The sequence below is a fragment of the Clostridium sp. TJA038 genome, from assembly GCF_058310255.1.
The window spans coordinates 1-47454 of the sequence record NZ_JBZEFA010000008.1 but is presented as its reverse complement, the minus strand read 5'-3'; the positions used below and the strand labels follow the sequence as shown (position 1 = coordinate 47454).

General features: G+C 28.0%; 48 protein-coding genes, 2 tRNA genes and 1 pseudogene. 17 read left to right on the top strand and 34 right to left on the bottom strand.

What is annotated here, in order from left to right; all coding sequences use genetic code 11:
* Positions 1-83: 83 nt before the first annotated feature.
* The 3 genes from AC4FQV_RS10660 to AC4FQV_RS10650 form a co-directional block, all read right to left on the bottom strand.
* Positions 84-159: transfer RNA gene (locus AC4FQV_RS10660), tRNA-Val, on the bottom strand.
* A gap of 4 nt (positions 160-163) precedes the next feature.
* A tRNA-Glu gene (locus tag AC4FQV_RS10655) sits at positions 164-238 on the bottom strand.
* A 211-nt stretch (positions 239-449) separates the two neighbouring features.
* On the bottom strand, positions 450-1004 hold the full coding sequence (locus AC4FQV_RS10650; protein ID WP_491140102.1) for a hypothetical protein: 555 nt from the start codon (positions 1002-1004) through the stop codon (positions 450-452).
* Positions 1005-1196: 192 nt separating this feature from the next.
* Here AC4FQV_RS10650 and AC4FQV_RS10645 point away from each other — a divergent pair, with 192 nt between their 5' ends.
* Positions 1197-2441, top strand: coding sequence for a BaiN/RdsA family NAD(P)/FAD-dependent oxidoreductase (locus AC4FQV_RS10645; RefSeq protein ID WP_491165473.1), 1245 nt, complete (start codon positions 1197-1199; stop codon positions 2439-2441).
* 83 nt (positions 2442-2524) lie between these two features.
* Here the strand turns inward: AC4FQV_RS10645 and AC4FQV_RS10640 are convergent, their stop codons facing one another.
* The 6 genes from AC4FQV_RS10640 to AC4FQV_RS10615 form a co-directional block, all read right to left on the bottom strand.
* Positions 2525-3283, bottom strand: a complete 759-nt coding sequence (locus AC4FQV_RS10640; RefSeq protein ID WP_491140104.1) for an acyl-ACP thioesterase domain-containing protein — start codon at positions 3281-3283, stop codon at positions 2525-2527.
* Between the two features lie 21 nt (positions 3284-3304).
* Positions 3305-4045, bottom strand: coding sequence for an acyl-[acyl-carrier-protein] thioesterase (locus AC4FQV_RS10635; RefSeq protein ID WP_491140105.1), 741 nt, complete (start codon positions 4043-4045; stop codon positions 3305-3307).
* 131 nt (positions 4046-4176) lie between these two features.
* On the bottom strand, positions 4177-4719 hold the full coding sequence (locus AC4FQV_RS10630) for an NADH peroxidase (protein WP_491140107.1): 543 nt from the start codon (positions 4717-4719) through the stop codon (positions 4177-4179).
* 255 nt (positions 4720-4974) lie between these two features.
* Positions 4975-5166 (bottom strand): DUF1858 domain-containing protein, encoded by a 192-nt coding sequence (locus AC4FQV_RS10625; protein WP_491140108.1) that lies wholly within the window; start codon positions 5164-5166, stop codon positions 4975-4977.
* Positions 5167-5271: 105 nt separating this feature from the next.
* Entirely contained in the window at positions 5272-5751 is a 480-nt protein-coding gene (locus AC4FQV_RS10620) for an NUDIX hydrolase (protein WP_491165472.1), read from the bottom strand.
* Between the two features lie 110 nt (positions 5752-5861).
* The gene (locus AC4FQV_RS10615) at positions 5862-7148 is read right to left on the bottom strand and encodes an adenylosuccinate synthase (protein WP_491140110.1); all 1287 of its coding nucleotides are present in this window, start codon (positions 7146-7148) and stop codon (positions 5862-5864) included.
* 450 nt (positions 7149-7598) lie between these two features.
* On the opposite strand from AC4FQV_RS10615, the gene sdaAB reads away from it, so the two are divergent.
* The 4 genes from sdaAB to AC4FQV_RS10595 all read left to right on the top strand — a co-directional run bounded on the left by sdaAB (position 7599) and on the right by AC4FQV_RS10595 (position 11360).
* Positions 7599-8279: an L-serine ammonia-lyase, iron-sulfur-dependent subunit beta gene (gene sdaAB, locus AC4FQV_RS10610; protein WP_491140111.1), complete on the top strand. Its 681-nt coding sequence runs from the start codon at positions 7599-7601 to the stop codon at positions 8277-8279.
* Positions 8280-9161, top strand: a complete 882-nt coding sequence (sdaAA, locus tag AC4FQV_RS10605) for an L-serine ammonia-lyase, iron-sulfur-dependent, subunit alpha (protein ID WP_491165471.1) — start codon at positions 8280-8282, stop codon at positions 9159-9161.
* 149 nt (positions 9162-9310) lie between these two features.
* On the top strand, positions 9311-10483 hold the full coding sequence (locus AC4FQV_RS10600; protein ID WP_491165470.1) for an SIS domain-containing protein: 1173 nt from the start codon (positions 9311-9313) through the stop codon (positions 10481-10483).
* Positions 10484-10502: 19 nt separating this feature from the next.
* On the top strand, positions 10503-11360 hold the full coding sequence (locus AC4FQV_RS10595) for a tagatose bisphosphate family class II aldolase (RefSeq protein WP_491140114.1): 858 nt from the start codon (positions 10503-10505) through the stop codon (positions 11358-11360).
* 37 nt (positions 11361-11397) lie between these two features.
* On the opposite strand, the gene AC4FQV_RS10590 is transcribed toward AC4FQV_RS10595, so the two are convergent.
* The 14 genes from AC4FQV_RS10590 to AC4FQV_RS10525 form a co-directional block, all read right to left on the bottom strand.
* Entirely contained in the window at positions 11398-12123 is a 726-nt protein-coding gene (locus tag AC4FQV_RS10590; RefSeq protein ID WP_491165469.1) for a GntR family transcriptional regulator, read from the bottom strand.
* Positions 12124-12730: 607 nt separating this feature from the next.
* The gene (gene proC, locus AC4FQV_RS10585; RefSeq protein ID WP_491140116.1) at positions 12731-13531 is read right to left on the bottom strand and encodes a pyrroline-5-carboxylate reductase; all 801 of its coding nucleotides are present in this window, start codon (positions 13529-13531) and stop codon (positions 12731-12733) included.
* 140 nt (positions 13532-13671) lie between these two features.
* Entirely contained in the window at positions 13672-15006 is a 1335-nt protein-coding gene (locus AC4FQV_RS10580; protein ID WP_491140117.1) for a replicative DNA helicase, read from the bottom strand.
* A gap of 397 nt (positions 15007-15403) precedes the next feature.
* Positions 15404-17302: a Lon family ATP-dependent protease gene (gene lonC / locus AC4FQV_RS10575; RefSeq protein WP_491165468.1), complete on the bottom strand. Its 1899-nt coding sequence runs from the start codon at positions 17300-17302 to the stop codon at positions 15404-15406.
* Between the two features lie 15 nt (positions 17303-17317).
* On the bottom strand, positions 17318-17764 hold the full coding sequence (rplI, locus tag AC4FQV_RS10570) for a 50S ribosomal protein L9 (RefSeq protein ID WP_491140120.1): 447 nt from the start codon (positions 17762-17764) through the stop codon (positions 17318-17320).
* Positions 17736-19724 carry a DHH family phosphoesterase gene (locus AC4FQV_RS10565; RefSeq protein WP_491165467.1) on the bottom strand — a complete coding sequence of 663 codons (1989 nt, stop codon included), beginning with the start codon at positions 19722-19724 and terminating at the stop codon, positions 17736-17738. Before AC4FQV_RS10565 ends, rplI begins: the two co-directional genes overlap by 29 nt.
* A 32-nt stretch (positions 19725-19756) precedes the next feature.
* A complete protein-coding gene (locus AC4FQV_RS10560) occupies positions 19757-20752 on the bottom strand; it encodes a YybS family protein (protein WP_491140122.1) in 996 nt (331 codons plus the stop codon).
* Between the two features lie 18 nt (positions 20753-20770).
* Complete coding sequence (locus AC4FQV_RS10555; RefSeq protein ID WP_491140123.1) at positions 20771-21088, bottom strand: MazG-like family protein; 318 nt, start codon at positions 21086-21088, stop codon at positions 20771-20773.
* 253 nt (positions 21089-21341) lie between these two features.
* The gene (gene rpsR, locus AC4FQV_RS10550; protein ID WP_003451020.1) at positions 21342-21584 is read right to left on the bottom strand and encodes a 30S ribosomal protein S18; all 243 of its coding nucleotides are present in this window, start codon (positions 21582-21584) and stop codon (positions 21342-21344) included.
* A 30-nt stretch (positions 21585-21614) separates the two neighbouring features.
* Positions 21615-22067, bottom strand: coding sequence for a single-stranded DNA-binding protein (locus tag AC4FQV_RS10545; RefSeq protein ID WP_003451037.1), 453 nt, complete (start codon positions 22065-22067; stop codon positions 21615-21617).
* Between the two features lie 13 nt (positions 22068-22080).
* On the bottom strand, positions 22081-22368 hold the full coding sequence (gene rpsF, locus AC4FQV_RS10540; protein ID WP_003479405.1) for a 30S ribosomal protein S6: 288 nt from the start codon (positions 22366-22368) through the stop codon (positions 22081-22083).
* A 146-nt stretch (positions 22369-22514) separates the two neighbouring features.
* The gene (locus AC4FQV_RS10535; RefSeq protein WP_491140125.1) at positions 22515-22724 is read right to left on the bottom strand and encodes a DUF951 domain-containing protein; all 210 of its coding nucleotides are present in this window, start codon (positions 22722-22724) and stop codon (positions 22515-22517) included.
* Positions 22725-22754: 30 nt separating this feature from the next.
* Positions 22755-23615: a mechanosensitive ion channel family protein gene (locus AC4FQV_RS10530; RefSeq protein WP_491165466.1), complete on the bottom strand. Its 861-nt coding sequence runs from the start codon at positions 23613-23615 to the stop codon at positions 22755-22757.
* A gap of 26 nt (positions 23616-23641) precedes the next feature.
* Positions 23642-23875, bottom strand: coding sequence for a putative Se/S carrier protein (locus tag AC4FQV_RS10525; RefSeq protein ID WP_491165465.1), 234 nt, complete (start codon positions 23873-23875; stop codon positions 23642-23644).
* A gap of 156 nt (positions 23876-24031) precedes the next feature.
* Here AC4FQV_RS10525 and AC4FQV_RS10520 point away from each other — a divergent pair, with 156 nt between their 5' ends.
* The 4 genes from AC4FQV_RS10520 to yyaC are packed head-to-tail and all read left to right on the top strand — an operon-like array spanning position 24032 to position 27568.
* A complete protein-coding gene (locus AC4FQV_RS10520; RefSeq protein WP_491140128.1) occupies positions 24032-24679 on the top strand; it encodes a LysE family translocator in 648 nt (215 codons plus the stop codon).
* A 10-nt stretch (positions 24680-24689) separates the two neighbouring features.
* On the top strand, positions 24690-25850 hold the full coding sequence (locus AC4FQV_RS10515; RefSeq protein WP_491165464.1) for an aminotransferase class V-fold PLP-dependent enzyme: 1161 nt from the start codon (positions 24690-24692) through the stop codon (positions 25848-25850).
* Between the two features lie 13 nt (positions 25851-25863).
* Positions 25864-26928: a sporulation integral membrane protein YtvI gene (ytvI, locus tag AC4FQV_RS10510; RefSeq protein WP_491165463.1), complete on the top strand. Its 1065-nt coding sequence runs from the start codon at positions 25864-25866 to the stop codon at positions 26926-26928.
* Positions 26929-26977: 49 nt separating this feature from the next.
* Positions 26978-27568, top strand: coding sequence for a spore protease YyaC (gene yyaC / locus AC4FQV_RS10505; protein WP_491140132.1), 591 nt, complete (start codon positions 26978-26980; stop codon positions 27566-27568).
* 82 nt (positions 27569-27650) lie between these two features.
* On the opposite strand, the gene AC4FQV_RS10500 is transcribed toward yyaC, so the two are convergent.
* The 11 genes from AC4FQV_RS10500 to rpmH form a co-directional block, all read right to left on the bottom strand.
* Entirely contained in the window at positions 27651-28148 is a 498-nt protein-coding gene (locus AC4FQV_RS10500; protein WP_491140133.1) for a DUF4446 family protein, read from the bottom strand.
* 48 nt (positions 28149-28196) lie between these two features.
* Positions 28197-29057 (bottom strand): ParB/RepB/Spo0J family partition protein, encoded by an 861-nt coding sequence (locus AC4FQV_RS10495; RefSeq protein WP_491165462.1) that lies wholly within the window; start codon positions 29055-29057, stop codon positions 28197-28199.
* Positions 29050-29829, bottom strand: a complete 780-nt coding sequence (locus AC4FQV_RS10490) for a ParA family protein (protein WP_491140135.1) — start codon at positions 29827-29829, stop codon at positions 29050-29052. The genes AC4FQV_RS10495 and AC4FQV_RS10490 overlap by 8 nt, the downstream gene beginning before the upstream one ends.
* 181 nt (positions 29830-30010) lie before the next feature.
* Positions 30011-30730: a 16S rRNA (guanine(527)-N(7))-methyltransferase RsmG gene (rsmG, locus tag AC4FQV_RS10485; RefSeq protein WP_491165461.1), complete on the bottom strand. Its 720-nt coding sequence runs from the start codon at positions 30728-30730 to the stop codon at positions 30011-30013.
* A gap of 179 nt (positions 30731-30909) precedes the next feature.
* The gene (mnmG, locus tag AC4FQV_RS10480) at positions 30910-32799 is read right to left on the bottom strand and encodes a tRNA uridine-5-carboxymethylaminomethyl(34) synthesis enzyme MnmG (protein ID WP_491140137.1); all 1890 of its coding nucleotides are present in this window, start codon (positions 32797-32799) and stop codon (positions 30910-30912) included.
* A 14-nt stretch (positions 32800-32813) separates the two neighbouring features.
* On the bottom strand, positions 32814-34190 hold the full coding sequence (gene mnmE, locus AC4FQV_RS10475) for a tRNA uridine-5-carboxymethylaminomethyl(34) synthesis GTPase MnmE (protein WP_491165460.1): 1377 nt from the start codon (positions 34188-34190) through the stop codon (positions 32814-32816).
* Positions 34191-34509: 319 nt separating this feature from the next.
* On the bottom strand, positions 34510-35133 hold the full coding sequence (gene jag, locus AC4FQV_RS10470; RefSeq protein WP_491165459.1) for an RNA-binding cell elongation regulator Jag/EloR: 624 nt from the start codon (positions 35131-35133) through the stop codon (positions 34510-34512).
* Positions 35134-35171: 38 nt separating this feature from the next.
* A complete protein-coding gene (locus AC4FQV_RS10465) occupies positions 35172-35891 on the bottom strand; it encodes a membrane protein insertase YidC (RefSeq protein ID WP_491140140.1) in 720 nt (239 codons plus the stop codon).
* 32 nt (positions 35892-35923) lie between these two features.
* On the bottom strand, positions 35924-36133 hold the full coding sequence (gene yidD / locus AC4FQV_RS10460; protein WP_491140141.1) for a membrane protein insertion efficiency factor YidD: 210 nt from the start codon (positions 36131-36133) through the stop codon (positions 35924-35926).
* The gene (rnpA, locus tag AC4FQV_RS10455) at positions 36105-36482 is read right to left on the bottom strand and encodes a ribonuclease P protein component (RefSeq protein WP_491140142.1); all 378 of its coding nucleotides are present in this window, start codon (positions 36480-36482) and stop codon (positions 36105-36107) included. Before rnpA ends, yidD begins: the two co-directional genes overlap by 29 nt.
* A gap of 60 nt (positions 36483-36542) precedes the next feature.
* Entirely contained in the window at positions 36543-36677 is a 135-nt protein-coding gene (rpmH, locus tag AC4FQV_RS10450; RefSeq protein WP_003451019.1) for a 50S ribosomal protein L34, read from the bottom strand.
* An 891-nt stretch (positions 36678-37568) separates the two neighbouring features.
* Between rpmH and dnaA the strand changes: the two genes are divergently transcribed.
* From dnaA to gyrA, 8 genes and pseudogenes are all read left to right on the top strand, one after another.
* Positions 37569-38942, top strand: a complete 1374-nt coding sequence (gene dnaA, locus AC4FQV_RS10445; RefSeq protein ID WP_491140143.1) for a chromosomal replication initiator protein DnaA — start codon at positions 37569-37571, stop codon at positions 38940-38942.
* A gap of 294 nt (positions 38943-39236) precedes the next feature.
* Positions 39237-40337 carry a DNA polymerase III subunit beta gene (gene dnaN, locus AC4FQV_RS10440; protein WP_491140144.1) on the top strand — a complete coding sequence of 367 codons (1101 nt, stop codon included), beginning with the start codon at positions 39237-39239 and terminating at the stop codon, positions 40335-40337.
* Positions 40338-40451: 114 nt separating this feature from the next.
* Complete coding sequence (yaaA, locus tag AC4FQV_RS10435; RefSeq protein WP_003470354.1) at positions 40452-40658, top strand: S4 domain-containing protein YaaA; 207 nt, start codon at positions 40452-40454, stop codon at positions 40656-40658.
* Positions 40659-40713: 55 nt separating this feature from the next.
* Positions 40714-41799, top strand: coding sequence for a DNA replication/repair protein RecF (gene recF, locus AC4FQV_RS10430; protein WP_491165458.1), 1086 nt, complete (start codon positions 40714-40716; stop codon positions 41797-41799).
* A gap of 13 nt (positions 41800-41812) precedes the next feature.
* Positions 41813-42073 carry an extracellular matrix regulator RemB gene (gene remB / locus AC4FQV_RS10425; protein WP_300257506.1) on the top strand — a complete coding sequence of 87 codons (261 nt, stop codon included), beginning with the start codon at positions 41813-41815 and terminating at the stop codon, positions 42071-42073.
* Positions 42074-42305: 232 nt separating this feature from the next.
* A complete protein-coding gene (gene gyrB, locus AC4FQV_RS10420) occupies positions 42306-44222 on the top strand; it encodes a DNA topoisomerase (ATP-hydrolyzing) subunit B (protein ID WP_491140146.1) in 1917 nt (638 codons plus the stop codon).
* 26 nt (positions 44223-44248) lie between these two features.
* A pseudogene (locus AC4FQV_RS10415) lies at positions 44249-44404 on the top strand (hypothetical protein); the annotation flags it as partial.
* A 21-nt stretch (positions 44405-44425) separates the two neighbouring features.
* Entirely contained in the window at positions 44426-46939 is a 2514-nt protein-coding gene (gene gyrA / locus AC4FQV_RS10410; RefSeq protein ID WP_491140147.1) for a DNA gyrase subunit A, read from the top strand.
* The last annotated feature ends 515 nt before the right edge of the window (positions 46940-47454 follow it).

The following is a 47454-nucleotide window of genomic DNA, read 5'->3' as shown; positions in this document are numbered from 1 at the left end:
TCAGAAGGGGCTCGAACCCTCGACCTCCGGCGTGACAGGCCGGCACTCTAACCAACTGAGCTACTGAGCCATTAAAAGTTTTATGGTGGTCGCAACAGGGATCGAACCTGTGACCCCCTGCTTGTAAGGCAGGTGCTCTCCCAGCTGAGCTATGCGACCATGTTGGTGACCCCTAGGGGAATCGAACCCCTGTTACCACCGTGAAAGGGTGGTGTCTTAACCGCTTGACCAAGGGGCCACATTAACTCTTAAAACCACATCATTTTGACCAGTTTTAGCTTTAAACTAAATTTGTTTATTTTGTTTTTGTCTTTCGCTCTTGGCGACCTGACAAGGTTTATAATACCCAAAAATTAAAGTTATGTCAACAGTTTTTTTAGTTATTTTAAGCTATTTATAGCTATTTAATAAAATTATTTTTCAATTTCTCTATTTTACTCAAAATTACTCTATTTTTCTATTTTTTTGACTATTTTTTTATATATACTTAATTGTCTTTCTCTCCAATTTATTTGATTATTTAATTTTTCTATATTAAAATAGCACATTTCAATGAATTCTGTATCTTCTAGAACCTTTATATTAAATTTATAGCTATTTTCTTTAAAATTTCTTCCACTTGCTTCAATTTTTATGGGATATCTCCCATTTAAATACACAAGTATATCTTTATCCCAAAAGCCCTTTCTACTTGTTATTTTAGTAAAATCATTTAAAACCACTAAAGAATTTACCTCTTCTATAGCTTCCTCTATAGAATCTATTATCCCTTTATAAAATAAAGCTGAAGTACCTCTATTTATTTTTATTTTTAACAAATCAGTATGTTTTTTAATTATCTCATCAACCTCTCCCTCTGAAACTAATTCTCCATCAATCATTTTAAATGTTTTTATTCCTGAATTATTATTATAATCTACTACAACTTGGTCATAATTCATTCTTCTTATTTTTAATTCTGTATTATATCCTTCTAAGATTTCATTTGTAATTTTAAATTTCATAAATAAACACCTCCTGTAATATTATTTCTCACCAAATAAAATAATATTACCTTTCATTTTTTCTCTTTAAGTATCTATAAACACTTAAATATGATACAATTCAAGTTTAGAAATGTTATGATAAAAAATATAATAAATTTTAAAATTATTTGATTATTAATAGATAAACTTAGAAAGGAGAATTTTAAAATTATGATATATCATGATGTAGTTATTTTAGGAGGTGGAGCCTCTGGTATGACAGCTGCAATTACAGCTAAAGATTTTGGTTTAGATGTTGCTATAGTTGAAGGAACTGATAGAGTCGGTAAGAAAATTCTTACTACTGGAAATGGAAGATGTAATATAACAAATTCTTTAATCAGTTTCCCTTATAAAAATTTTCATAGTGAAAATGATGGATTTTTTATAAAAACTTTAGATAAATTTTCTGTAGAAGATACTAAAGCATTTTTTCTTAATTTAGGATTGCCTTTTGTAGAACTTGAAAAAGGTAAAAATTATCCACAATCGCTTCAGGCCTCTTCTGTTTTAGATATTTTAAAAATGGCTTTAGAAGAAAGAGAAATACCTATTTACACTTCCTATAAAGTAAAATCTATAAGTAAAGCAAAGGGGAAATTTAAATTATCCACAGGAAATGAAGAATCTCCTGTGATTAAGTGCAAAAAATTAATAATGGCTTGTGGAGGAAAATCCGCCCCTAAAACTGGTTCAGATGGTTCTGCATATAATCTTGCTAAAAATTTTGGTCATTCTATTATTGAACCTAATCCAGCTATAGTGCAGTTAAAATTATCTCATAATAAACTTAAAGCTTTATCTGGAATAAAATTTAATGGATATGCTGAAGTTTTATGTAATGGTGAAAGTATTAGAAAAGAATTTGGAGAAATTCTTTTTACAGACTACGGAATCTCTGGCCCTCCAATATTACAAATATCTAGAGAAGCATCTTTAGGTTGTTTTAAAGGAAAAGATGTTAAAATAATTGTTGATATGATGCCTGATAAATCTTTAAAAGAACTAGAAGATTTTCTTGAAGGGCATTTTGCTATATTCTCTTGTAGAGAAGTTATAAATTCTCTTATAGGTATTATTAATAAAAAAATGATACCTGTTTTGTTAAGGGAGGCTGGTGTAGATAATTTGCATAAACCCTGTTATGAACTTACTTGGAAAGAAAAAAAGAACTTAATAAAGCTTATGAAATCTTGGGAGTTTAAATGTATAGGAACAAATGGCTTTCAAGCAGCACAGGTAACTACTGGAGGAATAAACACAAAAGAAGTTTATCCTGAAACTCTCATGTCAAAGTTAGTTGATAATTTATATTTTTGTGGCGAGATTTTAGATGTAGATGGAGATTGTGGTGGCTTCAATCTTCAATGGGCTTGGAGTTCTGGCTTTAACGCTGCACTTTCTTGTACTCTTTAATTTTTAATATTTTTTTAATTTTATTTTATAAAAAATCCTTGGTATAACTAGGACTTAAATTCCTAGACATACCAAGGATTTTATTAAAATTCTTTTTTCCAAATAGTTTCTATAGATGCTGAGTTTTCTCCCGAAGCTTCATTTACAATCTTATATAAACATTTATATCCTTCTTCAATTTCATCCCATTGACATATAATATTTACATTTTCTCCAAGTCTAACTTCTTTTTCATATTTTATTTTAGCTGATATAAGACTATAATCATCTAAAATACATTCTGGAGTAGCTTCCATTGTCCATTCTAAATATTTAGTATTATTAACATGTTTGTTAAAATCTATATCACTTCTTCTTACAGATATTAGAGCTTCTAAATCTTCTCTAACTAACTTTTCTACTTTAGTTGACTTTAGTTCTACTTCTCCACAATCACTCATGTTTATTAGTTCACAGTACTCTTTAGGAATTCTTACTGCTTTACGCTTTTCTAAGTCTATTAGTAAAAATATAATTTTACCCTCTGCTAGAAAATTATTATTCTCATCATATATCTTGTAAACTCTAGAGGCATAAAACTTTTTTATTCCTTCTAAGTAAGTTTCTACTTTAATTTTACTTCTATACTTTATAGGTTTTTTTATATCTATTGAATAACTATAAATAATCCAACTTAATTTATTTTCTTTTAAATATTTAATTCCCTCATGAGCTAGTTCTTCCTCATGAATTGAGGATATATCTCCAAAAATTTTCATAAGTGATACCATTTTTATGTTTTCATTCACATCTGAATCATAATATAAAACATCATATGTTTTAAAAAAATTGTTCTTACCCATAATAATTCTCCTAAAATAATTTTAATACCAATAAGTTTCAGCTAAAGTTATTAATTCTCCATCTTCATTTTCAACTTTATGAAGAACTTTTATTCCTTCTTCACCCTTAACTATTTTTGATTTTATAATTACATTATGACCATATGTAATTTCTTTTTCAAATTTTATTTTAATTTTTTCCATTCTATAATTTAAAACTATTTTAACTGGAACTGTCTCTAAAATCCATTCTAAATACTTAATATTACTTACATGTTTATTTAAATCAATGTCTAAATATCTTACATGAAAGCTCATATTTATGTCTTCATTTTCAAACTTTTCAAAGCTTAATTTTTTTCTTATCAAATTTGATGAATTCTTGTCCACTCCATGAATTTCATATTCTTTATCACTTATTCTAGCTGGTCTTCTAGTTTTCTTATTTATTAAAAAAGCTAGTGCATTAGCCCTTGCTAATAAATTTCCTTCCATATCATAAGCTTCAAAAATCCTATTAGAGTAAAATTTTCTAATTGATTCAACATATGTTTTAATTTTTATTTTTTCTCTATATCTTGCATATCTCTTTATATCTATTTCATAGTCAAAAAATACCCAAGTTGTATCATTATTATTGTCTGTATAATTCATTGAATTTTCTTCTTCTTGACACAAACAACAATCAGAAAAGAAACCCATCATAGATGTTATTCTACATTCTTTTCTTCCATCAGTCTCTCCATAAGTAACTTCATAAACTTTTTCATAAGCTTTCCCCATTTTAATCACTCCTTATTTGGAAGTATATCAAATAGAAAAAAACCTTTCAAATAATAAAAAAGCTACTAAAATATGTATTTTAGTAGCTTTTTCTTTATAAATATATCAATACAAACAATTTGTGATGGATCTTATTTAAAGTATCTGTTTAATAATCCTTCGAAAGCTCTTCCATGTCTAGCTTCGTCTTTACACATTTCGTGTACTGTGTCGTGGATTGCATCTAAGTTTAATTGTTTTGCTAATGTAGCTAAGTCTTTCTTACCTTGACATGCTCCATGCTCTGCATTTACTCTTGCTTGTAAGTTAGCTTTTGTATCAGCTTCTACAACTTCTCCTAACATTTCAGCGAATTTAGCAGCATGCTCTGCTTCTTCGAAAGCGATTCTCTTATAAGCTTCTGCAACTTCTGGGAAGCCTTCTCTATCAGCTTGTCTTGACATAGCTAAGTACATTCCTACTTCTGTACATTCTCCAACGAAGTTAGCTTGTAATCCTTCGATTACTCTTTCGTCAACACCTTTAGCAACACCGATTCTGTGCTCATCAGCAAAAGTTAATTCTCCGCTTTGCTCTACGAATTTATCAGCTCCAACACCACATACTGGGCATTTTTCTGGTGCTTTTTCTCCTTCATAAACATATCCACATACTGTACAAACAAATTTTTTCATAATTTATTCCTCCTACAAAACAAACAATTTATCTAATTTCAATTTATATCATAATTAAAAAGTCTTATTATTATTTATTGATGTTTACTCATCAACCTTATGTCATTATTATATAATAATAATTATTATTTAGCAATAGTTATTTTTAAATTTTATCAAAAAATTTTTTTAAACTATAAATAATCTTTAATAACTCATTTAAAACAAAAATAAGAAGTACTTAAATAGCACTTCTTATCTTAAAAGAACCTAAAATTAATATTCTATGTTATTTATAGCCTCAATTAAATCATCTAAGTTTATTCCATGAACTATTGCAGCTTCTTCTAAAGTTTCTGCTTGAGCTGATGGACATCCTACACATCCCATACCAAAACTCATTAATACTTCAGCAGCTGTTGGAACTTTTCTTATAACTTCACCAATTGTCATGTCTTTAGTTATCATAATAAAACTACACCTCTCTTAATTAAATCAAAACTTATATCAATAATTATACTCTCTATAAAATTCAAACACAAGCGTTTCACTCTGAATTATAAATATAATAAATTATATATAATCTTCTATATTTAATTTTTCTATTATATCTTTAACAACTACTCTGTCTGGCGGATTAACTTCTTCTAATGAAGGAATTTCATTTTTATAAAAAAATACAGCATCTGCACTTTCTTCCTCATCTAATTTAAGCTCTCCGCTATAATCATTGCTAACAAATATAGATGAAGCATTATAAATTTCATCTCCATTAGGGTACTTATTATAACACTCTTTTCCTGAATAAACATTAAATAAGTTTAATGAGTTAACCTTAAGTCCTACTTCTTCAAAAGCTTCTCTAATAGCAGCCTCTTGAAAACTCTCTCCAAGCTCTAGGCTTCCACCTGGAAGTCCCCACTTATTGTTATCAGTTCTTTTTTGAAGTAATACTCTTCCTTTTTTATCAATTAATATAATTCCAGCTGAACACATTATAAGTGGTCTATGTGGGTTAGGAAGTTCTTTTCTTAAATCCATTATATATCCCATACAATTCTCCTTTAAAACTCATAATTTTAAAAATATTATACCCTAAAATAAAAAATAGCTTAAGATTAAATATTCTTAAGCTATTTCAAAATAAATATATTTAAAATTTATTAAAGTTCTTCTCTTACTCTTATAGTTTGATTTCTCTTTGGTCCAACACCAACTATAGAAACCTTTGTTCCAGTAAATTCTTCTATTCTTCTTAGATAAATTTTAGCATTCTCTGGTAGTTCATCATAACTTCTTGCATTAGCAACTTCTTCTCCCCAACCATCGAACTCTTCATATACAGGTTTACATCTTGCTAAATCTTCTAAACTTGCTGGGAAATAGTCTATAATGTTTCCATCTAACTCATAACCAACACATATTTTTATTTTATCTAAGCCAGCTAATGTATCTATCTTAGTTACTACTAATGAAGTTAACCCACAAACTCTTGTTGTAGTTTTTAATATAACAAGGTCTAACCAACCACATCTTCTTGATCTTCCTGTAGTTACTCCATACTCATGTCCTTTTTCTCTTATCCAATCACCAGTTTCATTTTCTAATTCTGTTGGGAATGGACCTTTACCAACTCTTGTAGTATAGGCTTTAGCTATTCCAACTGCATTAGTTACCATATTTGGACCTATACCAGCTCCACTTGCAACTCCACAAGAAGTAGTATTTGATGATGTAACATATGGATAAGTTCCATAGTCTATATCTAGAAGCATTCCTTGTGCTCCCTCAAATAGTACATTTTTATCTGCTTGTATAGCATTGTATATTTCAACTGATGTATCTTTAACATATGGTCTTAATCTTTCAGCAAAAGCCATATATTCATTATAGATTTCATCAAAGTTTAACTCTTCTCCACCTAATAATTTGATATATCCATTTTTCATTTCTATATTTATTCTTAATTTTTCAGCAAAAGCATCTTTGTGCATAAGATCACAAACTCTTATTCCTGATCTTTCATATTTATCAGTATAACAAGGTCCTATTCCTTTACAAGTAGTTCCTATGTCATTTTTTCCTCTTGCTTTTTCTTTTAATTTATCTAAAGTTATATGATATGGCATTATAAGATGTGCTCTATCACTAACTATTAATTTTTTAGGAGTTACCTTTACCCCTAAATCTTCTAAATAATCTATTTCTGTAAATAGTGCTTTAGGGTCTACTACAACACCATTTCCTATTACGTTTAACTTCTCATCATGTAATATTCCTGAAGGTATTAAGTGTAACTTATATTGTTTGTCTTCAACTTCAACTGTATGTCCAGCGTTATTTCCTCCTTGGAATCTAACAACTACTTCCGCTTCTTCTGCTAAGTAATCTGTCATCTTTCCTTTTCCTTCGTCTCCCCATTGAGCTCCTAATACAACAAATGCTGACATTTTTATTTCCTCCTCATAAAAGAACATTAACATTCTTTTTTATAAACCATAGCGGTTAATTATCATTTAAAACTTAGACAATGTTCGTATTTATGACTGTTTAAGCCTTAAACTCTATTGCCCTATACCATATTAACAGAGTAAAACTCTTAGGTCAAGGCAAAAAACACGAATATTTTTACATATTTTTTGTTATATAGTTCATGCATTTTAATTATATTAAATAAAAATATATTTAATTATTAAAAAAATAAAACTTCATATCTTTAATTTTCCCATCATACTTATTCTTATCAATAAATTTATTTTTTAATAAATATTTTTCTATTAATTTTTATAAAATTAATAAAGCTTATTTTTTAAATTTCATTTTTAAAATGTTATACTATAGTTAATAAATTGTTAAAAAATTATAACATCTTAAACTTTATTAAAAAGGAGAATAAAACTATGAATACTTATGGTGTTTTTGATATTCTTGGTCCTATTATGATTGGTCCTTCTAGTTCTCATACAGCAGGTGCTGCTAGACTTGGTAAAGTAGCAAGAGTAATATGTGGAAAGCCAATAAAAAAAGTAACTTTTCTTTTACATGGTTCCTTTGGAAAAACATATAGAGGTCATGGAACAGATAAGGCTTTAGTAGCTGGAATTCTTGGAATGGAGCCTTCTGATACAAGACTTAGAAATTCTTTAGAAATAGCAAAGGAAAAAAATATTGATATAAAATTTGAAGAAGCTGATTTAGGAGATGTTCATCCTAATACAGTAAAATTTATAATTGAAGATATATATGGAAACTTTCATGAAATAGTAGGTTCTTCTATTGGTGGGGGAAGCATAAAAATAACTGAAGTTAATGGTAATGTTGTTGAATTTACAGGAGAATATCCAACACTTATAATTTCTCATAAAGATGTGCCAGGGGCAGTATCAAAAGTTACAACAATAGTTTATGAGCATAACATAAATATAGCTTTTATGAAAGTGTTTAGAACAGAAAGAGGAAAAGCTGCAAGAATGGTTTTTGAAATGGATAGCCCTATTACAAAAGATATAATTAATGAAATAAAAAAAGTTGAAGCTGTAGAAAAGCTAATTGTTATAAATCCAGTAAAGGAGGATATATAAATGATTGCAAGAAACGGTTCTGAACTATTAAAAATATGTAATGATAATAATTTTTCTTTAGCTGAATATGCCATTGTGCAAGAAATAGAAAACAAAAATTGTACTAGAGAAGAGGTAATAAAAGGCATGGAAAAAGTTCTTCAAGTAATGAAAGAAGAAGCTAATGAAGGACAAGAAACTAAAATTTACTCTGTTAGTGGTTTAATTGGAGGAGATGCCTATAAACTAAAAAAATACTTAGAAAAAGGAAACACCTTAACTGGAGATGTTATGGTAGGTGCTATGGCAAAAGCATTATCTTGCTCAGAAGTAAATGCTTCTATGGGAAGAATAGTAGCTTGTCCAACAGCAGGTTCTTGTGGAATAGTTCCAGCTGTTATTCTAACTGTTGGAGAAAAATTAAAATTAAATGATGAAGAACTTATAAAAGGATTACTTGCCTCCTCTGCAGTTGGAATGATAATTGCCCAAAATGCTACTTTAGCTGGTGCTGAAGGCGGTTGTCAAGCTGAATGTGGTTCTGCAGCAGCTATGGCCTCTGCTGCAACAGTAGAAATGATGGGTGGAACTCCTGAAATGGCTCTAGATGCCGCTGCAATAGTATTTAAAAATATACTTGGATTAGTATGCGACCCTATTGCTGGATTAGTTGAAGTACCTTGTGCTAAAAGAAACTTTGCAGGTGCAGTAAGTGCCTTAACTACAGCTGATTTAGTAATGGCAGGTATTCATAGTAAGATTCCCTTTGATGATACAGTTGAAGCTATGTATAGAGTAGGTAAATCCCTTCCTGCTTCATTAAGAGAAACAGCTCAAGGTGGCTTAGCAATTACTAAAACAGGTTTAAAATTAAAAGAAAAAGTTTTTGGTAAAAACAAATAAATGAAAAAATAGCATATATATTTTATATATGCTATTTTTTTCAGTAAATTATTGACATTTATATATAAGTTAAGGTAATATTAACTTGTAATAACATCATTACTTTATTATTACTGGTAATGACAACATTATAACTAGGGGTGAGATTTATGGAAAAAATTTTTGGTTTTACACAGGAAGAATTAATTAATTTAAAAGCAAACTATACAGCTAATGAAATATATCAACAACCAAAATTATGGCAAGAAACTTTTGATATAATCAAAAAAAATAAAAATGAAATTAAAGAATTTTTAGATGAAAATTTAAATAAACATAATCTTAAAATAATTTTAACTGGTGCTGGAACCTCCGCTTATGTAGGAGATACTATACGTCTTTATTTATCTAAAAAGCTAGGTAAAAAAGTTTATTCTATACCAACTACTGATATTGTATCTAATCCAGATGATTATATAGATGAAAAAGGTCATACAATTTTAATATCTTATGCTCGTTCTGGTAATAGTCCTGAAAGTGTTGGTACCTATAATTTATTTGAAAAAAAGGTAAAAAACTTATCTCATATAGTAATAACCTGTAATAAAGAAGGGCATTTAGCTAAAAAGGCTAAAGAAAAAAAAGGAAACCTTGTTTTATTAATGCCAGAAAAATCTAATGATAAAAGTTTTGCTATGACTAGCTCCTTTACTTGTATGGCCTTAGCTACTTTACTTTTATTTAATATAGATAATCTAGAAGAAAGCAAAAAAATTCTTGAAGAATTAGTTAAAAACGGACAAACTTCTCTTGATAATCAATGGAAAGACGCAAAAAGAATTTCTGATATTAACTGTGAAAGAATTGTTTATTTAGGTTCTGGTCCATTAAAAGGATTATGTAATGAAATGGCACTAAAAAATCTTGAATTAACCTCTGGTAAACAAGTTACAGTTTGTGAATCAGTTTTAGGATTTAGACACGGTCCTAAATCAATAATAAATGATAATACCTTAGTGGTTATTTTATGTTCTTCTAATGATTATACATCACTTTATGATTATGACTTAATTAAAGAAATTTATAATGACTTAGGTAATCAAAAAATTGCTATTTTTAGCTATTTGAACAAAGAAAATTTAAAAGACATTTCTCATGAATATATAACAACTAATGGTTCTAAATTAGAAGATACCTTTATATCTTTTTATTATATATTACTTGGACAAATGCTTTCACTTTTCAACTCCTTAAAACTTGGAATTTCACCTGATAATCCAAGACCTGATGGAACTGTTAATAGAGTTGTTAAGGGTGTTATAATCCACGAATATAATGATTAATCTATGAGAGGTGTTTTTTATGAATAATATAAAATCTACAAAGGATATGCTTTTAAGAGCTAAAAAAGGTAATTATGCTATACCTGCTTTTAACATACACAATCTAGAAACTTTTCAAGTAGTTGTTGAAACTGCAGCTTCACTTAAATCACCTGTAATAATAGCAGGAACTCCTGGAACTATAGATTATGCTGGTCCAGATTATATAGTAGCCATGGCTTCTGTAGCTTCTGAAAAATATGATATTCCAATAGCAATACATTTAGACCATTTTGAAAAACCAAGTCTTATAAAAGAGCATATAAAAACTGGATTTAAATCCTCTATGATAGATGCCTCTCATCTATCTTTTGAAGAAAATATAAAAACTGTCTTAGATGTTGTAAACTTTGCTCATAAATATGATGCTACAGTTGAAGCTGAACTTGGAAAATTAGTTGGCGTTGAAGATGACTTAATTGTAGATGAAAATGAAGGTGCATATACAGATCCTGATGCCGCTTTAGAATTTGTTGAAAGAACAAATATTGACTCTCTAGCTATAGCTATAGGAACAGCTCATGGATTATACAAGGGAACACCTAAACTAGATTTTGATAGATTAATTAAAATAAAAGAAAAAGTCTCTGTACCTTTAGTTTTACATGGTGCTTCAGATGTTCCTGATGAATTAGTAAAAAAAGCTATAAGCCTTGGTATATGTAAAGTTAATGTAGCAACAGATTTAAAAATACCTTTTTCTAATGCAGTTAAAGAATATTTTATTGCTAATCCTAAAGCTAATGACCCTAGAAAATATATGACTCCTGGGAAAGAAGCTATGAGAAAAATAGTTGAGCATAAAATACTTCTTTGTGGTAGTAATAACAAAGCTTAAAATAAAGAAGAGACATATTAATATGTCTCTTCTTTTATTAGTCTTCTTCTAAAACTACAGTATATTCAAATTTATCTCCTCTTGAAACACTTACTGTATATTCTATAACTCTTTCGCCTTCAAAAGTAATTCTTTCTATTTTCATAGCTGCTGTATTTTCTTTAACATTTAATAGCTTAGAATCACCTTCTGAAATTAATATTGGTTTAAAACTCTCCTTAGCCTTTGTTAAATTAACATTATAAATTTCTCTAAAAATGTCATACATAGGTCTTTCTTTAAGCCATTGTTCTTTTAAATCAATAAATCTATTTTGAGGCAAATAAGTACATTCCACCATCATAGGTGTTTCATTTGCTATTCTAAGTCTAATAATTTTATATACAAAGGCATTTTCATAAATACCTAAATTTTTACTTACCCTTTCACTAGCTTTAATTAAATCAAAGGATAATATTTGAGAAGAAGGCTTTTTGCCTAACTTTTTCATCTCCTCTGTAAAGCTATAAAACTTTAATAATTGTTGTTTATAAATTTTAGGAGATACAAATGTTCCTTTTCCTTGAATTTTATAAACATATTCTTTTCTCTCTAAATCTCCTATAGCTTGTCTAGCAGTAGTTCTACTTACATTATACTTTTCACAAAGTTCTCTCTCAGAAGGTAATTTATCACCTTCTTTAAGTTGTCCACTATTTATAAGGTCAATTAGCTCTGTCTCTAATTGGTGATAAAGTGCTATACCCCTGCTTTTTTTAAACATTCTTCCACCCCTAAATCTAATAATACTATTTATAGTGTTATCATATTTAGTATTTTTTTTCAATATTTTTATACTCAAAGTACAAATTCAAAATAAAGGCTATTAATTTAAATTGCTTTAATTAATATTTATCTTCGCCTTTAAATCTAAGGATATACCAAACTAAAAATATAGAAACTAAAATTAATAAAATAACTTCAAAAATTTTCATAAAACATTAAACCCTATTAACTTATTTTATTTTCTGTAATTGTATAAAATTAAAAATTTTATACATAGAAACAATTCAAATAAAAGAATATTTATTAAACTTTATTATCTAAATTATTGTTAATAATCCCCTAAATATTATTTGTATTATTATATGATTTGAAAAATTGAATAATACTTTTGATAATATTTTTTTGTTATATTATTTACATAGTTGATAAAATAAAAAGCCCCTAGAAAAATCTAGGGACTCTTGTAGGAGTTTTATTATGTTTTGTTTGTGTTTATTGTATTTGTTTGTCTTTTTTCAGTTCATGAATAATAACCAATCTTCTAATTGATAATGATTATCATGATTAAAGTATATATGTTTTTTTATTTTTTGTCAATAAAAACATTACATTTTTTTAGATTTTTTTGAACACTTCTTCATAGCATTCATAACAGAACTTCTAAAACCTGTTTCTTCTAATTCTAAAACAGCCTCAATTGTTGTCCCTCCAGGAGAGCAAACATTATCTTTTAATTTAGCAGGATGTTCTCCTGTTTCTAATACCATCTTAGCTGAACCTAAAACTGACTGTGCAGCTAATTTATATGCTTTTTCTCTACTTATACCTTCTCTTACTGCAGCATCTGCCATAGCTTCTATAAACATATAAACATAAGCTGGTGATGAACCACAAAGAGCTATGAACCCATGAAAGTCCTTTTCACTTAATACTTCTGACTTTCCAAAGGCATTAAATATATCCATAATTTCTTTTAATTCTTCATCACTTACTAACTTATTAGGGCAAATAGCACTCATAGCCTCTCCAACTAAAGCTGGTGTATTTGGCATAGTCTTAACTATTTTTGTATCCTTTTCAAACCATTTTTCAACATCACTTAAATTAATTCCTGCTGCTATAGTTACAATAGTTTTATTTAAATTAATACAATCTTTAATTTCTTTTATCACTTCTTTATACATATATGGCTTTACTGCAAGGAATATAATATCACTTTTATTACAAACCTCTTTATTATCAAGAGTTGTATTTATTCCTAATTGATTTTCTATTCTTTTTGCACTTTCCTTTCTTGAACAGGAAGCTATAATATTTTCCTTATCTACAATGCCAGACTTTAGTATTCCTAAAACCATAGCACTTCCCATGTTACCACAACCTATAAATCCTATCTTTTTATTCACAAATATCCTCTCCTTTAATAAAGATATAATTTACTTTATAAGTAATATTATTTAAAAATATAATCACTTAATTATTATATACATTTTAATATAGTGATACCAATAAATTTAGGGTATATCAAAAATGATATACCCTAAATTTATATATTCTTATGAATAGCTTCATAATCTGCAAATTTACTATATTGTCCAAGCCATGCAAGTTTAACAGTCCCAACTGGACCGTTTCTCTGCTTTGCTATTATACATTCTCCAACATTTTTATCTTCAGTTTCCTTATTATAATACTCATCTCTATACAAAAACATAACAAGGTCAGCATCTTGCTCTATTGAACCAGATTCTCTAAGGTCAGATAACATAGGTCTATGGTCTGCTCTTTGCTCTGGTGCACGTGAAAGCTGAGATAAGGCTACAACAGGACATTCCATTTCTTTAGCTATAGCTTTTATATTTCTTGAAATTTCTGCAACTTCTTGTTGTCTACTTTCACCACTTCCACTCATAAGTTGTAAGTAGTCAATTAAAATAAGGTCTATTCCATGCTCCATCTTCAATCTTCTACACTTAGACCTCATTTCCATTATAGAAACCCCAGCAGTATCATCTATGTATATTTTAGCTGAAGCTAAAGGACCAGATGCCTTAGCTATATTATCCCAGTCCTCTGGAGTTAACTTACCTGTTCTAAGACTTAACATATCAACATTAGCCTCTGAACATAATAACTTATAAGCTAACTGTTCCTTTGACATTTCTAAAGAAAATATAACAACGCTTTTTCCCTCTCTCAATGCAGCATGTTCAGCTATATTAAGAGCAAAAGTTGTTTTTCCCATAGAAGGTCTAGCAGCTATAAGTACCATATCACCCTTTTGAAATCCTGAAGTCATTTCATCTAAATCTTTAAATCCAGAACCAACTCCTGTAAGCTCTCCTTCATTATTAAATATAGCTTCAATTTGCTCAAATCCTCTTTCAAGAACAACACTTAAAGGTTCAAAATCATTTGAAGACCTTTTTTCAGACAAATCAAAGATTTTTTTCTCTGCAGAATCTATAACTTTTTCTACATCTTCTTGATTGTTATAACAGTTTTCTATAATTTCTGTAGAAGATTTTATAAGTCTTCTAAGGGTAGCTTTTTCATCAACTATTTTTATGTATGACTTTATATTAACTGTACTTAAAACAGAGGCACTTATTTCAGTTACATAACTTATACCCCCAGCCTTTTCTAATCTATCCGTAGCTTTTAAGTATTCTAAAAGAGTTAATTGATCTACTGCTTGATCTCTTTGATACATCTCAATTATGCTTTGAAATATTACCTTATGAGCATCTCTATAAAAAGAATCTTTATTTAGTGTTTCTGCCGCTTGAGCTATTGTTGTCTTATCTATTATCATTGCCCCTAAAACAGATTGTTCAGCTTCTATACTCTGTGGCAAACTTTTCATAACTGGTGCTTCCATCCTCTTTTCTTCTCCTCCTTTCCTTTAAATAATTTTCTAATATCATTAAAAGTTTATAAGATATTTTATATCTTATAAACTTTTATTAAGCTTTTTATTATATTATAAACACTTAAGTTATTAACCAATATATCTCAATTATGTTCTCTTATTTAAATTATAATCAAAATATAATACCCGTAATTTAATTTATTAATTAAAAGTAATATCAATAAAGTTAAAAATAAATTCTATTTAATTATATTGAAAATAATCCATAGATAATTTTGCTTTATCACAATATATATAATACATGAAAACTAATGAAAAACCTATAGTTTTATTTATAACTACATATATTTATAACTACATAAAAAAAGAAAAAGCCCTAAAAATAAATTTAGGCTTTTTCTTTCTTTTAATTAAAAGCTATTTCCATAAGTTCTTCTATAGAGCTTACAGCTTTAACTTCTATATCTTCTAATCCCTTAGGAATTTCATTTTCATTATCTTTAGGAACAGTTACTAACTTAATTCCTTTTCTTCTAGCTCCGTATATTTTTTCAAATATACCTCCAACAGGCTTGATTTTTCCTCTTAATGAAATTTCACCAGTTATAGCTAAATCTTGTCTTATTGGCTTATCTAATAAAGCACTCATTATACATATTGTAATAGCAGCTCCTGCTGAAGGACCATCTATCTTTCCTCCACCAATTACATTAACATGTATATCATAATCACTTATATCTTTATCAGTTAATCTTTTTATAACTGATGCTGCATTAAATACAGAATCTTTAGCCATTGAACCTGCAGTATCATTAAATCTTATTTTTCCTGCACCTTTTTTCTTAGCTTTAAAAGCAGTTGCTTCGATTTCTATTGTTGAACCTAAAAATCCTGAAACTCCAAGTCCATAAACATGACCAACCTCTTTTTCTTCTAAGTTTTCAATTATTTCATATGGCGTAAATCTTCCTATGCTTATAACTTCATTTAAATCCTTTGATGTTATCTCTAAATCTTCTGGAATTTCACCATCTAATCCATAAATAGCATGCCCATAAGCATCAGCTAAAATATTTACAGCTCTTCTACCTTCTATAGTATAAGATGCTATTTTCTTTTCTAATCCTTTTTCTAACTTAACGTTAAGTTTTTTAGCTGCATTTAATACTATCTTTTCAATATCCCTAGATGATAGTGGTTCAAAATAAACTTCTGTACATCTTGAACGAAGAGCAGGATTTATATCTCCTGGTTCTCTAGTAGTTGCTCCAATTAAAACAAAGTCTGCTGGCGCACCTTTTTCAAAAAGATATTTTATATATTTAGGTGTATTCTCATCATCTGGGTCATAGTAAGAAGAGGAAAATTCAACTCTCTTATCTTCTAAAACTTTTAAAAGTTTATTTTGAAGTATCTCGTCTAATTCTCCAATTTCATCTATGAATAATATTCCACCATGAGCCTCAGTAACTAAACCTGGTTTAGGTTCTGGAACACCAATTTCAGCCAAATCTCTTTTACTTCCTTGATATATTGGGTCATGTACTGAACCTAAAAGTGGATTTGTAATTTCTCTTGGGTCCCATCTTAAAGTTGTACCATTTACCTCTATAAATTTTGATTTATCATCAAAAGGAGTTGATTTTAATTTTTTAGCTGTTTCTAAAGCAATTCTTGCAGCTGTTGTTTTACCAACTCCTGGTGGCCCATAAAGTATTATGTGCTGTGGATATGGTGAAGCTAATTTTGAAAGAAGTGATTTTATAGCTCTTTCTTGCCCAACTACTTCTTCAAAAGAATCAGGTCTTAATAAAGACATTATATTTTTATTTGGAACTTTTTCATCTAATTCTTCAAGTTCTTCAAGTTTCTTTTCTGTCTTTGCATTCTCTGGACCTTTTTTCTTTTTCATTATGTTTACTCTAAGTTCATCAACATACTTTTCTTGCTTCTCCATTAAGAACTGTTCAACTTCTTTTTCTATTTTATTTTGAACATATCTTCTTGCAATAGCATCTGATATCATAGCACAAACATCTTCTAAAGCTTCATTTATATTTTCTTCAGTTGGAATTTCACTTAATCCCTTACCCTCTGAAACAATTTTGCTTAATCCATAAAGTTTTTCATAAGGATTTGCTGAATTTATATAATTTTGTACTTTAAATCTTATAACTCTTGCTCTGTATGCACCTTCATCTAATATATTATTTATTATATCTTTTAAGGCTTCAACTTGAGATTCTACTCCAAGTTCACTATTCATAACCTCTTGTAAAACCTCTAATTCTTTAATTGATTTCAAAATAGAATCCTCCTCTTATTGAACAGGAATAACCATAACCTTCATTTTTGTTGAAACTTCTGGATATAGTTTAACTTCTATGTTATAAGTTCCTGCAATTTTTATTGTATCCATAACAATTTTTTTCTTATCAACTTCTACATTGAATTGTTTTTTAATAAGACCTGCTACATCTTTGCTAGTTATAGCTCCAAATAGCTTTCCATTTTCTCCAGCCTTACCATCTATTTTTATAACCTTATCTTTTAAATCATTAGCTAAAGCTTGAGCAGCTTCTAACTCAGCTAACTTTTGTCTTCTTTCATTTTCTTTTTTATGATTTAATATGTGAAGATTATTCTCTGTTGCTTCTTGGGCTAACTTCTTTGGAAATAAAAAGTTTCTAGCATATCCATCTGATGCATTTATAACATCGCCTTTTTTACCTAATTTTTTAACGTCTTGAAGTAATATTACTTTCATTTTTTTCACCTTCCCTTGAGTTTTTTGCAATAGCTTCCTTAATTTTTTTAATAACTTCTTCTATAGTACTATTTTTCACCTTAGCTCCTGCCATGGTCATATGACCACCACCACCTAATTCTTCTAAGATAACTTGAACATTAATATCCCCTAAAGACCTTGCACTTATTGCAACATCTTCTCCTAATTTTATTAGTACAAAGGATGCTTGAATTCCAGTAATATTTAAAAGTTCATCAGCAGCTTGTGCAGCAACCACAGTATCCTTAATACTTTCTGGACATACTGCTATTGCAATTTTATTTTCTACTTTTGCAGATTTTATTACTTCTGCTTTTGCTATATAATTTTCTAAGTTATTACTAAATATCTTTTTAATCTCTACTGTATCTGCTCCTAATCTTCTTAAAAAAGAAGCAGCTTCAAAGGTTCTAACACCAGTTTTAAAAGAAAAATTCTTAGTATCTATATAAATACCTGCTAAAAGTCCTTCTGCCTCAATCCTTTTTAATTTAGGCTTATCTAACATGTATTGAACCATTTCAGTAACAAGTTCTGATGTAGAGGAAGCATAGACTTCTATATAGTTTAATAATGCACCTTTAATATCTTCAGGACTTCTTCTATGATGGTCTATAACAACCACCCTATCAACTAACTCTGTTAATTCTCTATCTAAGACATAGTTTGCACTATTAACATCTACAACTATAAGCAAAGTATTATCGTCTATATTTTTCTTAGCCTCCTCAGTAGATATAAAAAGATTATTATATTCTTTTTTTTCTTTAACCCTGTCTAAGAAAAACTCTATAGCATTAGTATCCTTTTCTAATACTATATTAACATTTTTTCCTAACTTCTTCACTACTGAAGCTAAACCAAAGGATGCTCCAAAACAATCCATGTCAGGATTTCTATGTCCCATTATATAAACTGTACTGCTTTCATAAACAAGTTCTTTTAAAACATGTGCAACAACCCTTGCTCTAACTCTTGTTCTTTTTTCAAGCTCTTTAGCATTTCCACCAAAGAACTCAATATTTTTTCCCGATTTAATAACTGCTTGGTCTCCACCTCTACCTAAAGCTAATTCCTTAGCTTTTGTAGCATCTTCTTGATTTTCAGAAGGAGTTTCTCCCCCTCTTCCAACACCTATACTTAAAGTTACCTCAATTTCATTTCCTAAGTTAATTTCTCTTATAGTATCTAGTATATCAAACTTTTTTGAAATTTCCTTAACAATAATTGAGTCATCTACAGATAGGATATATTTGCTATTATCATATTTTTTTATCATAGCATTTAAAGAATTCCCATAATTTTTTATTGTTCTCTCTATCTCAGCTATAAGTAGTGGCTTTTTATCATCATCTATGGTTTTTAAAACCTCACTAAAATTATCTACTTCTAAAAGCATAACACTTTCTTTTGTAGCCTTCTTTAAATAAGTTACATCATTAAAAAATACTAAAAAGCATTCTTCATCTGACACCTCTAGTTTTAATGATTCACTATAGACCTCATAAATATTATTTTTTATCTTTATATTTTGAGAATTTTCTTTACCAGTTCTAATTATTTTATCTAAGGCAACACCTTTTATAACAGATACTAAATTATTTTCTAATAGTTCTTCATTATTTATAAGTTTACTAAATTTATGATTGTACCATATAATCTCTCCTGTAGAATTTAATATGGTAAGTGGAAAAATTAAATTAAAAATATTATCCTTAATTTTTGTATCTATATTTTCATATAACTTATCTATTTTTTCTTCTTCATTTTTTTCTTCTCTTAAAAAATTAGATATTTTATATATTAAATATGTCATATAAGCTAAAGACAATATTAAAGATATTATTTTTAAATTTAAATTCCAAAATAACAAGCACAATAAAATTACAAGCGCAAAGTAAGCTAAAAATTTATTATAATCTTTTAATATTGATTTCATTTTAACAGCCCCTTACTAAATATAAATATTAGTTATTTGCTTCTCTTTTTTATTTTCTCCTTAATATAACTTCCTAAACTATTTGGGTCTACTCCTCTTATATCAAGTAAAACATCTAAAAGACCTAGTATTCCTAATAATTGAGAAATAGACATAACTGCTAATATACTAATAAAAACCACAAAAAAGTTTGAAAACTTATATTTATATTTTAAAAGGTATGAAATTACAGCCAAGCCTTGAATTACTAACATGAAAAATAATATATTCAAGCTAAGCATATAAATACCTTTATTAATCGCAACCCCTTTAGTTACTAAGAATACAAGAATAATATTTAATAATACAATTAAGGCAATTAATATTGGATTAAAAAACCACTTTGAAAAAGGTGGTAAACTATTTAATTTAAAGCCTAATCTATTAATAATGTATTTTCCTACAATGTAAACTAAAAATGTTCTAATGATTATAGAAATCCCTAAGACTATAGGCATCATACTTATTATAAAATTTGCATCAACAGATTTCATAAGTTCTAACATTTGAGTATTAGCTTGGGCATTTCCCATCATTTGTTGAGTTAAGTTTGCTGTTTCATTAAACATTTCTACCATTTCATTCACATAATCTTGAAAACTAATTCCTGTAAGTGAAGAAAATAATAATGCTAATTCTATAAAGATTCCAACTGTATTAGCAATCAATAAACTTACAAAGGATTTTACTCCTGAAAACTTCTTCTTTACACATATTCCTAAAACTAATCCTGTAATACCATTTAATAAAGCTATTTGAATTCCATATAAAACTCCCATAAAAAGCCCAACTAAAATTCCACTAATAATAATATTACAAAGAGAAATTTTAAAACTATACTTTACATATAGTATAGCTATAGGAATTGGAATTACAAAGTTTATTATACTTCCTACTACAGGTAAAGTTGAAAGCATCATAAATATAACAGTTAAAGCAACCATAACACCTGCTTGAACTATAGGTTTACTATTAAATTTTTCTTCCATATGTTCCTCCAAAATAAACTATCTTCTTTCTTTTAAATGATTAAATAACTTAGTTAAGTTACCTCCTTGCTTTTCTAAACTATCTTCTTCAACTATCCCAATTTTTAAACTTTTTTTAATTGTTTCATCCACTTCTATGGCAGAATGACCTAACTTATCTGCTAAAATGTATAGTAAAATAATCAAAGATGCTATACAGTTTACTATGGCATCTTTAGCCACATTACTACCCCTAGTTAAAAGTGTAAATAGCTCTCCTAAAATACAGATAATTTGCGCTTTTATCTCTTCAATAATCTTTATATCCCCCATGATATTAAAATTATCTTTTTTCATATTACCCTCCCAATTTATACCCTTTTATTGTATATATTTATTTTATTTATTTTTTTAATCTTATGCAATAAATGAGAACTAAATTAAAATATAAGCTAAAATCTTAAAAAATTTATACTTATACCTTAGTTATATGTTTTATTAAGTATACCTTTAATACAATAAGTGTACAAATAAATTTTATTTAATCATAATATAATTAAATAAATATATAATAAAAAAAACCCCTGAAAATATCAGGGGTTTGCAACCATTACTCAGTTGTGAATGGTAATAATGCGATATTTCTTGATCTCTTGATAGCATCTGTTAATTGTCTTTGATGCTTAGCACAAGTTCCAGAAATTCTTCTTGGTAATATTTTACCTCTTTCTGTGATGTATTTCTTTAATTTAGCTACATCTTTGTAATCTATTGATTCAGCTTTATCAACACAGAATATGCAAACTTTTTTTCTTGCTCTTCTGAATTTTCCGCCTCTTTTTACGTTACTCATCACGATTTCCCTCCTTACCTAAATTATGAATTAGAATGGAATGTCTCCATCATCAATTGGTGTCATATCATCATTACTATTGAATGATGAATCACTAAATGAATTGTCTGGCATACCGAAAGAACCACCGAAATCATTTCCTGAACCAAAACCAGAGTTACCTCTTGCTCCGCCATTTCCTGAATCGATAAAGTCAAAACTTTCAACAACTACATCAGTAGTGTATCTTCTAGTTCCATCTTGAGCTTCATAACTTCCAGTTCTTATATTACCTGAAACAGCCAATTGTCTGCCTTTAGTAATATATTGAGCTATTGTTTCACCAGTTTTTCCAAAAGCTATGCAACTGATAAAATCAGCTTCATCTTTTTTGAATTGTCTATTTACAGCTAATGTAAATCTTGCAACTGCTGTACCGCTTCCTGCTGCAAATCTAAGCTCTGGATCTTTAGTAAGTCTACCAATTAAAACTACTTTATTCATTTACGACCACCTCTTATTGCTCTTCTTTAACGATGATGTGTCTGATTATTCCGTCAGTTATTCCAAATACTCTGTCTAACTCTTTTGGTAATTCTGGGTTAGCAGTGAAGTTGATTAAAGTATAGTAACCTTCGTTAACTTTAGCGATTTCGTAAGCTAATTTTCTCTTACCCCAGAAATCAACATTGTCAACTGTACCATTTCCGTTTTCTATAACACCCTTGAATTTTTCGATTAAAGCTTTAACAGCTTCCTCGTCTAATGATGGGTGAGCTACGAATATAGTTTCATATTTTCTCATCATTTACACCTCCTCCCTCTGGACTACGGCTATGCTCTAGCATAGCAGGGATTACAATTAAATATTCTAACATTAAAAGATGGTTATTGCAACCCTATTTATAAAGGTAAATTTAACTTTTATAAATTTAATTTTTAAAAAAATAATTACATGATTTCTTCTTCTGGTGCCATTGATTTTATAATCTTTTTCACACCTTTTTGAAATTTACTTCTTGGAAGCATAACAATTCTTAAACAGCCTAAACATTTTATTTTAATATCAGCACCAACTCTTATTATTTCCCATGAATCACTACCACAAGGATGAGTCTTTCTCATTTTAACTATATCACCAACATAAAATTTATTTATCAAATTAAATAACCTCCTATATAAAATATAAATTTAATTTATTATTATATCTTTTATATATTTCTTTTTATCTAAAGCAATCTTAATTTTATTTCTTATTTCTAATTCAATCTCTAAACGTTTCATTGATTTAACTTTTCCACTAATTTTAAGATTAACATTAGAACTTGTTATGTCTGTAATTCCCCAAACCTTTAAAGGTTCTGTTACATCTTCATTTTCTTTACTGTATAAATCACAGACAGAATTTATGGTATCTATTACCTTACTTACATCTTCATTATAGGAAATTCCAATACTAATTTGAACCCTAATATCTCCCCTACAATGATTAGTAACCATTCTTATCATTCCATTTGGTATTATATGTAGTGAACCATCATAATCTCTAATTTCCGTACTTCTAAGGCCTATAACTTCAACTACTCCACTTACTCCTTCAATGGTTACAAAATCTCCAACATTATATTGATTATCAAATAATATAAAAATACCATTTATAACATCTTTGACAAAACTTTGAGCTCCTAAACCTACAGCAACACCACCTATGGATGCAAAGGCCCAAGATACATTTCCAAATATAATAGATAATATTGTAGTTATACCTATAAAATAAACTGAATACATTAAAATACTCTTTAAAAGCGAGCCTAAGGTATTTGCCTTTCTAGTATCTAAAGAAAACTTAAAGTTTGTTTCTATTTGTTTTTTTACAGCTTTATCTATCAATTTACTTCCCACTTTAATTATTAAAGCCATAAAAATTAATATTACACATATTGTTATAAATTTTTTTAATAAAAAATCAATTGTAGATAAAGATATTTTTATTTTACCAAACCTAATCTGGTCAAAGTCAAAATTAATTCCTAGCAGACTATCTAATAACATTAATCCACTCCCTATGATTTTAAAGCCTATTTATATACTTCAAATCCATTTTTTGTTATTGAATATATGTTTTTAAATTTAATATCTAAGCTTTCAATTTTTTCTATTTGGTCTTTATTAAAAGCTGCACTTATACCACAACTCTTAGTTATATATGTAGGCGTTGGCATAATTATAAAAGTTATACTATTCTCTTTTAATATTCTCTCACCTTCCATTGCCTCATGAGTATTATTAAACACCATAATAAAGTCCTTCATTATTTTTCCCTCCTAAAAGTCAATCATAATAATATTATACATATAAGTATATATTATAAAAGTTAACACTTTCAAAATAAGGGTGAAAGCTTTTCTATTTTGAACTATAATATAAATATGTAAATTTATAAAAACAACTGTTAAAGGAGTTTTGGTATGTCTTTTTTCTATTTAAAGGCGATTTTATCTGGACTTGTAACTGGACTTGTAGTTTCCATTCCATTAGGTCCTGCAGCAATAGAAGCTGCAACACAATCTCTAGATAAAGGATTTAAAAATGGCTTTGAAGTTTCCTTAGGAGCCATTGCCGCCGATTATTTGTACATATTATTAATAAACTTCGGAGTAGCCCAATTATTAAATTTAAATAAGTATGTAGAATGTGCCTTTTGGATTATTTCAGGCTTAGTACTTATACTAATCAACATATTATTTAAATCTTCTAAAAAAAGTTTAGATGAAAAATGTGTTGAAACCATAGGAAAACATAAAACTGGTAATGGTTTTATAAATGGCTTTTTAATGACCTTTGTAAATCCTATGACCTTATCAGTTTGGATGGCAGTAAGTGCTGGTATAATGAGCATTTGGAAACTATCTGGTAAGCACTTCTTTTTTGTTGCCATAATATCTATGTTTATAACTACTTTAGCTTGGTTTATATTTTTAAATTTTATGGCTGCTAAGGGCGGAAGTTTAGTAAAAAAAGAAATTACAGGTAAAGCTGATAAAAGTGTTAAATTCTTAATGATTTTACTTGGTTTAGGCTTTACAATATACGGAATAATTAAAATTTTCATGTGAGGTTTTTCTTATGGATAAAATATATTTTGATAATGCAGCAACAACTTTTCCTAAACCTAAAAATGTAATAAAAGCTATGATGAATTACATGAGTTTTGAAGGTGGAAGTGCAAATAGAGGTTCTTCTTCCTCCTCTCTACAAAGTAGCAGAATAGTTTATAACTGTCGCTATGAATTAGCTAATTTTTTTAATTTTCCTAAAAGTGAAAATGTTATTTTTACAAGTAATATTACAATGGCTTTAAATATGTTACTTTTAGGAATAATTAAACCTAACTGGCATATAATTACTACATCTATGGAACATAATTCTGTCTTAAGACCTTTATCAAAAATCACTAAAGAACTTCCTAATGTAGAACTAGATATAATTGAATGCGATTCTAAAGGTCTAGTATCTATAAAAAAAATTAAAGAAAAAATTAAAGAAAACACAAAGCTTATAATATTATCTCATGCTTCTAATTTAGTTGGAACAATTCAACCTATAAAAGAAATTGGTCATATTTGCAAAGAGAATAATATTTTCTTTATATTAGATTCTGCTCAAACAGCTGGTGTTATTCCAATTGATATGACAGATTTTAATATAAATGCTTTAGCCTTTACAGGGCATAAATCACTTTTAGGTCCTCAAGGAATAGGTGGTTTTATAATAGATGATAAACTAAATTCTATCTGCAAAAACATTTTTTCTGGTGGTACTGGAAGTAATTCCTCTTTAGTTGAACAACCTCAAGATTTACCTGATAAATTTGAATATGGAACTTTAAATACTCCTGGTATTATAGGTCTTTATGAAGGTATAAAATTTATAAAAAAAGAGGGAATAGAAAATATAAGGTTAAAAGAAGAAGAGCTTTGCCAAAAAGCTATGGATTTACTTAGTGAAATTCCTGAAATTAAGATTTATGGTCCTATGGATGCAAAAATGAAAACTTCAACAATTTCTTTCAATATTGAAGGCATGGACCCTGAGTTTGTAGGATTTTTATTAGATAGTGAATTTAATATAAGTTGTAGAACAGGACTTCATTGCACTCCTCTTGCACATAAAACAGTAGGTTCTTACCCTAGGGGAAGTATAAGAATAAGTTTAGGGTATTTTAACACCTTAGAAGAAGTGTATAGATTTGTTGAAGTTATAAAAGAAATAATTTCTAGGAGGTAGTCACTTCTAACTCATGAAAAATTTAATAATCGAAGGTAAAAAAATAAGTGTGTTTTTTCTTTTATACACACTTATATTTTTTATCTTTTTTAAAACTTTAAAATTTACTCTTCCTTTTATATTAGCTTTTATTTTTGCCTTAATACTAAAAATTCCAACAACTTACTTATTTAAAAAGCTAAAAATAAACATAGTATTAAGTTCTCTAATAATTAATTTTATATTTTTTTCTTTAATCTTATTATCTTTAATATTATTTATTATTTGCTTAATATATGAATCTTCTTCCTTAACTAACAATATTCAAGAATTTATCTCTAATAACTCTAAGGAAATACAAAATCAATTTAATACTTTTCAATTTTATATTCAAAGATTTTTTGCTAATTCAGAAACTTTAAATTTATTAAAGGAAATTTTAACTTCTTCCTTTAAAGAACTTACAAAGATTTTTATTTCTTTTAGCACCTTAATAATTCAACAAATTTTTTTATTCGTAAGTTATCTTCCATATACTATTATGGTAATTATATTTACAATACTATCTACCTATTTTTTAACTAAAGAACTAGTTAACTTTAAATTTAGAGAGCTAATATATGAATATTTTAGTATAAAAAAAAGCGAAAAAATATTCTTACTAATTGTTGAAATAAAAAAAATGTTTTTAAATTACTGTTTATCATATTTAATTTTAATTTTAATATCATTTTTTATAAGCTTTATAAGCTTTTCTATTTTAGGTATTAAATATTCTCTTTTATTAAGTTTTTTGGCAGCTTTATTAGATTTAGTTCCTGTTTTAGGAATGCCTCTTATATATTTTCCACTTATATTTATATACTATATTAATGGAAATATTTTAACTTCTCTTTTTTTATTATTAATTTATATTTTTATATTTTTATTTAGACAATTTTTAGAACCTAAGTTAATGTCATCAACCTTAGGAATACATCCATTAATAATGTTAATATGTATATTTATAGGTATAGAAACTATGGGCTTTTTAGGAGTTTTATTTTTAATATTTTTAGTGCTTTTTTTTAAAATTCTAAGAAAAGTTAATATTTTATAGTATATACTTAATTTTAATGGTAATAATTTCTAATAAGGAAGGTGATATAATGTGTGCAGATTTTTGTGTAAATTCTTTAGATTCAAAAGCAGCCTTTAAAATTAGAGATTATCTTTGTGAAGAATTATCTGAAATAATAAAATCTAATAGACCAATAATTTTTCTTTGTATAGGTTCTGATAGGTCTACAGGAGACTCCTTAGGTCCCTTAGTAGGAGATAAAATTAAATTTTTATGTAAAGACAATATATTTGTATATGGCACTTTAGAAAATACTGTACATGCAGGTAATTTAAAAGAAACAATAAAATTCATAAAATCAAAACATAAAAAACCCTTTATTATATCAATAGATGCATCTTTAGGGTCAGTTGACTCTGTTGGAAATGTAATTATAGAAAGAAAGCCTCTTAAACCTGGTAAAGCACTTAATAAAGATTTGCCTGAAATAGGAGATTTAAGAATACTAGGCTTTGTAAATATCACAGGTTCTCTAGATTTTATGATTTTACAAAATACTAGATTATATACTGTAATGCTACTTGCAAAAACAATATCTAGCGGAATTCATCATTGTGTATTAAAATCTAAAGGTTTTAAAAATAATTTATTAGATACTACTTTAAAAAATATTCTTTAAATCAATAAAAATGTTTCACGTGAAACATAAAAATAGGATATATTAAATAAGAAAATCTTATCTAATATATCCTATTTAAATTTTATTTATTCATTGCAGCATTTAACACATGTAATTCCTCTTCAGATAAATCATATCTAGATATTCCTTTATCTATTGGCTTAGCATATGTTGTACTATAATCTCTTCCATAAATTCCTGTTAAGATTACTCCGTTATTTTCTCCATCTAATAATGCAACTGAAAAGCTTAAATCACTACCTACATCTTCAAAGGCTTTATATCTTATAACAGATACTTTTTGAGTACATTTTTCAACTTTTTCTCTTAAAACTTTGTTTGTTTTTAAAGTTTCTTCTGAATTTTTTTCTACCTCTTCTACTTTATCAAAATAAGATTTAATAAGCTCTTCTAAATTTTTATTATTAACTCCCCTCATAAGTTTTCTAAATTTATTTTCAACTTTACTTAAACTTCTAAAAGCTACTATTAACATTATAAATTGAATTAATACTAATACTATTAATCCTATTGTAATATAAGTTGAATATTCTGTAAGTATATTTAGTATATTTTCCATGTGATTTATCATCCCTTCATATTTTTAAAATGTTTCACGTGAAACATTTTAAAGATTTATAATATCTAGTATTCTTTGTAAATCTTCTTCTGAATAGTACTCAATCTCTATTTTACCTTTATTTTTATTAGAATTTAAGTTAACCTTAGTTCCAAAATGATCTTGAAGTCTATCTCTTACATCTTTATAGTAAGGATTTAAAGGCTTTCTTCTTTTTGATGCATTTTCTTCAGCTACATTATTCATTAATTTTTTAACTAATTTTTCTGTTTCTCTAACAGATAAAGAATTATCTATTATTTTCTGTGACATTTTATATTGTTCTTCATTATCTAAAGATAATAAAGCTCTTCCATGTCCTTCAGAAATTACACCTTCTATAATATACTCTTTAACTCTATCATCTAATTTTAATAATCTCATAGTATTAGTTATAGAGGCTCTTGATTTACCCATAGTCTTTGAAAGTGATTCTTGAGTTAAAGAAAACTCTTTTAATAATCTTTCATAAGCTAAAGCTTCTTCTATAGGATTTAAATCTTCTCTTTGAATGTTTTCTATTAAAGAAACTTGTAATAACTTTTCATTTGAAATATTCATTATAACAGACGGAACTTCTTTTAAATTAGCTATTTTTGCTGCTCTAAATCTTCTTTCTCCTGCAATAATAGAATATCCAACTTCTTCTTTCTTTAATATTAAAGGTTGTATTATTCCATGTTCTTTTACAGATTCAGCTAACTCATTTAACTTATCATTATCAAAAAACTTTCTAGGTTGTTTACTATTAGCCTTAATATCTTTAAGGTCTATATTTATTATTCCATTATCTTTTATTTTATCTTCTTTAATATTATCTTCGGGAATTAATGCCCCTAAGCCTTTCCCTAAGCCAAATTTTTTAGCCATCTATATTCACTCCCTGTCTTTTTAGGAATTCCTCAGTTAAATTTTCATATGATTTAGCACCTCTACACTTTTCATCATAAAGGCATATTGGTAGTCCAAAACTAGGTGCTTCTGCTAATCTAACATTTCTAGGAATAGTTGTTTCATACAACCTATCTTTAAAATATTCTTTAACTTCCTTATAAACCTCTGTACTTAAGTTTGTTCTAGAATCATACATGGTCATAACTACACCTTCTATATCTAAGTCCTTATTTAAAGACTTTTTAACTAAATTTATTGTATTTATTAATTGTCCAACTCCTTCTAAAGCATAATATTCTGCTTGTATAGGTATTAAAACACTATGAGAGGCAACTAAAGCATTAATTGTTAAAACACCTAGAGATGGAGGACAGTCAATAAATATAAAATCAAATTTATCCTTAATTTTATCTATTGCATTTTTAAGTATATGCTCTCTATCTTTTCTATCTATAATTTCTACCTCTGCACCAGCTAGTTCCATTCTTGCTGGAACAACATAAAGATTATCAACTAATTCACATTTTTTTATTATGTTTTCAATATTTTCTCCTTCTGTTAGCAACTCATATATAGACTTGTCTAATTTTCTTTTATCTATACCTAAGCCACTTGTAGTGTTTCCTTGAGGGTCTATATCTATAGCTAAAACTTTAAATCCCTGCATAGCTAAGTATGAACATAAATTTATATTTGTTGTTGTTTTTCCAACTCCACCTTTTTGATTAAAAACACAAATTGTTTTCATTAAAATCATCCAAGAATAACATATTCTTGAACATTCACCTCCCTTCTAATACATCTATTTTATTATATATTTTTACATTACATAATAAAAGATGATATTTGTTATTTATCCTTAAAAAAATGAAAAAAATAGAAATGTTTCACGTGAAACATTTCTATTTTTATATTAATAAACATCATATTTATTTTAATGGTTTTTTTGTTACATTTCCTGCTTTTCTAGGGTAAGTCTTAGGAGTACTTTTTATTTTATCTATTATAACTAAATTGTGATTTAAATCCGTACCTTCAATCTCTACTTCAGTTATCCCTTTAAGTTTACCACCTAAGGTTCCAATTGCATTTTTAGCTTCATTTAATTCTTCAGTTATATTAGGTCCTTTTAATGCTATAAAATTTCCATTAACCTTTACATAAGGAATACAAAATTCACTTAAAACACACATATTTGCAACAGCTCTTGATGTTGCAATATCAAAACTTTCTCTTAACTCTTTTTTTCTTGCTCCATCCTCTGCTCTAGAATGTATAGTTTCAACATTTTTTAAACCTAATTTATTTATAACTTCATTTAAAAAATTTATTCTTTTATTTAAAGAATCTAATAAGGTAACTTCAACTTCTTCTCTCATAATAGCTATAGGTAATCCTGGAAATCCAGCACCTGTTCCAACATCTATTACAGTTTTAGCATTTTTAAATTCTTCAGCTTTAAAGGCTTTTATACAATCTATAAAATGCTTCTTTATAATTTCTTCATCCTCAGTTATAGCAGTTAAGTTTATTTTTTCATTCCATTCTTTTAATAAATCTTTATATAGCATAAATTTTTCATATTTATCTTCATTAAATTCCATATTTACACTATCACATGCTTTTTTCATTAAATCAAAATATTGCATTTTTAATCCTCCAAATTTAAGATTATGAAAAAGTATATTATAAATTTTATTTTCTACTAAAAAACTAAAGTTATCCACAGGTGGATAACTTTTTAAAAGTGTTAAAACAGCACCTTTTTAAGTTTTTTCACAATACTTATCCACAGGTGCTGTTGAAAACTTCTTAATAACTTTTTTACTTACTTATTATTCTTTTCAGTTTTTCTATAATGCTCTAAGAATATTAAAAGAACTGATATATCCGCTGGGGATACCCCTGATATTCTTGATGCTTGACCTATGTTTAAAGGTCTTATTTTATTTAGCTTTTGTATTGCCTCTATTCTTAAACTATTTACATCATTATAATCTAAATCTTCAGGAAGAACTTTTTTCTCAAACTTTTTAAATTGAGCTACTTGTTCTAATTGAGTTTGAATATATCCTTCATATCTAGCTATTATGTTTATTTGCTCTCCAATATCTTTTGGTAAATCAGGTCTTTCTGGGTCTAAACACGCTAATGAAAAATAATCTAACTCTGGTCTTTTTATAAGTTCATACATCTTTATTGGCTTTTTAAGTTCTGTTGAACCTAACTCAACTATCTTCTCATTATTTTCAGCTTTATTAGTTATTTGAAGTTCTTTAAGTCTTTCAAGTTCTTTTTCTAAATTATGTTTTCTTTCTTTAAACTTCTTCCATCTTTCTTCAGTAACTAAGCCTACTTTATGACCTATTTCAGTTAATCTAAAGTCAGCATTATCCTGTCTTAATAATAATCTATACTCTGCTCTTGATGTCATCATTCTATAAGGTTCATTAGTTCCCTTAGTTATTAAATCATCAATTAAAACTCCTACATATCCATCTGACCTTGTTAAAATCATTGGCTCTTTACCTTGAACTTTTAAAGCTGCATTTATACCTGCCACTATTCCTTGAGCACCAGCCTCTTCATAGCCTGAGCTACCATTTATTTGACCTGCACTAAAGAATCCATCAATATTTTTAAATTCTAATGAAGCCTTTAATTGTGTTGGGTCTATACAATCATATTCAATTGCATAAGCAGTTCTCATAATTTCAGCATTCTCAAGTCCTGGAACTGTTTTTAACATTTTAACTTGAACATCTTCTGGAAGAGATGAAGACATTCCTCCAACATACATTTCTTCTGTATCATCACCTTCTGGCTCTATAAAGATTTGATGTCTATCTTTATCTTGGAATCTCATTACTTTATCCTCTATTGAAGGGCAGTATCTTGGTCCAACACCTTTTATGCTACCATTATACATTGGTGATCTATGTATATTTTCTTGAATTACCTTATGTGTTTCCTCATTGGTGTAAGTTAACCAACATGAAACTTGCTCTCTATATATGTCTCCACTTATAAAAGAAAATGGTATTATTTCTTCATCTCCTGGTTGCTCTATCATTTTAGAGAAATCCACACTTCTTTTATTTACTCTAGCTGGAGTACCAGTTTTAAATCTTCTAAGGTCAATTCCTAAATCTATTAATGATTTTGAAAGTTCAGTAGCATTACTAAGTCCATTTGGCCCTTGGCTATAGCTAACATCTCCAATTATTATTCTACTTTGTAAGTATGTTCCACTTGTCATTATAACGGCTTTACACTCAAAAAAACCACCATTTTTAGTTAACACACCTTTAACTTTTCCCTCTTCAACTTCAACAGCTACTACTTCTAACTGTCTTAAATAAAGATTTTCTTGTGTTTCTAAAACTCTTTTCATTCTTTCTTGATATTTTTTCTTATCAGCTTGTGCTCTCAAAGAGTGTACAGCAGGTCCTTTAGAGGTATTTAACATCTTAGACTGGATGAAGGTATGGTCTATATTAACACCCATTTCTCCACCTAAAGCATCTATTTCTCTAACTAGATGTCCCTTAGCAGTTCCACCAATATTAGGATTACATGGCATCATAGCAACAGAATCTAATGTTAATGTGCAAACTAAAGTTTTACATCCCATTCTAGCTGCAGCTAATCCTGCTTCACAACCTGCATGACCAGCACCTATAACAACTATATCATAACTTCCTGCATCATATCTCATATTTAATCATTCTCCTATTTTCCACAACAAAACTCTGCAAATATTTTGTTTACTAAATCTTCTTCTAATTCAGCTCCTGTTATTTCTCCTAATGCTCTTAAGGCAGAAGTAACATAAATTGAAACTAAATCTAAGAATTCATTGTTATTAAGTCCTTTTAATGCCCCTTCTAAATTTTCAGAAGCTCTATATAAAGCTTCTTTGTGTCTTGTATTAGTTACCATAACACTTTCTGCATCAATTGAACCATTAAAAAATAATTCTTTTATTTTATCTTTTAAAGCATCTATACCAAAACCAGTTTTTGCAGATAACTCGATTTTATTTTCTAAGTTATCCACAATATCTGAGGATAACTTTCTATCTAAATCAACTTTATTTAAAAGTACTATGTATTTTCTATCTTTAATATAATCGATAATTTCTTTATCCTCATCATCTAGTTCTCTACTTGTGTCTAGCATAAGTATAACTAAATCAGCTTCATTTATCTTTTCCTTAGACTTTTCAACACCTATTTTTTCTACAACATCCTCTGTTTCTCTTATTCCCGCTGTATCTACTAATCTAACAGGTATTCCATCTAAGTTTATATATTCTTCTATTACATCTCTTGTAGTACCAGCTATATCAGTTACTATAGCTCTCTTTTCATTTAATAAAGCATTTAAAAGAGATGACTTTCCAACATTAGGTTTTCCAACTATAACCATGCTCAATCCATCTCTAATAAGTTTCCCTTCATCTGCTGTATCAATTAAATGGTCAACTTTATCTTTAAGAGTTATAACATCCTCTTTAACTTTAACTGGTATAGTTTCATCTGGTTCCTCATCATCTTCTGTAAAATCAACAGCATATTCTATTAAAGCTAGTATATCTAAAGCTTCTTTTCTAAGATTGTTTATTTCATTAGAAAGTCTTCCTTGACTTTGAGTCATAGCTGACTTCATTGAAAGCTCAGTTTTTGCAGTTATTATATCCATAACAGCTTCTGCTTGGCTTAAATCTATTCTACCATTTAAAAAGGCTCTTTTTGTAAATTCACCAGGCTCTGCAAGTCTTGCTCCTGCTTTTATTACATTTTGTAATACCTTATTAGTAGCTACTATACCACCATGACAGTTTATCTCTACTGTATCTTCAGCAGTAAAACTTCTAGGCCCCTTCATAAAGCTCACTATAACTTCATCTATAACTTCATTATTTTCATCTATCATATGACCATATCTCATTGTATATGGTTTTATGTCTAATAAATCTTTTCCATTTATTCCTCTGAATATTTTATTTACAATCTCAAGAGCTTTATTTCCTGATACTCTAATTATAGCTATTCCACCTTCTCCTAATGCTGTAGCTATAGCAGCAATAGTATCGAATTCTTTCATAAGCTCCTCCTTATATAATTATATTCTCAAATTTGAACTAATATTGATTTTACCCAACAAAGCAAAATAAGTCAAAATTTTAAGTCATATTATTTATGGGAAAAAAATATGTTTTTTCTAATTTATTAAATAGCTTACTTACTTAAAAATACTACCCAATTAATTAAATACTATAACAAATAAAAAAATAAGATAAATTTTAAACAAATTCACCTTATTAAAATTAAAATCATTAAGTTTTCTACAGGTAAGAAAAACTTATCCACAAACAATTAACTATTTATGTGGATAAAAAAAAGGAAAGTTTAAAACTTTCCTTTTAATTCTTTATATCTACTACAACCCTTCTGTAAGGTTCTTCACCTTCACTAAAGGTCTTTACAAATTCATTATTTTGTAATTCTGAATGAATAACCCTTCTCTCATAAGGATTCATAGGTTCAAGTTTTATAACTTTTCCTGATTTTTTAACCTTGTAAGCAATCTTATTAGCTAATCTTCTAAGAGTTTCTTCTCTCTTTTGTCTATAATTTTCAGTATCTAAAACAACTCTTTTGTATTTATCCTCTTTAGATTTATTTACTACTAAACTTGTTAAATACTGAAGAGAATCTAGAGTTTCTCCTCTATAGCCTATAATTGCTCCCATTTTAGGTCCTGTAAGATTTATTTTTACTAAATCCTTACTTTCTTCAATAGTAATTTCAGCTTGTATATTCATGTTATCTAAGATATCTCTTAAAAACTTTTTAGCCTCTAAGATTCTGTCTCTTTTTAATTTAACTGATATTTTAGCTTGCTTTGTACCAATTAAATTAAAGAATCCTTTACTACCTTCCTCTATAACTGTAACCTCTACTTTATCTTCTGTAGTGTTTAACTGCTTTAAAGCATTTTTTAATGCATCCTCAACAGTTTTTCCAGTAATCTCAATTATATTCATACCCTTATCACCACCTTAGAAAAGTAAAACAAATTTTTCTACTTTACATCTTTAGATTGTTCTTTCTCTCTAGCTCTTCTCTTATTAGGTAAAACAACTAAGAAATATGATTGAACCATTTGAATTAAGTTACCTATTATCCAATATAATACAAGCATTGATGGGAATTGTATTGACATTACACCCATCATACCAGCCATTACTATATTCATAGTATTCATATTTAATCCACCAGGTGCTGCGCCACCAGATTGAGACTGAGTAGATCTTGTCATTATGAAAGATGATAAAAATGTTGTTGCAGCTGATAATATAGGTAATATAAATGTCTTATCAGGAGCCCATAAATCTCCCATCCATAAGAAAGATACTCCTTTTAACTCTCCTAATCCAGTAAACACATAGTATAATGCAAATAATATTGGCATTTGAATTACTAAAGGTAAGCATCCACTCATAGGGTTTATATTATTTTCCTTGTAAAGCTTCATAACCTCTTGTTGAGCCTTTTCAGGATTATTTTTGTATTTCTTCTGAAGCTTAGCTATTTCAGGTTGCATCTCTTGCATCTTTTGTTGAGATCTAGTTTGCTTTATATTTAGTGGTAATAATATTAATCTTACTAATAAAGTTAATAAGAAAATTGTTATTACATATCCAGCTCCTACACCAAAAAAATCTAGTGAGGAAACAAAGCCGTGGATAGCTTGAAATATCATTGTGAATAAATTAGTTAGCGGCTTTAAAATTGTCTGCAATACATTACCCTCCTATATTTAACTGTATATATTTATTTTACAGGGTCATATCCACCTTTACAAAATGGATTACACCTTAATATTCTTCCAATACTCATAAGTCCTCCTTTAAAAGCACCGTACTTTTGTATAGCCTCTAACGCATATTGAGAACACGTTGGATAAAATCTACAACAAGGCCTTTTTAAAGGCGAAATATATTTTCTATAGAATTTAATCATTACTATGAACAATTTTTTCATTCTCTCGTAGACCTGCCTTTTTTATTAAATTATTCATGGCTTTCCCTACTTGCTTAAAATCCTTACCGTTTATAGCAACTCTAGCAATAAACACAAAGTCATAGCCTTTTTTAAGTTCACTAGAATTATTTCTGTAATTCTCAAGTATAAGTCTTTTAACTCTACTTCTAACTACACTTTTTCCAACCTTTTTACTAACTGAAACGCCTATTTTATTGAAACGTTCTCCATCTTTTGTAACATTCTTCCTATTAGGATAAACATAAAGAACTAGTAAGTCATTAGCATAAGATTTTCCTCTTCTATAAACTGTTCTAAACTCATTGTTCTTTCTTAAACTTAGTAACATTTAAAATTGCTCCCCTTTTTTCTGCTTTTTAGTGCAGAAAAAGGCCACAAAATGCGGCCCTTATGCTGTTAATCTTTTTCTACCTTTTTGTCTTCTTCTCTTTAAAACATTTCTTCCAGATTTAGTTTTCATTCTCTTTCTGAATCCATGCTCTTTACTTCTTTGTCTTTTTTTAGGTTGATATGTCATGAACATTTAAATACACCCCCTTCAACCAGTATTTTTATTCTAGTAAAAAGCTAAAAACTTTCTACTTACTCGCTAATTTAGGTTTTACTGTTTAATTATATCTTTCAAGTTGGCCTCTGTCAAGAAAATAACTTACTTAAAGATTTATTATCTCACCCTTATTTTACTTTTATAAAGTTTTAAATATTCATTTTATAAAGGAAAAATAATTACTCTTATTTTTATAAAAAATATTATGTTATCTTTAAATTCTATTCTTTTTAAATATTATACTTTCTAAGATATATTATTAATTTAAATTCTACTTTATAACTATAGTTATAAAGTTATCCACAAATTAACTCACAACTTGTTATTAATCTTCACTTTTAAAATACTTTTTTATTTATTTTATTAAAAACACATAAATTACTTTAATTAATTATTATTCTTTTACCTTACTTTTAAAATTAATCTATGAAAAAACTAATTAAATTTATATAATTTATGTAAAATTAATTTTACACAAAATAAGTTATCAACAGCTGTTAATTTTGTGGATAACTTATTGAACATCCCCTTATATTTATGTTATCATATTAATGCATTGTGAATAACTTTATATAATATAACAACTTATCCACACTTGTTAATAAGCCTGTTGATAACTTGTATATTATTTATATAAATCTATAAATATAATCTATAAAACCCTTGAAATACAAAGGTTTTATATAATCTTAGTTTTCAACAAGAACTGTTTATATTTCTTGTTGATAATTTTTTTTAGAGGTAATTTATCCACATTATCAACAGCCTGTTAATAACTTTATTCACATGATAAAAAAAATAATCTAATATGTTAATTATATGTGCATAACTAAAAGTAAAAGTCATTTTATGATTGGAGGATAGAAGATGGATGCCCAACTAAATAATCTCTGGGAACAAGCACTAAACATAATAAAGGGAGAAATATCTGAAATAAGCTTTAATACTTGGATTAAAAGCTGTACTCCTATATCTATTTCAGATAACCTTCTAAAACTCTCAGTGCCAAACGAATTCACTAAGGGAATTTTAGATACAAGATATAAAGATTTATTAATTCAAGCTCTAAAGATTGTAACATCTAGAAAATTTAAAATAGAATTTTATCTTGAATCTGATTTAGAAGAAGAAAAAGAAAATGAAGAAAAACAAAAAGAAGAAAAAAAAGACAACTCAAAAGATGCAGATGGTTCCATAGTAGTTAGCGATGAAATGTCTGCAACCTTAAATCCTAAATACACTTTTCAATCCTTTGTAATAGGTAATAGCAACAGATTTGCTCATGCAGCCTCTTTAGCTGTAGCTGAGTCACCTGCTAAAGCTTACAATCCCTTATTCATATACGGAGGAGTTGGACTTGGAAAAACACATTTAATGCATGCAATAGGACATTATATTCTTCAAGAAAATCCTAAAGCAAAAGTTGTTTATGTTTCTTCAGAAAAATTTACAAATGAACTTATAAATGCTATAAAAGATGACAAGAATGAAGAATTTAGAAATAAATATAGAAAAGTTGATGTTTTATTAATTGATGATATTCAATTCATAGCAGGTAAGGAGCGTACTCAAGAAGAGTTCTTCCATACATTTAATGCATTACATGAAGCAAATAAACAGATAATTCTTTCATCAGATAGACCTCCTAAAGAAATTCCAACTCTAGAAGATAGATTACGTTCTAGATTTGAATGGGGGTTAATAGCTGATATTCAACCACCAGATTTTGAAACAAGAATGGCTATATTAAAGAAAAAAGCTGATGTTGAAGGACTAAATGTTCCAAATGAAGTTATGGTTTATATAGCAACAAAAATAAAATCAAATATAAGAGAATTAGAAGGAGCACTTATAAGAATAATTGCTTATTCTTCTTTAACTAATAGAGAGGTAAGCGTTGATTTAGCCTCAGAAGCACTTAAAGATATTATATCTAATAAAGAAAGTGCACCTGTTACAGTAAAAACTATTCAAGAATCTGTAGCAAATTATTATAATCTAAGAGTAGAGGATTTAAAATCTCAAAGAAGAACTAGAAATATAGCCTATCCTCGTCAGATAGCTATGTATCTTAGCAGAAAACTTACAGATATGTCTTTACCTAAAATAGGCGAAGAATTTGGAGGAAGAGATCACACAACAGTAATACATGCTTATGAAAAAATATCTGAAAATTTAAAAACAGATGAAGGACTTCAAAGCATGATTAGTGATATAACTAAAAAGCTTACTCAAAAGTAATAAAAAAAGTACATAATAACTGTATATTATCTGTGGATAACCTGTGGATTATTATGTTTATTATTTTTCTTTCTATTTTTTGTTGTGGATAATTGTGCAAAGTAATCTACAGGTTATCCACAGGCAAAAAATCCTTATAACCATTGATATAAAAGGCTTATAAGAGTTTATCCACAAATCCACAGCTACTATTACTATTATTATTATATATATTATCTATTAATATATCTATTATATAAAAATTCACATTGTGTATAACTTTTGTGAATAAGTCCTAAAAGGAGGGTTTTTATTTTGATATTTACATGTGACAAAAATAAATTACAAGAATCTATAACTATAGCTCAAAAAGCTATAACAGGAAAAACAACTATGCCTATACTAGAAGGGTTATATATAGAAGCTTATGAAAATATAGTGACTATAATAGGTTCTGACAAAGATGTTAGTATAGAAACTAAATTTGAAGCTGATGTTATAGAACCAGGAAAGGTAGTAGTTGATGCAAAAATATTTGGGGAAATAATAAGAAAATTACCTAATGATAAAATTAAAATAGAAACTGTATCAGAAGAATCTATAAGAATAACTTGTCAAAAATCTGTTTTTGATTTATTACATATGAATGCAGAAGATTTTCCAAGTTTACCAAAGATAAATGAAAATATGATATTTTCAATAAGTCAAGGTATTCTTAAAAATATGATAAAGGGTACATCTTTTGCTATAGCACAAGATGAAACAAGACCTATACTTCAAGGTATATTATTTGAGATAAAGGATTCTAAATTAAATTTAGTAGCCTTAGATGGATATAGATTAGCAATAAGAACAGAGAATATAAATACTACAAATACAATAAATGCTGTTATACCAGGAAAAACTCTAAATGAAGTTGCTAAGATATTAGAGGATTCAGAAGAAATTGTAAATATAACTTTTACTCCAAATCACATATTATTTAATATGGGCGATACTAAAGTTATATCTAGATTATTAGAAGGAGAGTTCATAAAGTATGATGCACTTTTACCAAAAGAACATAAATTACAAATTGAAGTTGATAAACAAAGTCTTCAAAATGGTATAGAAAGAGCATCACTTATGGCTAAGGAAGGAAATAGTAACTTAGTTAAATTTGATATAAATGATGAAAATATAATAATCACATCTAATTCTCAATTAGGAAAAGTAAGAGAAGAGGTTACTATAAAGTTGCAAGGTGATGAAATACAAATTGCATTTAACTCAAAGTATTTATTAGACGTTTTAAAAAATATGGAAGAGGATAAAATAGAATTAAGAATGACAAGTAGTATATCACCATGTATCATAAGAAATAAAAATAATGATTTATGTGAGTATTTAGTTTTACCTGTTAGAATAGCAAGATAAATTTAATTTGCTTTTAAGAATATGAGCAGTTTAGTATTACTAAACTGCTCATAGATTATTTTATATTTGAAAGGAGAAACAATGTAAATTAAAATATACATTGTGTGTATAATTATGCAAGAAGTTAAAATTAATACTGAGTTTATAAAGTTAGATTCATTTTTAAAATGGTGTGGAGCAGTTAGCTTAGGTTCAGAAGCTAAAATGTTTATTATGGACGGAGAAGTTTTAGTAAATGGTGAGGTTTGTACTCAAAGAGGAAAAAAATTAAGAGTTGATGATACTGTAGAGTTCAATGGGGAAATTTATAAGTTAATTTAAAGATACATAGCCTAAAGAACATAAGAATATGGTATAATTAAATATAGGTGTTTTTATGTATATAAAAAGTTTGCAATTAATTAATTATAGAAATTATGAAAATTTATCAATTAAGCTTTGTCCTAATGTAAATGTCTTTATAGGTGATAATGCACAAGGCAAAACCAATGTAATAGAAGCTATATATTATTGTGGATTTGCTAAGTCACACAGAACTAATAGAGATAAAGAACTAATAGAGTGGAATAAGGACAGAGCTTTTATAAGGTTAGATGTTCATAAAGATAGATTAGATAAAATCATAGATGTGAATATTTTAAAAGACGGCAAGAAAGCTATTAGTATAAATTCAATAAAGATAAGTAAAATTGGAGAATTAATTGGGACATTCAATGTTGTTATGTTCTCTCCTGAAGATTTAAAAATAGTAAAGGAATCTCCTGGAGTAAGAAGAAGATTTATTGATATGGAGCTTAGTCAATTAAATAAGAGATATTATCATAATTTAGTTCAGTATAACAAAGTCTTACATGAAAGAAATTTAGTCTTAAAAAATAAAGACATAAGTGAGGAAATGTTAGACATATATGATATACAATTAGCTCAATATGGGGAGAATATTATAAAGACTAGACTAAAATATATAAAACAGTTAAACAAATATTCTAAAGAAATTCATAAAGAGATAACTTCAGGGAAAGAAGATATTGAATTTAAATATATTTCCACTGTAAAAGATTTAGATAATATTAAAGATTCTATGATAAAACTATTAAGACAAAATAGAAAAAAGGATATAGATAAAAGAGCTACATCTATAGGTCCACATAGAGATGATTTTAATATATATTTAAATAATATAGATGCAAAAATTTATGGTTCACAAGGGCAACAAAGAACTAGTGTATTAACAATAAAGTTTGCATCTTTAAAAATAATAAAAGAAATAACTAATGAGTATCCTGTACTTTTATTAGATGATGTATTATCAGAATTAGATTTTAATAGAAAAAGATATGTTTTGACATCTATAAAAAATATACAAACGGTAATAACCTGCACAGGAATAGAAGATTTAACTAGTTATTTAGATGAAAACTCAAAGGTATTTAGAGTTATAAATGGACGTATTCAATGTTAAAGGAGGAGTATTTGTGTTTTTACACTTAGGAGAGAATGTAGTAGTTCCAGTTAAAGATGTCATAGGAATATTTGATATACAGACTGCTATGTATAGTTCAGATACTATACAATTCTTAAGAATGGCTGAAGAGGATGGATTTGTTGAAAGAATTACAAATGAAAAACCAAAGTCTTTTGTTATAGCTGAAATAGATAAAATGAGTAAGGTATATCTTTCGCCTATATCATCATCTACATTAACAAAGCGTACAGATATTAATTATAATCCTTAAATTTTTGAATTTAGATAAATTTGAGGTTATTACTAAAGATTTATTGTTGAAAGATTTTATAAAATAGGATTGCCACATTTATTTTGGGAAGGGTTTACCCATAGACTTTAAACAAAACTTTTAAGTAATATTTAAAGAAAATATTATAATTTAAGTATTTGCTAATAAGTTGTTTGAGATTATTCACGGAGACCCTATAAAAGGTAAATTGCTGCTATATAGGAGGAGTTATATGTTGGAGCAAAACAATCAAAATTATGATGCAAGTCAGATTCAGGTCTTAGAAGGACTAGAAGCTGTAAGAAAAAGACCAGGAATGTACATTGGTAGCACAAGTTCTAGAGGTCTTCATCATTTAGTTTACGAAATTGTTGATAACAGTATTGATGAAGCATTAGCTGGATACTGTAAAAATATAAAAGTATACATACACAAGGATAATTCAATTACTGTAGTTGACGACGGAAGAGGAATGCCTGTAGGAATACATCCAAAAATGGGAAAACCAACTGTAGAAGTTATAATGACAGTTTTACATGCTGGAGGTAAATTCGGTGGTGGCGGATACAAAGTATCTGGTGGATTACATGGAGTTGGTGCTTCTGTAGTTAATGCCCTTTCAGAATTATGCGAAGTAATTGTAACAAGAGACGGATATGTTTGGAAACAAGTGTACAAAAGAGGAGTAGTTTTAACTGGATTAGAAAAAGTAGGAGAAGCTGAGGGTAGCGGAACTAAGGTACACTTTAAACCAGACCATGAAATTTTTGAAGAAACTGAATTTGACTTTGAGATTTTATCACAAAGACTTAGAGAATTAGCTTTTTTAAATAAAGGAATAAATATAACTCTTATAGACGAAAGAGAAGATGTAATCAAAGAAGAAGTATATCACTATGAAGGTGGTATAAAATCTTTTGTAAGTTATTTAAATAGAAATAAAGAAGTTTTACATGAGGAGCCGATATATGTAGAAGGAATTAAGGATGGAATTTCTGTAGAAGTTTCTCTTCAGTACCATGATGGCTTTAATGAAAATATATTTACCTTTGCAAATAATATAGATACTGTAGAAGGTGGAACTCACTTAGCAGGATTTAAAACTGCTTTAACTAGAGTAATGAATGATTACGGTAGAAGATTTGGTCATTTAAAAGAATCAGATAAAAATTTATCAGGAGATGATATTAGAGAAGGATTGACTGCTGTTGTTTCTGTTAAAATATCTGAACCACAATTTGAAGGGCAAACTAAGACTAAGTTAGGTAATAGTGAGGCTAGAAGTGCAGTAGATTCAATATCAGGAGAAGGAATATCTACTTTTTTAGAGGAAAATCCTGAAGTTGGTAAAATAATAATAGAAAAAGCTTTACTAGCTTCAAGAGCAAGAGAAGCGGCAAGAAGAGCAAGAGAGCTTACAAGAAAATCAGTTCTTGAAAGAAGTTCATTACCTGGTAAACTTGCTGATTGTTCATCAAAAGATCCAAAAGAATGTGAAATATATATAGTTGAGGGAGACTCAGCGGGAGGATCTGCAAAGCAAGGAAGAGATAGAAAATTCCAAGCTATATTACCTTTAAGAGGTAAAATAATGAATGTAGAAAAGCAAAGACTAGATAAAATTCTAGGTTCAGATACTATAAGGTCAATGGTAACTGCAATTGGAGCTGGCATAGGACCAGAATTTGATATAGAGAAAATAAGATATAACAGAATAATAATCATGACTGATGCTGATGTTGATGGTGCTCATATAAGAACTTTACTTTTAACATTCTTTTATAGATATATGAGAGACTTAGTTGAGCAGGGGCATGTTTATATAGCACAACCACCACTATATAAAATTTCTAAAGGAAAACAAGAAAGATATGCATATTCAGATGCTGCAGCAGATGAAATAATAGAAGAATTTGGTGGAAAAGACAGTAGTGTAAATGTTCAAAGATATAAAGGTCTTGGAGAGATGAATGCAGGACAACTTTGGGAAACTACTATGGATCCAGAATCAAGAATATTATTAAGAGCAGATATTGAAGATGCTATGGTAGCAGATGAGATATTTACTATTCTTATGGGCGATAAAGTAGAGCCAAGAAGAGAATTTATTCAGAAGAATGCTAAAAATGTTAGCAATTTAGATATATAGTACTAATATGAGGTGAAGTACATNCTACTATGGATCCAGAATCAAGAATATTATTAAGAGCAGATATTGAAGATGCTATGGTAGCAGATGAGATATTTACTATTCTTATGGGCGATAAAGTAGAGCCAAGAAGAGAATTTATTCAGAAGAATGCTAAAAATGTTAGCAATTTAGATATATAGTACTAATATGAGGTGAAGTACATGAGCTTAAATGAGGGAAAAGTAATACCCATAGATATTAATAAAGAAATGAAAAAATGCTACATAGACTATGCTATGAGCGTTATTGTTGGTAGAGCATTACCAGATGTTAGAGATGGTTTAAAACCAGTTCATAGAAGAATTTTATATTCAATGCAAGAATTAGGACTATATCCTGAAAGAGGATATAGAAAATGTGCTAGAATAGTTGGGGAAGTTTTGGGTAAATATCATCCACATGGTGATTCATCAGTTTATGATGCCTTAGTTAGAATGGCACAAGATTTCTCCTTAAGATATATGCTTGTTGACGGACATGGTAACTTTGGATCTGTAGATGGAGATTCAGCAGCTGCTATGAGATATACAGAAGCTAAAATGAATAAAATAGCTTCTGAAATGTTAAGAGATATAAATAAGAGTACAGTTGATTTTACTCCAAACTTTGATGGTGAGGAAAAGGAACCTGTTGTATTACCTTCAAGATATCCAAACCTTTTAGTTAATGGTTCATCAGGTATAGCTGTTGGTATGGCAACTAACATACCTCCTCATAATTTAGGTGAGGTAATTGATGGAACAGTAGCACTTATTGATAATCCAGAATTGACAAGTTTAGAATTAATGACATATATTAAAGGACCAGATTTCCCTACAGCAGGAATAATAATGGGTAAATCAGGAATAAGAGCTGCCTATGAAACAGGAAAAGGTAGAATAGTTGTTAGAGCTAAAGCTGAAATAGAAGAGGAAAATGGAAAACATAAAATAATAGTAACTGAGCTTCCTTATCAAGTTAATAAAGCTAAGCTTATAGAATACATTGCAGATTTAGTAAAAGATAAAAAAATTACTGGAATATCAGATTTAAGAGATGAATCAGATAGAGAAGGTATGAGAATAGTTATAGAACTTAAAAGAGATGCAAATCCTAATATAACATTAAATCTTTTATATAAACATACAAAAATGCAAGATACCTTTGGTGTTATAATGCTTGCTTTAGTTGATAATCAACCAAAAATATTAAACTTAAAACAGGTTTTAGTTAATTATATAGACTTCCAAAAGGATGTTATAACTAGAAGAACTAAGTTTGAGCTTAATAAGGCTAAGGAAAGAGCACACATATTAGAGGGACTTATCATAGCACTTGATAACATTGATGAAGTTATAAATATAATAAGAAGTTCTAAGACTTCAGAAATAGCTAAAAATACTCTTATTGAACAATTTAGTTTTAGTGAAAAACAAGCTGTTGCAATTTTAGAGATGAGACTTAGAAGGCTTACAGGTCTTGAAAGAGATAAAATTGAGAATGAATACAATGAGCTTATGAAGTTAATAGAATATTTAAATGCAATATTAGCAAGTGAAGAAAGACTTTTAGAAGTTATAAAGGAAGAACTTTTAGAAATAAAAGCTAAGTATTCAGATGAAAGAAGAACTCAAATAGAGAAACAAGAAAATGAAATAGATATAGAAGACTTAATACAAGAAGAGGATGTTGTAATAACTCTTACTCATACTGGATATATAAAGAGAATATCTTCAGATGTATATTCAGCTCAAAAAAGAGGTGGTAAGGGAATACAAGCAATGACAACTAAGGAAGATGACTTTGTTGAAAATGTACTTGTAACATCAACACACTCAAATTTATTATTCTTTACAACTAAAGGAAAAGTTTATAAGATTAAAGCTTATGAAGTTCCAGATGCAGGAAGAACTGCAAAGGGAACAAATCTTGTAAATATATTACCTTTAGAAGCTGATGAAAAAATACAAACTGTTCTTTCATTTAAGGATGTTCAAGAAGAAGGATATTTATTTATGGGAACTAAACTAGGAATAGTTAAGAAAACACCATTAAAAGACTTTAAGAACATAAGAAAGAATGGATTAATAGCTTTAAATCTTAGAGAAGGTGATGAACTTCTAAAAGCTAAAATAACATATGGAGATGCAGATATAATATTTGTAACTCAAGAGGGTAATGCTATAAGATTTAACGAAAAAGATGTTAGACCTATGGGTAGAACAGCTTCTGGAGTTAAAGCTATAAATCTAAGACAAGGCGATGTTGCAGTTTGTATGGACATAGCAGTAGAGGATGAAAAATTATTAGTTGTTAGTGAAAATGGTTATGGTAAGAGAACTAACATAGATGAGTATAAAGTTCAAAACAGGGGTGGAGTAGGTCTTATCACATACAAAGTATCTGATAAAACAGGAAAAGTGGTTGGAGCTACTGTATGTAAAGAAGATGATGAGATTATGCTTATAAATAACCATGGTGTAGCTATAAGAATAAATGTAAGTGATATTTCAGTTACAAGTAGAGTTGCAATGGGAGTAAAACTTATGAGAACTTTAGAAGATGAAGCGGTTGTAACAATTGCCAAAATATCTGGAGATAATAATGAAGATGATGAAACTTTACTAAATGATTCTAAAGATACAGACGAAGTTTTAGTAGAAATAGACAATGAAATAAAAAATGAAGAAAATTAGTATAGATATAAAAAACCTAATGCTTAAGCATTAGGTTTTTTTGTTAGTTTTTTTATTAATATTTAAAAATTAAATACAAAAATAAAATATAAGTGAAATTAAAATTAACTAAAAAAACAAATATAAATACAATTTATTATAGCTAAATTGACTGAAAATGACCTTTATATGATAAAAATCATAAAAATATAGCATAAACTTTACCAAGTGTATCAATAATTAAAAATATGAGAAAAATTAAGAAATAAAGAGTAATTATAATATAAATTTAATTAATAGAATTTTATTAATTCATTTATATAATCTTATATGATAATATATTACTTGTCGCTGACGGAAAGCAACAAAATAAAAAAACAAAACTTAGCAAATAAGTTAAAAAAGTTTTTTGAAGAAAAATGTTGACAAAGTTCGAAAGCGATGGTAAACTAAAGAAGTCGCTTGAGGGCGACGAAGAAATGGTCTTTGAAAATTAAACAGAAGATATTAACATAAACCAGCAATTCTTTTATAAG

Bases quoted from the DNA above. Each gene is read 5' to 3' on its own strand.
- AC4FQV_RS10650 (WP_491140102.1), bottom strand. From the start codon at position 1,004: ATGAAATTTAAAATTACAAATGAAATCTTAGAAGGATATAATACAGAA.
- AC4FQV_RS10645 (WP_491165473.1), top strand. From the start codon at position 1,197: ATGATATATCATGATGTAGTTATTTTAGGAGGTGGAGCCTCTGGTATG.
- AC4FQV_RS10640 (WP_491140104.1), bottom strand. From the start codon at position 3,283: ATGGGTAAGAACAATTTTTTTAAAACATATGATGTTTTATATTATGAT.
- AC4FQV_RS10635 (WP_491140105.1), bottom strand. From the start codon at position 4,045: ATGGGGAAAGCTTATGAAAAAGTTTATGAAGTTACTTATGGAGAGACT.
- AC4FQV_RS10630 (WP_491140107.1), bottom strand. From the start codon at position 4,719: ATGAAAAAATTTGTTTGTACAGTATGTGGATATGTTTATGAAGGAGAA.
- AC4FQV_RS10625 (WP_491140108.1), bottom strand. From the start codon at position 5,166: ATGATAACTAAAGACATGACAATTGGTGAAGTTATAAGAAAAGTTCCA.
- AC4FQV_RS10620 (WP_491165472.1), bottom strand. From the start codon at position 5,751: ATGGGATATATAATGGATTTAAGAAAAGAACTTCCTAACCCACATAGA.
- AC4FQV_RS10615 (WP_491140110.1), bottom strand. From the start codon at position 7,148: ATGTCAGCATTTGTTGTATTAGGAGCTCAATGGGGAGACGAAGGAAAA.
- sdaAB (WP_491140111.1), top strand. From the start codon at position 7,599: ATGAATACTTATGGTGTTTTTGATATTCTTGGTCCTATTATGATTGGT.
- sdaAA (WP_491165471.1), top strand. From the start codon at position 8,280: ATGATTGCAAGAAACGGTTCTGAACTATTAAAAATATGTAATGATAAT.
- AC4FQV_RS10600 (WP_491165470.1), top strand. From the start codon at position 9,311: ATGGAAAAAATTTTTGGTTTTACACAGGAAGAATTAATTAATTTAAAA.
- AC4FQV_RS10595 (WP_491140114.1), top strand. From the start codon at position 10,503: ATGAATAATATAAAATCTACAAAGGATATGCTTTTAAGAGCTAAAAAA.
- AC4FQV_RS10590 (WP_491165469.1), bottom strand. From the start codon at position 12,123: ATGTTTAAAAAAAGCAGGGGTATAGCACTTTATCACCAATTAGAGACA.
- AC4FQV_RS10580 (WP_491140117.1), bottom strand. From the start codon at position 15,006: ATGGAAGCACCAGTTATGAAAAGTTTGCCACAGAGTATAGAAGCTGAA.
- rplI (WP_491140120.1), bottom strand. From the start codon at position 17,764: ATGAAAGTAATATTACTTCAAGACGTTAAAAAATTAGGTAAAAAAGGC.
- AC4FQV_RS10565 (WP_491165467.1), bottom strand. From the start codon at position 19,724: ATGAAATCAATATTAAAAGATTATAATAAATTTTTAGCTTACTTTGCG.
- AC4FQV_RS10560 (WP_491140122.1), bottom strand. From the start codon at position 20,752: ATGGAAGAAAAATTTAATAGTAAACCTATAGTTCAAGCAGGTGTTATG.
- AC4FQV_RS10555 (WP_491140123.1), bottom strand. From the start codon at position 21,088: ATGAAAAAAGATAATTTTAATATCATGGGGGATATAAAGATTATTGAA.
- rpsR (WP_003451020.1), bottom strand. From the start codon at position 21,584: ATGAGTAACGTAAAAAGAGGCGGAAAATTCAGAAGAGCAAGAAAAAAA.
- AC4FQV_RS10545 (WP_003451037.1), bottom strand. From the start codon at position 22,067: ATGAATAAAGTAGTTTTAATTGGTAGACTTACTAAAGATCCAGAGCTT.
- rpsF (WP_003479405.1), bottom strand. From the start codon at position 22,368: ATGAGAAAATATGAAACTATATTCGTAGCTCACCCATCATTAGACGAG.
- AC4FQV_RS10530 (WP_491165466.1), bottom strand. From the start codon at position 23,615: ATGTTATTAGATAGTCTGCTAGGAATTAATTTTGACTTTGACCAGATT.
- AC4FQV_RS10525 (WP_491165465.1), bottom strand. From the start codon at position 23,875: ATGAAGGACTTTATTATGGTGTTTAATAATACTCATGAGGCAATGGAA.
- AC4FQV_RS10520 (WP_491140128.1), top strand. From the start codon at position 24,032: ATGTCTTTTTTCTATTTAAAGGCGATTTTATCTGGACTTGTAACTGGA.
- AC4FQV_RS10515 (WP_491165464.1), top strand. From the start codon at position 24,690: ATGGATAAAATATATTTTGATAATGCAGCAACAACTTTTCCTAAACCT.
- ytvI (WP_491165463.1), top strand. From the start codon at position 25,864: ATGAAAAATTTAATAATCGAAGGTAAAAAAATAAGTGTGTTTTTTCTT.
- yyaC (WP_491140132.1), top strand. From the start codon at position 26,978: ATGTGTGCAGATTTTTGTGTAAATTCTTTAGATTCAAAAGCAGCCTTT.
- AC4FQV_RS10500 (WP_491140133.1), bottom strand. From the start codon at position 28,148: ATGGAAAATATACTAAATATACTTACAGAATATTCAACTTATATTACA.
- AC4FQV_RS10495 (WP_491165462.1), bottom strand. From the start codon at position 29,057: ATGGCTAAAAAATTTGGCTTAGGGAAAGGCTTAGGGGCATTAATTCCC.
- AC4FQV_RS10490 (WP_491140135.1), bottom strand. From the start codon at position 29,829: ATGAAAACAATTTGTGTTTTTAATCAAAAAGGTGGAGTTGGAAAAACA.
- rsmG (WP_491165461.1), bottom strand. From the start codon at position 30,730: ATGCAATATTTTGATTTAATGAAAAAAGCATGTGATAGTGTAAATATG.
- mnmG (WP_491140137.1), bottom strand. From the start codon at position 32,799: ATGAGATATGATGCAGGAAGTTATGATATAGTTGTTATAGGTGCTGGT.
- mnmE (WP_491165460.1), bottom strand. From the start codon at position 34,190: ATGAAAGAATTCGATACTATTGCTGCTATAGCTACAGCATTAGGAGAA.
- jag (WP_491165459.1), bottom strand. From the start codon at position 35,133: ATGAATATAATTGAGATTACTGGAAAAACTGTTGAGGATGCATTAAAA.
- yidD (WP_491140141.1), bottom strand. From the start codon at position 36,133: ATGAAAAAATTGTTCATAGTAATGATTAAATTCTATAGAAAATATATT.
- rnpA (WP_491140142.1), bottom strand. From the start codon at position 36,482: ATGTTACTAAGTTTAAGAAAGAACAATGAGTTTAGAACAGTTTATAGA.
- rpmH (WP_003451019.1), bottom strand. From the start codon at position 36,677: ATGTTCATGACATATCAACCTAAAAAAAGACAAAGAAGTAAAGAGCAT.
- dnaA (WP_491140143.1), top strand. From the start codon at position 37,569: ATGGATGCCCAACTAAATAATCTCTGGGAACAAGCACTAAACATAATA.
- yaaA (WP_003470354.1), top strand. From the start codon at position 40,452: ATGCAAGAAGTTAAAATTAATACTGAGTTTATAAAGTTAGATTCATTT.
- recF (WP_491165458.1), top strand. From the start codon at position 40,714: ATGTATATAAAAAGTTTGCAATTAATTAATTATAGAAATTATGAAAAT.
- gyrB (WP_491140146.1), top strand. From the start codon at position 42,306: ATGTTGGAGCAAAACAATCAAAATTATGATGCAAGTCAGATTCAGGTC.
- gyrA (WP_491140147.1), top strand. From the start codon at position 44,426: ATGAGCTTAAATGAGGGAAAAGTAATACCCATAGATATTAATAAAGAA.